Annotated in this window: 68 protein-coding genes, 4 tRNA genes and 2 pseudogenes; 25 read left to right on the plus strand and 49 right to left on the minus strand. The window is 49.4% G+C overall.

The genetic code is table 11. The features are described 5' to 3' along the window. The 8 genes and pseudogenes from GN208_RS14095 to GN208_RS14130 all read right to left on the minus strand — a co-directional run. A pseudogene (locus tag GN208_RS14095) lies at positions 1–470 on the minus strand (terminase large subunit); the annotation flags it as partial. 3 nt (positions 471–473) lie between these two features. Then, a complete protein-coding gene (locus GN208_RS14100; protein ID WP_111759631.1) occupies positions 474–944 on the minus strand; it encodes a phage terminase small subunit P27 family in 471 nt (156 codons plus the stop codon). A gap of 146 nt (positions 945–1,090) precedes the next feature. After that, positions 1,091–1,444: an HNH endonuclease signature motif containing protein gene (locus GN208_RS14105; protein ID WP_204962348.1), complete on the minus strand. Its 354-nt coding sequence runs from the start codon at positions 1,442–1,444 to the stop codon at positions 1,091–1,093. Between the two features lie 489 nt (positions 1,445–1,933). Beyond that, a complete protein-coding gene (locus GN208_RS14110; protein ID WP_214232151.1) occupies positions 1,934–2,311 on the minus strand; it encodes a hypothetical protein in 378 nt (125 codons plus the stop codon). Beyond that, a complete protein-coding gene (locus GN208_RS14115) occupies positions 2,308–2,466 on the minus strand; it encodes a hypothetical protein (protein WP_182106595.1) in 159 nt (52 codons plus the stop codon). The genes GN208_RS14110 and GN208_RS14115 overlap by 4 nt, the downstream gene beginning before the upstream one ends. Continuing rightward, positions 2,448–2,924 carry a lysozyme gene (locus GN208_RS14120; RefSeq protein ID WP_243828453.1) on the minus strand — a complete coding sequence of 159 codons (477 nt, stop codon included), beginning with the start codon at positions 2,922–2,924 and terminating at the stop codon, positions 2,448–2,450. The genes GN208_RS14115 and GN208_RS14120 overlap by 19 nt, the downstream gene beginning before the upstream one ends. After that, a complete protein-coding gene (locus GN208_RS14125) occupies positions 2,917–3,108 on the minus strand; it encodes a phage holin family protein (protein WP_024474664.1) in 192 nt (63 codons plus the stop codon). The genes GN208_RS14120 and GN208_RS14125 overlap by 8 nt, the downstream gene beginning before the upstream one ends. 239 nt (positions 3,109–3,347) lie before the next feature. Next, a complete protein-coding gene (locus tag GN208_RS14130; protein WP_243828454.1) occupies positions 3,348–3,659 on the minus strand; it encodes a hypothetical protein in 312 nt (103 codons plus the stop codon). A gap of 20 nt (positions 3,660–3,679) precedes the next feature. Here GN208_RS14130 and GN208_RS14135 point away from each other — a divergent pair, with 20 nt between their 5' ends. Beyond that, a complete protein-coding gene (locus tag GN208_RS14135) occupies positions 3,680–4,234 on the plus strand; it encodes a hypothetical protein (RefSeq protein ID WP_049246077.1) in 555 nt (184 codons plus the stop codon). Positions 4,235–4,387: 153 nt separating this feature from the next. Here GN208_RS14135 and GN208_RS14140 read toward each other — a convergent pair whose 3' ends face one another. Beyond that, positions 4,388–4,957, minus strand: a complete 570-nt coding sequence (locus GN208_RS14140; RefSeq protein ID WP_243828455.1) for a YdfR family protein — start codon at positions 4,955–4,957, stop codon at positions 4,388–4,390. A gap of 121 nt (positions 4,958–5,078) precedes the next feature. Then, a tRNA-Asn gene (locus GN208_RS14145) sits at positions 5,079–5,153 on the minus strand. Positions 5,154–5,655: 502 nt separating this feature from the next. Between GN208_RS14145 and GN208_RS14150 the strand changes: the two genes are divergently transcribed. Next, positions 5,656–5,862, plus strand: coding sequence for a thiamine biosynthesis protein ApbE (locus tag GN208_RS14150; RefSeq protein ID WP_075204884.1), 207 nt, complete (start codon positions 5,656–5,658; stop codon positions 5,860–5,862). 108 nt (positions 5,863–5,970) lie between these two features. Here the strand turns inward: GN208_RS14150 and GN208_RS14155 are convergent, their stop codons facing one another. The 12 genes from GN208_RS14155 to GN208_RS14210 form a co-directional block, all read right to left on the minus strand. Further along, positions 5,971–7,026 carry a site-specific DNA-methyltransferase gene (locus GN208_RS14155; RefSeq protein WP_243828456.1) on the minus strand — a complete coding sequence of 352 codons (1,056 nt, stop codon included), beginning with the start codon at positions 7,024–7,026 and terminating at the stop codon, positions 5,971–5,973. A 138-nt stretch (positions 7,027–7,164) separates the two neighbouring features. Continuing rightward, positions 7,165–7,359: a hypothetical protein gene (locus GN208_RS14160; RefSeq protein ID WP_112544611.1), complete on the minus strand. Its 195-nt coding sequence runs from the start codon at positions 7,357–7,359 to the stop codon at positions 7,165–7,167. A 165-nt stretch (positions 7,360–7,524) separates the two neighbouring features. Further along, the gene (locus tag GN208_RS14165) at positions 7,525–8,202 is read right to left on the minus strand and encodes a bacteriophage antitermination protein Q (RefSeq protein WP_163653202.1); all 678 of its coding nucleotides are present in this window, start codon (positions 8,200–8,202) and stop codon (positions 7,525–7,527) included. Between the two features lie 30 nt (positions 8,203–8,232). Next, positions 8,233–9,249 carry a DUF968 domain-containing protein gene (locus GN208_RS14170; protein ID WP_163653200.1) on the minus strand — a complete coding sequence of 339 codons (1,017 nt, stop codon included), beginning with the start codon at positions 9,247–9,249 and terminating at the stop codon, positions 8,233–8,235. Then, positions 9,249–10,037: a KilA-N domain-containing protein gene (locus tag GN208_RS14175; protein ID WP_112544605.1), complete on the minus strand. Its 789-nt coding sequence runs from the start codon at positions 10,035–10,037 to the stop codon at positions 9,249–9,251. The genes GN208_RS14170 and GN208_RS14175 overlap by 1 nt, the downstream gene beginning before the upstream one ends. Before the next feature lie 70 nt (positions 10,038–10,107). Next, entirely contained in the window at positions 10,108–10,548 is a 441-nt protein-coding gene (locus GN208_RS14180) for a hypothetical protein (protein ID WP_205764023.1), read from the minus strand. Further along, the gene (locus tag GN208_RS14185) at positions 10,548–11,195 is read right to left on the minus strand and encodes a phage N-6-adenine-methyltransferase (RefSeq protein WP_112544603.1); all 648 of its coding nucleotides are present in this window, start codon (positions 11,193–11,195) and stop codon (positions 10,548–10,550) included. The genes GN208_RS14180 and GN208_RS14185 overlap by 1 nt, the downstream gene beginning before the upstream one ends. 2 nt (positions 11,196–11,197) lie before the next feature. Then, positions 11,198–12,082 (minus strand): helix-turn-helix domain-containing protein, encoded by an 885-nt coding sequence (locus tag GN208_RS14190; RefSeq protein WP_243828457.1) that lies wholly within the window; start codon positions 12,080–12,082, stop codon positions 11,198–11,200. Continuing rightward, entirely contained in the window at positions 12,079–12,270 is a 192-nt protein-coding gene (locus GN208_RS14195) for a DUF4222 domain-containing protein (protein ID WP_112544666.1), read from the minus strand. Before GN208_RS14195 ends, GN208_RS14190 begins: the two co-directional genes overlap by 4 nt. Beyond that, positions 12,267–12,458: a hypothetical protein gene (locus GN208_RS14200; RefSeq protein WP_243828458.1), complete on the minus strand. Its 192-nt coding sequence runs from the start codon at positions 12,456–12,458 to the stop codon at positions 12,267–12,269. The genes GN208_RS14195 and GN208_RS14200 overlap by 4 nt, the downstream gene beginning before the upstream one ends. Before the next feature lie 64 nt (positions 12,459–12,522). After that, a complete protein-coding gene (locus GN208_RS14205) occupies positions 12,523–13,008 on the minus strand; it encodes a YmfL family putative regulatory protein (RefSeq protein WP_049246711.1) in 486 nt (161 codons plus the stop codon). A 29-nt stretch (positions 13,009–13,037) separates the two neighbouring features. Further along, positions 13,038–13,250, minus strand: a complete 213-nt coding sequence (locus GN208_RS14210) for a Cro/CI family transcriptional regulator (protein WP_024475294.1) — start codon at positions 13,248–13,250, stop codon at positions 13,038–13,040. 101 nt (positions 13,251–13,351) lie between these two features. Between GN208_RS14210 and GN208_RS14215 the strand changes: the two genes are divergently transcribed. The 12 genes and pseudogenes from GN208_RS14215 (at position 13,352) to GN208_RS14270 (ending at position 19,609) form a co-directional block, all read left to right on the plus strand. Then, the gene (locus GN208_RS14215; protein WP_024475295.1) at positions 13,352–13,984 is read left to right on the plus strand and encodes a LexA family transcriptional regulator; all 633 of its coding nucleotides are present in this window, start codon (positions 13,352–13,354) and stop codon (positions 13,982–13,984) included. Positions 13,985–14,084: 100 nt separating this feature from the next. Continuing rightward, the gene (locus GN208_RS14220) at positions 14,085–14,297 is read left to right on the plus strand and encodes a hypothetical protein (protein ID WP_024475296.1); all 213 of its coding nucleotides are present in this window, start codon (positions 14,085–14,087) and stop codon (positions 14,295–14,297) included. Positions 14,298–14,519: 222 nt separating this feature from the next. Beyond that, positions 14,520–14,882, plus strand: coding sequence for a hypothetical protein (locus GN208_RS14225; RefSeq protein ID WP_243828459.1), 363 nt, complete (start codon positions 14,520–14,522; stop codon positions 14,880–14,882). Between the two features lie 65 nt (positions 14,883–14,947). Next, positions 14,948–15,775: a DUF2303 family protein gene (locus GN208_RS14230; protein ID WP_243828460.1), complete on the plus strand. Its 828-nt coding sequence runs from the start codon at positions 14,948–14,950 to the stop codon at positions 15,773–15,775. Between the two features lie 103 nt (positions 15,776–15,878). After that, complete coding sequence (locus tag GN208_RS14235) at positions 15,879–16,106, plus strand: hypothetical protein (protein ID WP_243828461.1); 228 nt, start codon at positions 15,879–15,881, stop codon at positions 16,104–16,106. 42 nt (positions 16,107–16,148) lie between these two features. After that, the gene (locus GN208_RS14240) at positions 16,149–16,676 is read left to right on the plus strand and encodes an HD family hydrolase (RefSeq protein ID WP_243828462.1); all 528 of its coding nucleotides are present in this window, start codon (positions 16,149–16,151) and stop codon (positions 16,674–16,676) included. Positions 16,677–16,678: 2 nt separating this feature from the next. After that, complete coding sequence (locus tag GN208_RS14245; RefSeq protein ID WP_109882394.1) at positions 16,679–16,939, plus strand: antitoxin; 261 nt, start codon at positions 16,679–16,681, stop codon at positions 16,937–16,939. A 17-nt stretch (positions 16,940–16,956) separates the two neighbouring features. Then, a pseudogene (locus GN208_RS14250) lies at positions 16,957–17,430 on the plus strand (class I SAM-dependent methyltransferase). Further along, positions 17,427–17,627 (plus strand): hypothetical protein, encoded by a 201-nt coding sequence (locus tag GN208_RS14255; RefSeq protein ID WP_025152948.1) that lies wholly within the window; start codon positions 17,427–17,429, stop codon positions 17,625–17,627. The pseudogene GN208_RS14250 and the gene GN208_RS14255 overlap by 4 nt, the downstream one beginning before the upstream one ends. After that, entirely contained in the window at positions 17,620–18,189 is a 570-nt protein-coding gene (locus GN208_RS14260; protein WP_239450837.1) for a 3'-5' exonuclease, read from the plus strand. The genes GN208_RS14255 and GN208_RS14260 overlap by 8 nt, the downstream gene beginning before the upstream one ends. Before the next feature lie 36 nt (positions 18,190–18,225). Beyond that, positions 18,226–18,435 (plus strand): hypothetical protein, encoded by a 210-nt coding sequence (locus tag GN208_RS14265; protein ID WP_225310064.1) that lies wholly within the window; start codon positions 18,226–18,228, stop codon positions 18,433–18,435. 1 nt (position 18,436) lies between these two features. Next, the gene (locus GN208_RS14270; protein WP_109882395.1) at positions 18,437–19,609 is read left to right on the plus strand and encodes a phage integrase SAM-like domain-containing protein; all 1,173 of its coding nucleotides are present in this window, start codon (positions 18,437–18,439) and stop codon (positions 19,607–19,609) included. Between the two features lie 244 nt (positions 19,610–19,853). Here the strand turns inward: GN208_RS14270 and GN208_RS14275 are convergent, their stop codons facing one another. After that, complete coding sequence (locus GN208_RS14275; RefSeq protein WP_032098716.1) at positions 19,854–20,327, minus strand: cold shock domain-containing protein; 474 nt, start codon at positions 20,325–20,327, stop codon at positions 19,854–19,856. 232 nt (positions 20,328–20,559) lie between these two features. Here GN208_RS14275 and GN208_RS14280 point away from each other — a divergent pair, with 232 nt between their 5' ends. Together GN208_RS14280 and GN208_RS14285 are read left to right on the plus strand one after the other, a co-directional pair. Next, positions 20,560–21,786 (plus strand): DUF3440 domain-containing protein, encoded by a 1,227-nt coding sequence (locus GN208_RS14280; RefSeq protein WP_004238016.1) that lies wholly within the window; start codon positions 20,560–20,562, stop codon positions 21,784–21,786. An 18-nt stretch (positions 21,787–21,804) separates the two neighbouring features. Continuing rightward, positions 21,805–22,434 (plus strand): ParB/RepB/Spo0J family partition protein, encoded by a 630-nt coding sequence (locus GN208_RS14285; protein ID WP_004238015.1) that lies wholly within the window; start codon positions 21,805–21,807, stop codon positions 22,432–22,434. Positions 22,435–22,635: 201 nt separating this feature from the next. On the opposite strand, the gene GN208_RS14290 is transcribed toward GN208_RS14285, so the two are convergent. Then, complete coding sequence (locus tag GN208_RS14290; protein ID WP_243828463.1) at positions 22,636–23,115, minus strand: hypothetical protein; 480 nt, start codon at positions 23,113–23,115, stop codon at positions 22,636–22,638. Further along, complete coding sequence (locus tag GN208_RS14295) at positions 23,112–23,864, minus strand: TSUP family transporter (RefSeq protein WP_015422839.1); 753 nt, start codon at positions 23,862–23,864, stop codon at positions 23,112–23,114. The genes GN208_RS14290 and GN208_RS14295 overlap by 4 nt, the downstream gene beginning before the upstream one ends. Before the next feature lie 125 nt (positions 23,865–23,989). Here GN208_RS14295 and GN208_RS14300 point away from each other — a divergent pair, with 125 nt between their 5' ends. Together GN208_RS14300 and GN208_RS14305 are read left to right on the plus strand one after the other, a co-directional pair. Next, complete coding sequence (locus tag GN208_RS14300; protein WP_004238011.1) at positions 23,990–24,667, plus strand: DUF1345 domain-containing protein; 678 nt, start codon at positions 23,990–23,992, stop codon at positions 24,665–24,667. 12 nt (positions 24,668–24,679) lie between these two features. Beyond that, positions 24,680–25,231 carry a DedA family protein gene (locus tag GN208_RS14305; protein WP_004238010.1) on the plus strand — a complete coding sequence of 184 codons (552 nt, stop codon included), beginning with the start codon at positions 24,680–24,682 and terminating at the stop codon, positions 25,229–25,231. Between the two features lie 28 nt (positions 25,232–25,259). On the opposite strand, the gene GN208_RS14310 is transcribed toward GN208_RS14305, so the two are convergent. The 3 genes from GN208_RS14310 to GN208_RS14320 form a co-directional block, all read right to left on the minus strand. Continuing rightward, a complete protein-coding gene (locus tag GN208_RS14310; protein WP_004238009.1) occupies positions 25,260–25,994 on the minus strand; it encodes a class I SAM-dependent methyltransferase in 735 nt (244 codons plus the stop codon). Positions 25,995–26,121: 127 nt separating this feature from the next. Further along, positions 26,122–26,334, minus strand: a complete 213-nt coding sequence (locus tag GN208_RS14315; protein ID WP_004240684.1) for a cold-shock protein — start codon at positions 26,332–26,334, stop codon at positions 26,122–26,124. Between the two features lie 253 nt (positions 26,335–26,587). After that, the gene (locus GN208_RS14320) at positions 26,588–27,466 is read right to left on the minus strand and encodes a nickel/cobalt efflux transporter (RefSeq protein WP_004238007.1); all 879 of its coding nucleotides are present in this window, start codon (positions 27,464–27,466) and stop codon (positions 26,588–26,590) included. A 142-nt stretch (positions 27,467–27,608) separates the two neighbouring features. On the opposite strand from GN208_RS14320, the gene rcnR reads away from it, so the two are divergent. From rcnR to GN208_RS14350, 6 genes are all read left to right on the plus strand, one after another. After that, the gene (gene rcnR, locus GN208_RS14325) at positions 27,609–27,881 is read left to right on the plus strand and encodes a Ni(II)/Co(II)-binding transcriptional repressor RcnR (RefSeq protein WP_004238006.1); all 273 of its coding nucleotides are present in this window, start codon (positions 27,609–27,611) and stop codon (positions 27,879–27,881) included. Between the two features lie 242 nt (positions 27,882–28,123). Then, a complete protein-coding gene (locus tag GN208_RS14330; protein ID WP_004238005.1) occupies positions 28,124–28,528 on the plus strand; it encodes a RidA family protein in 405 nt (134 codons plus the stop codon). A gap of 86 nt (positions 28,529–28,614) precedes the next feature. Further along, a complete protein-coding gene (gene ydeE, locus GN208_RS14335; RefSeq protein WP_004238004.1) occupies positions 28,615–29,796 on the plus strand; it encodes an efflux MFS transporter YdeE in 1,182 nt (393 codons plus the stop codon). Positions 29,797–29,969: 173 nt separating this feature from the next. Next, positions 29,970–31,007: a methyltransferase gene (locus GN208_RS14340; RefSeq protein WP_004238003.1), complete on the plus strand. Its 1,038-nt coding sequence runs from the start codon at positions 29,970–29,972 to the stop codon at positions 31,005–31,007. Between the two features lie 82 nt (positions 31,008–31,089). After that, a complete protein-coding gene (locus tag GN208_RS14345) occupies positions 31,090–32,436 on the plus strand; it encodes a radical SAM protein (protein WP_225310060.1) in 1,347 nt (448 codons plus the stop codon). Beyond that, a complete protein-coding gene (locus GN208_RS14350) occupies positions 32,436–33,356 on the plus strand; it encodes a fatty acid desaturase (protein WP_004238000.1) in 921 nt (306 codons plus the stop codon). Before GN208_RS14345 ends, GN208_RS14350 begins: the two co-directional genes overlap by 1 nt. Before the next feature lie 168 nt (positions 33,357–33,524). Here GN208_RS14350 and GN208_RS14355 read toward each other — a convergent pair whose 3' ends face one another. The 9 genes from GN208_RS14355 to GN208_RS14395 are packed head-to-tail and all read right to left on the minus strand — an operon-like array spanning position 33,525 to position 43,425. Beyond that, on the minus strand, positions 33,525–34,142 hold the full coding sequence (locus GN208_RS14355) for a nuclear transport factor 2 family protein (RefSeq protein WP_048884186.1): 618 nt from the start codon (positions 34,140–34,142) through the stop codon (positions 33,525–33,527). A 2-nt stretch (positions 34,143–34,144) separates the two neighbouring features. Continuing rightward, the gene (locus tag GN208_RS14360; protein ID WP_004904274.1) at positions 34,145–34,753 is read right to left on the minus strand and encodes a phosphatase PAP2 family protein; all 609 of its coding nucleotides are present in this window, start codon (positions 34,751–34,753) and stop codon (positions 34,145–34,147) included. A gap of 9 nt (positions 34,754–34,762) precedes the next feature. Then, on the minus strand, positions 34,763–36,106 hold the full coding sequence (locus GN208_RS14365; protein WP_015422840.1) for a radical SAM protein: 1,344 nt from the start codon (positions 36,104–36,106) through the stop codon (positions 34,763–34,765). Beyond that, the gene (locus tag GN208_RS14370; protein WP_015422841.1) at positions 36,103–37,413 is read right to left on the minus strand and encodes a radical SAM protein; all 1,311 of its coding nucleotides are present in this window, start codon (positions 37,411–37,413) and stop codon (positions 36,103–36,105) included. The genes GN208_RS14365 and GN208_RS14370 overlap by 4 nt, the downstream gene beginning before the upstream one ends. Continuing rightward, the gene (locus GN208_RS14375) at positions 37,410–38,438 is read right to left on the minus strand and encodes a hypothetical protein (RefSeq protein ID WP_004904268.1); all 1,029 of its coding nucleotides are present in this window, start codon (positions 38,436–38,438) and stop codon (positions 37,410–37,412) included. The genes GN208_RS14370 and GN208_RS14375 overlap by 4 nt, the downstream gene beginning before the upstream one ends. Next, positions 38,435–39,781 (minus strand): radical SAM protein, encoded by a 1,347-nt coding sequence (locus tag GN208_RS14380; protein WP_004904267.1) that lies wholly within the window; start codon positions 39,779–39,781, stop codon positions 38,435–38,437. The genes GN208_RS14375 and GN208_RS14380 overlap by 4 nt, the downstream gene beginning before the upstream one ends. Continuing rightward, on the minus strand, positions 39,781–41,175 hold the full coding sequence (locus GN208_RS14385) for a radical SAM protein (RefSeq protein WP_004904265.1): 1,395 nt from the start codon (positions 41,173–41,175) through the stop codon (positions 39,781–39,783). Before GN208_RS14385 ends, GN208_RS14380 begins: the two co-directional genes overlap by 1 nt. Then, a complete protein-coding gene (locus GN208_RS14390; protein WP_225806385.1) occupies positions 41,175–42,728 on the minus strand; it encodes a GH3 auxin-responsive promoter family protein in 1,554 nt (517 codons plus the stop codon). The genes GN208_RS14385 and GN208_RS14390 overlap by 1 nt, the downstream gene beginning before the upstream one ends. Continuing rightward, complete coding sequence (locus GN208_RS14395) at positions 42,706–43,425, minus strand: hypothetical protein (protein ID WP_004904262.1); 720 nt, start codon at positions 43,423–43,425, stop codon at positions 42,706–42,708. The genes GN208_RS14390 and GN208_RS14395 overlap by 23 nt, the downstream gene beginning before the upstream one ends. A 226-nt stretch (positions 43,426–43,651) precedes the next feature. Here GN208_RS14395 and GN208_RS14400 point away from each other — a divergent pair, with 226 nt between their 5' ends. Then, positions 43,652–43,981, plus strand: coding sequence for a hypothetical protein (locus tag GN208_RS14400; protein WP_004904261.1), 330 nt, complete (start codon positions 43,652–43,654; stop codon positions 43,979–43,981). A gap of 35 nt (positions 43,982–44,016) precedes the next feature. Here GN208_RS14400 and cas6f read toward each other — a convergent pair whose 3' ends face one another. The 12 genes from cas6f to GN208_RS14460 form a co-directional block, all read right to left on the minus strand. Beyond that, entirely contained in the window at positions 44,017–44,574 is a 558-nt protein-coding gene (gene cas6f, locus GN208_RS14405; RefSeq protein WP_004904259.1) for a type I-F CRISPR-associated endoribonuclease Cas6/Csy4, read from the minus strand. Between the two features lie 4 nt (positions 44,575–44,578). Then, a complete protein-coding gene (gene csy3, locus GN208_RS14410) occupies positions 44,579–45,595 on the minus strand; it encodes a type I-F CRISPR-associated protein Csy3 (protein WP_004904258.1) in 1,017 nt (338 codons plus the stop codon). A gap of 13 nt (positions 45,596–45,608) precedes the next feature. After that, positions 45,609–46,430 (minus strand): type I-F CRISPR-associated protein Csy2, encoded by an 822-nt coding sequence (locus GN208_RS14415; RefSeq protein ID WP_061057495.1) that lies wholly within the window; start codon positions 46,428–46,430, stop codon positions 45,609–45,611. Continuing rightward, entirely contained in the window at positions 46,420–47,145 is a 726-nt protein-coding gene (locus tag GN208_RS14420; RefSeq protein ID WP_004904254.1) for a type I-F CRISPR-associated protein Csy1, read from the minus strand. Before GN208_RS14420 ends, GN208_RS14415 begins: the two co-directional genes overlap by 11 nt. Positions 47,146–47,391: 246 nt before the next feature. Next, positions 47,392–47,760: a DUF305 domain-containing protein gene (locus GN208_RS14425; protein ID WP_004904251.1), complete on the minus strand. Its 369-nt coding sequence runs from the start codon at positions 47,758–47,760 to the stop codon at positions 47,392–47,394. A gap of 147 nt (positions 47,761–47,907) precedes the next feature. Continuing rightward, positions 47,908–48,075, minus strand: coding sequence for a hypothetical protein (locus tag GN208_RS14430; RefSeq protein WP_004240708.1), 168 nt, complete (start codon positions 48,073–48,075; stop codon positions 47,908–47,910). A gap of 189 nt (positions 48,076–48,264) precedes the next feature. Further along, positions 48,265–48,648, minus strand: coding sequence for a hypothetical protein (locus GN208_RS14435; protein ID WP_225903252.1), 384 nt, complete (start codon positions 48,646–48,648; stop codon positions 48,265–48,267). An 852-nt stretch (positions 48,649–49,500) separates the two neighbouring features. Further along, a complete protein-coding gene (locus GN208_RS14440) occupies positions 49,501–49,839 on the minus strand; it encodes a hypothetical protein (RefSeq protein WP_225806386.1) in 339 nt (112 codons plus the stop codon). A 169-nt stretch (positions 49,840–50,008) separates the two neighbouring features. Then, the gene (locus GN208_RS14445) at positions 50,009–50,338 is read right to left on the minus strand and encodes a hypothetical protein (protein WP_015422846.1); all 330 of its coding nucleotides are present in this window, start codon (positions 50,336–50,338) and stop codon (positions 50,009–50,011) included. Positions 50,339–50,606: 268 nt separating this feature from the next. After that, a tRNA-Leu gene (locus tag GN208_RS14450) sits at positions 50,607–50,693 on the minus strand. Positions 50,694–50,699: 6 nt separating this feature from the next. Then, positions 50,700–50,773, minus strand: a tRNA-Cys gene (locus tag GN208_RS14455). Position 50,774: 1 nt separating this feature from the next. Then, positions 50,775–50,850 (minus strand) — tRNA-Gly (locus GN208_RS14460). Position 50,851 lies beyond the last annotated feature (1 nt).

Here is a 50,851-nt window from a genome sequence, read left to right on the forward strand (position 1 = left end):
CGGGTGGTGGCCGCCGAGTAAACCTCGGCGCCACCCTCACCGTCAGCGCCGGTCATGTACAGACCGATACCGGATGAGAGGGTGGATTTAGCGTTTTTACGTGCAACTTCGTTATAGGCCGTTCGGAACCGGCGAACCAGCACCGGGTCCCCATCATCGTCGTACTGAGCCTCGCCGGTGAGTTCATCAACCAGCGGGATCACAAAACCAAAAATATTAATCAGAATAAAGGTATGCCACGGCATCAGCTCTATCGGCTTACCTGCCAGCGCCCCTTTGACATGCGGGACGAACCGGTAAAAATCCAGAATATGCCGGGCGCGTTCCTCCATGAAATAAATACCGCGCTCAGGGCCGTATTCCAGATCATCAAGAAACCGCTGACACGCCAGGCGTATCAGTTCGCCCGTAACTATTTCTCCGGCAACCACCTGCTCGGCGTACCGGATCCCGTCTGCTACGGTTGCCATTCATCATTTTCTTTGTTTCAGAAATGCCTCGAAAGGGTCTTCTTCGGCTGGTGTGTTAATGATTACCTTCTGGCGGGCTGCCGGGGTCATACCGAACTCGGAGAGCATCGCGCGGATCCGTTTCCATGCATCAGCTTTCATTGCCGCCACCGGGTGTGCTTTTATCAGTGGGCCGCCATCACTCTGTGTTGTGTAGGTGTAACCTTCTTCGTCCAGGGTATCGCAGTGTTGCCGGTATTCGGTGTATGCCTCGATCAGCAGCTCCAGCGCTTTGGCATCCATCGAACTCATGACACCCATCGCATTGAGTTCTTCACCTATCCGCTTAAACCAGTATTTCCCCTGCCTGGTAAAATGCTTCGGAGTTGGGGGTACCCCTGAAGGCGGTTTTGGTTCTTTTTTATTGATCGGGCGTTTTGATGGGTTACCCCTGACCAAACGCAGGTGTGACGGGGTTTTCGGTGGTCCCGGCATAATCGTTTTCTCCTGTTAATACCCCTCCGGAGAACCCGGAAAAAAGTTTTCTAACCTGCGGCGATCTGAAAAAAGGCAAGGCGGCGGTCCTCTGGCCGTGGGGCGGCAGGGATTTGACCTCCCCCTCCCCCATACATAATGAGCAGTCAGCCGCGATTGCGTTCTGTTGCCGTCTTGCTGTAGTGACAGGGCCAGCACAGACTCTGCAGATTGCTTTCCGCATCGGTTCCCCCATGTGCCTTGGGTGTGATGTGGTCGACTGTCCTTGCTTCGGTTGCCCGTCCTTCACGCAGGCATTGCTGGCACAGGTGCTTATCCCTGCTCAGCACCACAGCACGCAACCGATCCCACTTGGTACCGTATCCGCGTTCGTGTCGGCTCTTACCCTGCTGGTGGTTCTCCCACCCAGTATTGCGGTGCTCTTCGCAGTATCCGCTGCGGTCTGTGGTTGTCTTTGCGCAGCCACGTTTGCGGCAGGCGCGGGGTATGCGTGGTGGCATCATATCCTCCGATTATAAAGCCGACTCATTATGAACAGGCTTTATGATTGGTTCATGCCGTCTCTCCGGCTGTCACGCCCTGCTGCTCCGGCAGCTGACGTTGCTGCCCGTATCGGTAACCACACCGTGGATTCGTTGTTTTTGATTCTCCCCGTGCGCTCACTGCATGAGATAAACAGGTCATAGTTAACACAAGGAGACTGCGACAACGCAGCGCATAAAAAAGCCCCGCTGTTTAGCGAGGCCTTGTTTATCTTTTGTTTAGCTCAAAGAGTGTAATTTAATCACATATCCAAGAGTACCTGCCTGAGCGTAGTATTTAAGCCCGTACCCCCATCGGTTTCGGGCTATTTTTTTATCCTCTCCGCTTCAATCTCCCGTATTGCCCGCTTATCGTGATTACAGCCCGCTATCGACTTCATTGCATCGGCCAACAACAGGATTGCACCGCCGTATGTCAGTTCATCCGGAATAACCGGCAGCGGACAATCAGCCGTCAGTTGTGGCGGGATCGGCACCACCGGCGCGGGCACGAATGTCTCTTTCGTATTGCTGCAACTTCCCAACAATGCCAGGGGAAACAGGAGTAACAGCGCACTCACTGTCTTTAAACTCCGTTCTGATAACGGTTTTAACTTTGACATTCTCCGTGCCCTCCGTTTCTTTGGCTTTGATGTTGTCGAGTGCGGCGCGGTGTCTGATGGCAACGGCTGAAAGCGTGATGGTATTTATCGTCCGCTGTGCTGACAGTTGTCCGGACAACGTTGTGTTATTCACCTTCAGCTGCTGGTTATCCCGGTAGGTGTCATATACCCACCAGGCGGCAACAATAAACAGCGCGGCAATTACTGCCTCTTTCCAGTTCATAGCACTTCACACTCATAATGGATCACTCCGTCCAGCGGGTTGTCAGGCAGCGGTTTACAGTGATTCGGGAGTGAATACAGATAACAAATCGACAGCAGAACGGTAGTCAGCAGGATGATAGCAATGATGATCAGTGTTAAAGGGTTCCGTGGCATACGACCTCCTCTATTTCTCGACGTGTCATCAACCCTTTCCACGGCTTACCCCCTGCGAAAACCCAGCGCTTCATTTCGCCACAGGCTCCGGCTCTGTCACCAGCATTCAGTTTTCTGAGCAGAGTTGACCGGGAAAAAGCGCCCAGACCTGTGTTATAGACAAATGAGTAGATCGCCCCTCTGGTATAGACAGGAATATCAACACGGATAAGTCGGTCTACCCCTTTCGCCACGATAGCCAGATCATTTTCCAGCAGCGCATCACATTCTGCCTGCGTATAAATCTTATCCTGCTGAATATCCGGCCCTGTATGCCCGGCACACACTGTCCATACTCCGGCGACATCCTGATAAGGCTTATACCTCATGCCTTCAAACACCGGGACCAGTACAAGTGCAACAGCTATTGCCCCGCCACACACTGCCGCCATTGCTTTTTTTACCAGGCCTTTATTCATGATGTTCACCTGCTTTCAACTGGAATTCCTTCCGTTTGTAATACCAGTTCACCAGGAACGTCCCGACAGTACAGATGATCCCGGCAACAATAGCCCACTGGTCCAGAGATAAAACGCCAAAAGCAGAGGTTATAAGTCCCCAGGCGTATGCTGTAGGGCTGGAATATTTGTCAGGCATGCGCATATCCACCCCCTGCGGAGTGTTCCGTATGTTGAGTGATAGGGTAATGCCGCAACCGGTTTATATTGTTACAGACGGTTAAAGTGAGGTGGCTGCGGCACTATTCGGAATCCCACCAGCGGCGGGAAAGCAATAAGAAGAGCACTGTGTCCGAATACGGATTAGGTAATGAGCCTGACGTATTCCAATGCTCTTGTTGTTGCGGGCAATAAAAAAGGCCGCCGGAGCGACCGAACTGTTATTTATATGTTGCTTTCGTCTATCTGGCATTCCAGATCGAACAGTTCTGCACGATATGACAAAATCACCTGCGTTATGGCCGATTTTTGCTGTTCGCTAAATGAATCCCACAGATCAAGCAGAGGATGATCGTGGTGTGACCATGTATCGCCGATTTCAGTTTTATCATTACTGTTTTTACACGCGCTCAAATCTATATCACCACCATGCCGAGCGCTGTCTGTTATATTGTCTACTGCCGGTAATCGACCAACCACGCATACTGTTTTATTGGTCTTATCCTGAATAACCAATGCATCATTTTCAATTTTCATAAAAAGTCCACGAGGAAAAAATGAATACTGATATTTTTGACCGATTGTTTGATTCTGATAAAACTATAGAGTCCATAGTGACCATATGCCGATCTGAGGCGCCTCTTATTTCGGTACTCACACTGCATCTGACCTGTGAAAGCTTCCTTGAAGCATTTATATCCGGAAGACTTGATGTGTGTGACTTATTCGCAAATAAGCCAGACAACCCTGATGACGTCAGTTTCAGAATGACATTCGAACATAAAAATAAACTATCTCAGCGCCTTGGAATGCCCAGGGCAGCATATGACGCTTTATTTGAACTGAATCAGATTCGAAATCAATTTGCACACAAATTACTTCACGCTGAGATACCAGCTGATAAAACAGCCAAGATCATTGATTTGGTCAACTCTATTAAGTCAGCGGAAATTGAAATTGAGTTAAGTGAAGAAGGAATAGTGTATCATCCTGATAATCATGACGATTCTTTCACATATAGGATGTCAGACCAAAACACTCCGGTAATGGTTAAATTATGCATAGCATATTTTTCTTTATTCCGAAGGGTTGCCTTGAAATTCGCTGAGTAATGCAAATCACCTGTTTAAACGACAGGCTCTTACCTGGAAATACTTTCTTCTATTGAAACTTTCGAAATGAAGAACGAATAACCTCACTAATTCGATCCTGAAGACTGGCTACTTCCTGTTCGGCAGCCAGTCTTTTCCCAGATACAACGGCGGTCACAAGGCCGCCTCTTTTGCGATAGCAGTAATCAAGGCCTTAGCTTGCCGGATAGCCGCCGATTCATACTGTCCCAGTGACAGTTCGTCGTTTCGTTCCATCGTTACCTGCAGGGAAAATATACTCATCAGCGGTAACATGGAATCTTTAACATCAACATATGCTGTAACTGTATCAGAGTCAGGGGTAATACTATGAGCCACGAAAGTAAAGTTAGGTGTCACGCCATTAAGCCATGCTGTATCGATGAATGTTTCACGTATGAAAATCTGGTTATCCTTAATTCTCAGCACACCGTTAAATACAGCTGAAGCGTCAGTGTCAGCCACTACATCATCAGATGGGGTCACATTCACCCCGACAGAACAGCCAGCCGGTGCGTTGCTTTCGATGCGCAGTGGCTCACCCTGGGTATAATCCACATCATACTCACGATGGAATGTACCGGAATGTTTACCTGCAATCTTGTCACTGACCAGTAGTCGTTTGCCCTGCCAGATATTAAAGCTCACATAATCACCGGCAGCCGCGCTACCCAAACTGCCTATGGATACTGTTAATTTTTTCATCTCAATACCTTTTTGCAGATATCAGAAAGCCGCACACAGCTCTTGTGTTAAGTGATAACGAGGTGATTGATACTGTGGCGGCGTATATGAAAAAAGTCCGCACAGGGCGACCTTTGGAATTTGGCGGGACAGCGTGGAATCGAACCACGATAAGAAGGTTAACAGCCTTCCGTAATAACCTTTATACGACTGACCCGTAGATATAAATCTGGCCCCCTCATCGGCGAGGGCACCAAAGAAACAAATCGAACTATCCGGAAATTCCGGAGAGTTGAATCTGTAAGTAACTCTTACAAGTTGCAGATATGAAAAAGCCCTCCGGAGAGGGCTCTGTTTTATTAAAGATAACTATGGGGTGACCCACCGAAATCCTTAATCCTAAGCAAATTATATCGACCTCTCAGCCGATATGGTTGGAGTCCCAGTCAACCGACGAAGTTACCAACTAGGCGGTATCGCATTTGGGGGCCGCCTCCGCATTCCCAAAATCATGAATTCATTTTTTCCCAGGATACTGAATCCGTGTCTTCATTTCAACAATAAAAGTTAACCCTTTGAACGCTAATGTCTTGAGTGCAGATACATAGGGACCGAAAGCCGCACATGGTGACCCTTGAAATTTATGAAATATTTTTTATTTCACCCTTTTACTCTGATAGCATCAGGCTCTGATACTTTGCAATATAGGGTTAACTAACATGTATAAGGCTGGAACATTATTAATTATCGTACCTTTTCTTTTAGCTGCAGGATGCTCACCAAAAATCAAACACCAAACCGGTCAGGATGCATGCGTAATAAAAATGGATACTCCGGAAGGGAACCAGCCAGGAAAAATAGACCAGGTAGATGGAAACAGCCCTGAATGCAGAGCTATAGAAAAATCAATAAACAAAGCCATTTAACTTATTTATCATAGACATAAAAACCACTGATTATTTAACCTGACTACGCGTCCACACCAAACCTCTACAGCATAATAATCAGTTGTTCGGAATAACCGAACATGTGAACTATCCGGAAATTCCGGAGAGTTGAGTTATTTCTGCCTTAGTCTGTTCAAACCGTTCCGCTTCCATCTCCACACCCAGAACGCGGCGATTGTGCTTCAGTGCGGCTTTCAGTGTCGCCCCGGATCCCATAAAGAAATCGGCTACCAGGTCACCTTCACGGCTGCTGGCTTTTATGATGTGCTCCATCATTGCGGCTGGTTTTTCACAGGGGTGCTTTCCGGGGTAATACTGAACCGGCGGGAATGTCCACACATCGGTATAAGGCACATCAACTGATACCGTGAAGTAACGGCGTAGCAACTGATACTGATCTGCCAGTTCGTGATATTCGCGCCTGAGTGTGTGTTGCTCACTGACCAGATCATCATGTTCACGGCATAAAGGGTTATTTCGCTGACACTCTGCAGCTGCCCGCTGAAAAAGCACCTGTAATTTCCGGTAATCCGCTTCATTCGGTAACTGCCACTGACTGTACCCGAACCAGTGTGAAGACATCTGCTTGCCGGTTGCCTGGTCAATTTCTTTTGCCGTGATACCCAATGCATCACGCGCCTGCCGGAAATACTCAATCAGCGGGGTAAACACATTTTTCTTCAGTTCATCCCGCCGCTGGTGGTACTCACTGCCTTTTCCTTTTACCGGTCCCTGATAATGCTCTGCAAACAGGATCCGCTCAGTAGACGGGAAAAAACAACGCAGGCTTTCTTTGTTTTGCCGCCGCCACGGGCCGGAAGGCTTCGCCCATATGATATGGCTGAGAACGCTGAACCTCTCCCGTAACAGTATTTCTGTATCTGAGGCCAGACGTGAACCACAAAACAGGTACAGGCTGCCGTTTGGTTTCAGTACCCGCCAGAACTCAGCCAACATTTCGTCCAGCCATGACAGGTAAGCAGAAACATCCGGCCACTGGTTATCCCAGGCACATGTTTTTACCTGAAAATACGGCGGGTCAGTGGCGATTAAATCAATACAATTGTCCGGAAGGGTTTTGATGTAGCTGAGTGAGTCGTCGTTGACCAAATTAATACTGTTTAAATTAACAGTGTTTTTCATAGATCCGGGTAACCTTTTTTGTTAAGCTCCCTTTGCTTTGTGCACACAAGCAGTGGGCCTTGGTTTATCCGTGATCACACAAACGGGTGAATGGCTGGGAAGGTGCTACCAACACCCACCAGCCGCCCATTTCACAGTTTAAAGTCGTTTGAGTCGTTCACCGTTGCCACAGTCTTTCAAAAGACCGGCAAGGCTGAACTGAGTAAGAAGAAGTTGGCAACGCGGCAGGGAAAGCCCTGACAAGGCAGCCGCATCGCTGACAGAAAAAACCCCGTCCGGTAACACCTCAAAAAAGCAAGCCGCTGCTGTTGTCATATCACTCTGTTTTAACATAGTATTTTATACCTTTGGTCAGTTATTGTTCATAAATACACATGTAACTCTGACCAAACGTAACAGCAAGTCTTATGTTTATTTCAGGCAATAAAAAACCCCGCATTCGCGAGGTTTATATACAATTATGACAACATATCAAATTAGCATTAAATATGGCTCAAATTATTGACTTTTGCAAGTTCCAACTACATTTTTGCGCCGTATTTCCAGCCGGTTGTTTCTCATTTTGCGCAATGCCCCACAGTCCAGAGTCTTACAAATCAACAGCAATTCCTGCCAATGAACCTTATAGTTTCTGCACCAGTTATCAGGAGCCACCCCCACCAATTCAGCCAGTTCAGACTGATAGTAATATCCGTCTTTGTTCAGGGTATAGTCCTGTACGGCCAACCATACCAACGCCCTGAGTCGCTCTTTCACTTTCTTCGATACCCGATTCCCTTTAATCCTATCCTGCATTTCGCCCCATACATAGGCGGTAATAGTGGTCTGGTGTGAGAACTTCAGCTCCTTACCGTAGCAATACAACAGCCAGGACTGTTCTGCTGCTTCCAGCTTCATAATTGCCCGACGCCAGGAGCAGTTCCGATAGTCCACCCGGTCAATAGGTGGCATCGGTAACACGGAACAGTGTGTTGACCAGCAGGATACAGCCTCGGTTTCACGGCTAATCTTTCTGCCATTCACGGTAATATCACGGGGCTTTCTTCGTGGGTAGCGAGTTGTGTTTCCCAATACAAATCCCTCAAATGCTTCAAGCTGACCTTTGGTTCGGCAGCTGTGATCGGTCATTGCGATAGTCGCTATATCCCGCAGGTACTGCAAATCGTGCTCAATCATCGTTTATCTCTCCGCGCTCCGTACAGCGCATTAACCAAAAACGCCGATCCCGTATGACCGGTTCATAAACTTAAATAACAACTCCAGTTGGCTGCCGTGCTTTGCTTCCCATGCTGCCGGATCCCGGTGTAACTCGTCGTGGTGAACCCGACACAGTGGGATGGTAAAAATGTCGTGTGCTTTTGTACCGGTACCACCGGTGCCGTGGCCGATAATGTGATGCGGGTCATCCGCCTGCTGCCCACACACACAACATGGCTGGCTTTTCACCCATAAGAGGTATTTCTGACACTCCCAGCGTTTTAACTTCGGGATCCGCATAAAACTGGCAGGAGGCTCCGGCTCTATCTCAGGAACAACGACCGGCTTTATCTGCTCTACGATGTCCTGAACAATCCGGTGGTGTGAGCGTGTCCGGTGAACAATGGAATGCTCCGTCATGGTGCCGGTTATTTCTTCTTCCGGTGGCTGCATCAGGATGTAAGAACTGATAAAGGCCGGAAGATAATCACTGACGCGGCGCATCACAGACCACGTGAACAAATCGGAAGGATTCAGAAGATGGCCGACCGGCAGCCGCAGATCAATAAATATGCTCTGCGCCACAAATGCCCGTTGGTTACGCAACAGTATTTCATCCGCCTGCTGCTGGTGGATATTCCCCTCCCGGAAGATGTTGTCATGATGCCAGCACGTCCTGATAAAACCGTCTTTATGGCGTGTCATGGTCAGTTCGTGGTGATGATACGGATCTGCTTCATCGCCAATCTGGCAATGACTTACCGATGAAACGTAATGACGAACCCCCTGTAAACCACCGGCAGCTTTTACCACGGCAGGATTGTCCAGGAAACGCAGTACCCGCTCATCTGTCAGCAGCGGATGTGCATCTGCCGGAACGCGGCCGGACGGAATGCCATCCATTGAACGGGGAGCCGCACTGACAACATAACGGGCACCGTTCCGGAAGTTACAAATCTCAGCACCGGGATTAAACATCAGGATCCTGGCATCTTTCTGAACAAAGCCGGTTAACAGGTAATTCATCAGGCCACCGCCGGAGTCATCATCAGTGCCAGAAGCTCAGCTGACTTGCTTTCAAAGAAGTGCGGCTGCGTTTCCCGGGGATTCGCCGGGGATGTCATATTTTTACCGTATGCCAGTCCACGCGTGGTTATCGACCAGAACAGGCGCTGTGTACCTCTGGATCCGGGCCGGGCTTTCTGCTCCACAATCCCCAGCTCAGCAAGGCGTTTGTATGCTCTGGTCGCAGACAATGCGGCATTGTGATTTTTCAACAGTGTAGTCAGGGATGTTGTCGGTCTGCTGGATCCATCCACCGCACCCACCGGTGCATCAATTGCATAGGAGGGAGCCAGATCCGGAAGACCAGCCATTTTTTGCAGTTTCTGATACCCGCCCAGTTTTGAGGAATTCGACAGGTTCAATGTTTTCGTCATAGATTCAAGCAGGATAGTGCCAGCCTGCACTTTGTCAGCCAACAGTATCGCCTGCTGTGTTCCGGCCACAGCATCGAACGTGCGGATAACCTTCAGATTGAAAGAAGGGCTGATCCACATTGCATAGGCATAAACCAGTTCTTTACACACGTAGGTGCCCTGTTCAGTACCACCACGCAACACATTTACCGGCTGTGTACCCGAGTCGCAGATTTGCAACTCGGCAATAAGTTGCTCTGTCTGTGCATTTCTCAGCCAATAAGGCGGTTTATGTCTTTCCTCTCCACCAGCGGCCCGGTGCAGGTCATTCAGGCAATAGCGACCAGCCATATCCCGGCGCACATTAATACCCTCGACAATAATCAGATTGCTCATCGTTATCTCTCCACACTTTAAGCGCAGCCGTATACTGCGCGTTTCACATAGGGGGCAAGTCTCCTCGGATTTACCCCACTTCCCCGTTAAGCTGCGCGATTTTGTTCCCGGCAAAAAACAGATCTGTTCTCGCACTACTCTGCAACTCTCTGCGCTTTGCCGCTAATACCGAAAACAACCGGTTATAGTTAGATACAAATTCCCGCTCGGCCACATCCTGCCCGCAGGGTTTATTTCTTCCGAATGGATTCTTCTTTTTTTTGAAAGTGTCCCGCTTCGCTGATACTTTGCTTTCATAGTTTCTGGCTAATACCGGCGCATCCGGCACCACTCTGAATATGGTCTGGCTGCCTTTTCTGCGGTGAATCACATCAACAGCATTAATTTTTTCTAATACACGCGTCGCCGACTGGGTTTTTGTGTAAGAGACTCCGTATTTTTCCATGATGTCCGGAATACTGAGCTCCGTACCAGCCGGTATATCCTCCGCAATTCGGGTATAAAGCATCATCACGCGGCCTCCCCTGTTTTCGCCACCAGCCAGCGTGCCTGCCGCATAAACAGTTCGCCGATGGTGATCAATTCATCGCGGCTGATATAACTGATTTTTTCTCCCCGCCAGTCCTTATCCAGAATGACAACCGCACCGGCAAAGAAAGCACCTGACGGTTTTTGTTTTTCATTCGCCGGTACAAACCAGTCCGGTAAATCAAACCCGATACGGCCACGGATGAATGCAACGTGATCTGCATATTCGGGCCACCATGTTTCACTCGTCGCCGCTTTCAGCAGGAAAACATACCGGCCACCTTTCTCACGCATAGCCTGAGCATATTCCATAATGTTACGAACACCGGTTACGGCCTGTTTATCGTGATAACTACTGCGGGAATATGGCGGGTTGCCATATGCTGCACCGCCCAGCTCTTTCAACTTTTCTGACCAGTCCTGTGTCAGTGCGTTATCTTCGGCGGTGTAATAGTTCGGGCATTTGCTGTTCTTACCGTCAGTAAACAGGTCGAGGGTAAACGGGCCGAACTTCGCATTGAGCCCCCAATACAGCGTATCAGGCGTCCGCCACTGATCGCCGACCTCTTTCAGCATGTGGGCAGGTTTATTACGCAGTTCTTCCAGTTCAATGACGTAATCTGAGCACATGTTCACGCAGCCTCCCGTTCTTTGGCGGCCTGCTCTGTGGCCTGTTTCCAGTACCCGCGAAATGCTGCTCGTCCGGCAATTTCATTCATCCGCCCAATGTAGGATTTGTGTTTTGCGACCAGCTCCTGTACGCGGTTTTCTGGCTTCCAGTCGGAGGATGAGAACATTTTTCTGAAGACTTCATCGCACTCGGTGGTGTCGATGTTCTTTGAGTCCGCAGAGCGTTTAAATCCGGCGGCCGTATTCAGCCAATATCTGAAACCGGAGTTCCAGCAGACATACTGCGTACCCTTGCTGGCGTGGTAATCGCTGAACTTCTGAAACTCATCCTGAATGTCCAGACCGGCGGCTTTGGCCTGCTCAATGTGTTCTGGTGTCGGTGCAAAGTTTTCCGGCATCACGGTTTTGCTTTTGGCTTTTCCGCGAACAGGATTAATATTTTTATTATCTGGATCTATGACTGGATCATGACTGATTCCGGGTGCAGCTCCTGCACCACTACCGGAACCATTTGCACCACCCGGTGCATCTGCTGCACCAGCCCGGGAACCATTTGCACCACTCACCCCCGCAGGATTTGCACCACAGGGTGCAGGAGATTCACCACTCACAGCGGTAACATCCAGGCACAGATGATAAATATTTGACTGGTTCAGACCGTTGGCCGATTTTCGTGACTCAACACGAACCAGCCCCATTTTCACCAGGGCATTGATGTGGTTCTGCACTGAGCGTTCAGATATTTCACACTGCTCAGCAATGTACGGCACAGACGGCCATGATTCCCCCTGGTCGTTGGCATTGTCCGCCAGTTTGACCAGTACCAGTTTTCGCAGCGGGTTGCCTGTTTTTATCTGCAAAGCCCGTGCAGTTAAAATCATGCTCATGGTTTCACCTCATCCGGACAGCGTGCATACCGTTCCTGAAAGATTTTCAGCGGTTCAAAGCACGGGTGCTCATAACCGTCACGCATGAAAATCACCCGGCTGTTCTCCCGGTCGTACCGGATAACGTGAACTTTCCGCCCGCGGCTGTCGGTGTAATACCGATCAAGATTGTCAGCTGTTTCTTTCATACCACGGCTCCTGCTGTCTTACCCATGCGGTTAAAATCACCTACCGCCCACTTCACAAACTGGTAGTTTGTTTCTGAGAAACCTTCCGGTACTCTTACCGTATAAACAAATGCGGCAGGGTCTTTACCACCCTTCACAGGAGCAACGCGGAGTTGCGCAAAGCCTGCCAAATGAGTTAATCTGCTCATGCGTTTATCTCTTCACACAAATTGATATAGCGCGACCGAAGCCGGAGGCCGTATACCTTCGGCTTCACCCTTTCTTCCGGTAAATTTCGATAAGCGAATGCCTGTATTCAGTTTCTGCGGCAATGCACCGGTTATGTTTCCTGATAATCTCAATAGCTTCTTTTTCATCGATATACCCGTCATTCGAAATTGATTCCCCGATACACATGCTCAGAGCGGCCTTTCTTTGGTCTACCCTCATACGCAGGTCATGCAGCTCAACACTGTCCAGTGCCCCGGCATCCGGCTTTTGGTATGAAACACGGCCTATACGCTCATTGAAGTAATCAGCTAAAAATTTCTCTTCTGACAGATCCTCCAGTGTTTCCAGCTGACCCAGCGTGAAATAACCGGTACCGTTTTTTTCGTTAAAGCGATTACGGAACGCGGGTAATCTGATATTCAGAATGGCCGCCAGGGCTTCATGACCGCCTGGGTAACTTTCCACAAAGTCAGAAACCCGTTGCTTAAGATCCACAATTGGAATTTCTTTCGGTAATTTGTTCTTCATTGCCTACTCGCTTTCAGGTTGGGTTGTAGTTAACCGTGCTTTTCTGTGCTGCTATGCTGATAAAGTTCAGGGTTGTACTTGAGTTTTCCGTCAGTTCGGCAGGCTGCCTCGAAGGCTCTGCTTTTTGGAATTAACCCACCCGGACGTTTCTTCCATTGGTAAAACGCTTCTGGGGTTATCCCAAAAAAATCAGCCACTTTTCCAGCACTACCAAAATGCTTTTCGATCTCGCTTGTAGTCATTGGCATCCCCTTAGGTATTAGTAAAGTTAGATGTTATGGTATTAGTTATCTTTTATCAATAAAAAATAAGATAGGTTATGTATTGTCTAAGTGAGGTTAGGATGGAGACTGTAGGAAGTAGAATAAAGAGACTAAGGAATACAACGAAAACAACACAGGTTGAGCTCGGCAAGTTCTGTGGTGTATCAGGCGTAGCGGTCGGCTTTTGGGAGAGGGATTTAAATCAACCAAGCGGTGATGCACTAATTAAGTTAGCGCAATTTTTTAACACAACAGAACCGTATATTTTGTACGGAATACCGTCAAAGCATGCTGAAAATGTCATAACAACAATGCGAAAAATCCCTGTAATATCATACGTGCAGGCTGGATTATTTACTGAAAGTATTCCTGAAGATATATATAATGACGCACTTGAATACCTTGAGACATCAATAAAAACATCACCATCAAGTTTTGCCCTTATTGTAAAAGGTGATTCTATGACAAACCCTTCCGGTTCACCATCCATACCGGAGGGAGCAAAGGTAATTGTAGACCCAGAGGCGGAAGTCGTTAACGGGAAAATTGTCGTAGCCCGCCTTGATGGAACAAGCGAAGTGACGATAAAAAAACTAGTAATAGATGGCCCGAGTAAATTTCTATCCCCCCTAAACCCCCGCTACCCAAACATTTCCATTAACGGAAACTGCCTAATCATTGGGGTTGTCCGTGGTGTACAATACGAACTCTAATTTGTCTTAATCACGCAAATCTAATTTTAATAAGATTTGCGTTGACCTACAAGCGAAGATATCTTAGACTAAAACCTAATGAAGATTAGGAGAGAATCTAATGCAAACCGAACCAATCATCACCACTAACAACATGTCAGTAGACGATGTTGCCGCGTGGATCACCGAAAAAGCCCAGGCACTTCAAAAGCTGGAATCTCTGCGTGCAGAACGTGACAGAGAGATCCGCGACCACGAACGCACTATCAGTCGACTCGATGAAGATATCATAAAGTGGGAAGAGCGCTGTACTTTAACAGTACAACCGCAGTAACGGCTGCGTATCTGAATAACTGTGTGAAGAGTAAACGACCCCACAACAATAACCATGCAGCATCATTAGCGGCCGTGCATAACACGGTGCAGTCCACCAGCCGGCCGCCATTTTTTTTACAAACATAAGTCCACCGGCGTAAATCGTCCTGCCGGATAGATACCTTGCCTGACCGCCGGTGGACTTATCTTTGTGTGAAGAGACAACGAAAGGAAAAACGCAATGAACGAGAATAACCGCATGACCAGTGTACCGGACTTTCTCTCCGAGTTAGACGCCGGTGTATTTGAAAACAAACTTTCTGCTGCACTAAACGATGTTGCTTTCGGCACCAATAAAAATGGTGGTACCGGGGAAGTTCATATCATCCTGAAATTTACTCAGGCTGATGAAGACCGCTTAAAGGTTTCTCACAAATTAAAGTTTGTGACACCCACTAAGCGCGGTAAAAAATCCGAAGAGGACACAACCGAAACACCAATGTGGGTTGGTAAAGGTGGGAAACTGACTATTCTTCCGGAAGACCAGGGGCAATTATTTGGTATTGACGGAAGTGTCGACGGGAAATTAAAAGCCGTTAAGTAATTTCCTTTTTTTAAATAAACCATTCCATTTACTTTTTATGTTTTTAATTAAACAGGAGTCTTTTTATGTCTAATTTAGACGGAACTGCTATTTCTCAGATTAAGAATATGGCTGTTGCTGCCTTAAGTCTGGATGCTGTAGAAAAATCCCTCTGCCCTGCTGTGATTTTACCGGGTGATTTCAATGTTAAAAGTCTGGAACACTTACAGGAAGGTCGCTATCGCTTCCGTGGCGCAATGGATACAACCAGTATCGCTGATTTTGTGAAATATTCCCTACAACACGGTATTGAGGATGGTGTCAGCTGTTTTATTGATGCTGATGAAATGGCGGCAAAAACTATCTTTAATATCGGTACCATCGGTGATCCGGGGCATGCAGATAATACAGCCACTGTATCACTGAAAAAGACATCACCTTTTGCATCACTGCTGAATGTTAACGACCGCCGTCAGGGTCAGAAAGAACTGGCGGAATGGCTGGAAGACTGGCGCGATAACCTGATGGCATTTGATGCAGACGGTAATGTTATTGATATTAAGCAGGCAATCAATGCTGTGCGCAAAATCACCATTGAAGCAAGCCGCTCCGCAGATCATGAGGACCGTGATTTTGGTGCCAGCCGCTCCGTAATGGAAAGCGTGGAAGCAAAAAGCCGTGACATCATGCCTGCTGTATTTCAGTTTACCTGCACACCATACGATGAACTGTCTGAACGTACGATAAAACTGCGTTACAGCGTTCTGACCGGGGGAGATGTACCTGTGTTGGTACTGCGTATTGTTCAGCTGGAAAAACTGGAAGAACAAATTGCCCAGGAATTCCGTGATCTGCTGGCTGATAAATTCGAAGAAACTGAAATCCAGACATATATCGGTACTTTCAGAGCATAATTATATTTTATGCCGCTTTAACCGGCGGCATTTTTCCGCCTGTACCAGAGAATAAATTAATTTAATAAATTATATAATCTTTATTCCAAAGAGGATATACATCATGTCTGAACAAGAAAAAACAAAAATTAAAATTAGTGTTACCGTGACATTAGGTAAGCCACCAGCCATTAATATAGATGTGCAGAGAGAATTTCATGTCAATGAAGATCAACCGCTCACAAAATATTTCTTAGAAAGAGTTAGTGAATATATTTCCGGCAAAGAAGTAACGGCGAATGCAATAACAAAAGCCGCACAAGATACTATGGCAAAAAGAAATATACACTAAAAAATAACGGCTTTTTATTATCTAAATTGTGTGGAGAGATAAATGTCATATATAGCAACCAGTACCGGGAAACATATTGATTTCACCAATATCACTCCGGATCAGATATGTATCGAAGATATCGCGCGCGGCCTGTCGAATGAATGCCGGTTTGCCGGGCAACTGGAGAGTTTCTATTCCGTGGCTCAGCACTCTGTATATGTCAGCCAGATTGTACCGCCGGAATATGCACTGGAAGCCCTGCTGCACGATGCTGCTGAGGCGTATATCAAAGATATCCCCTCACCGCTGAAAGCCATGCTACCAGACTACAAGGCCGTGGAAAAACGCATTGAAGCGGTTATCCGTGAGAAGTTCGGCCTGCCGCCGATAATGACCGTTGATGTTCACTATGCCGATCTGGTCATGCTGGCAACCGAAAAGCGGGACTTTGAAATAGACCCCGTCAACCACTGGCCGATACTGGATTCAGCTCCGCCACATGATGACATCATCATCCAGCCACTGACACCGCCGCAGGCATATCACCAGTTTATGGCGCGGTTTGAAGCTCTCACACTCGGGGCATAAAGATGAAAACTGAATACATTTATATCTGCGCTCAGGCGTACTGCAATGCCCAGGGTAGCGGCATCGAATATTACACCGACTATGAGCGCTTTGATAATCGAAATGATGCCATTAAAAATGGATGGAAACAGCGGGAATCAGATGATTTCAATATCGGCGTTTTGGTTAATGGACGACTCGTTTCGGTCGACTGGATGGCTAAACCAATTGATACCGATCCGGATACATTACGGAAAATCGAAGATCAACTGGGCCTGTGTTAAATAGTGGATTAAACGAAATGAAACCAATACTCGATATGTGCTGCGGTAGCCGGATGTTTATGCACGACAAGCAAGATCCGCGCGTGTTGTTCAGTGATATCAGAAATGAAGAACATACTCTTTGTGATGGCCGTCTGCTGCAAATTACACCGGATATCATTGCTGACTTTTAAAACCTGCCGTTCCCGGATGAAACATTTTACCAGGTGCTGTTTGATCCGCCCCACCTCGTCTGGGTCGGAAAAAATAGCTGGATGTTTAAAAAATACGGCTCACTGGATAAGCACTCATGGCGTTCTGACCTTGCTGCCGGTTTCAGAGAAGCATTCAGGGTGTTGCGGCCACACGGTAGTTTAATTTTTAAGTGGAATGAAACGCAGATCTGGGCGAGTCAGATTCTTGAGCTGACTGAGTATAAACCTACCATTGTGCAGCGTGTCGGTAAGAACGATAAAACGCACTGGATGGTATTCTATAAGGATCCGCTATGAGTGAATCTGTTCCGGATATAGCCGCCCGCCTGACTTACACGCTGCAAGTGATGGAAGAAAGGCACGGGTCTAAAATGATGAGTCTGACGAACACTGTCGAGAACAACGCTAAAGAAGCATTACGCCAGTGCATTATGGTTCTTCACTCATATGACTATGAATTAAATAAATTACAAGGGGATAAGGATAGTGAATAAATTCAAACACCTGATGATTGACCTTGAAACTATGGGTAACAAACCAGATTCCGCCATTGTGGCTATTGCTGCAGTTCCGTTCGATATGGTTTCCGGTGTAACTGATGATGCACTTTTTTATGAAATTATCGACCTGCGCAGCAGCGAAAAATACGGCGGTAGTATCGACGCAGACACCGTGCTGTGGTGGCTGGGTAAAAGCGATAATGCCCGTGGTGAAATCATTAATAGCGAAAAGGCCATTGAACTGCCTGACGCACTGCTCGGCCTCAGTTCATTCGTTTCTGAGTTCTGTGAAGAACGGGTGCAGGTATGGGGTAACGGAAGTAATTTCGATAATGTGATCCTGCGTACTGCATACGAAAACTGTGAGATAAATCCATTCTGGAGACACTGGAATGACCGAGATGTGCGCACCATTGTCGAACTTGGCCGCAATGCCGGCATCGACCCGAAAAAAGATTTCCCGTTTGTTGGTGAAGCACACAATGCACTGGATGATGCATTGCACCAGGTGAATTACGTGGTCGCAATCCACCAGCATTTATTTAAAAACCTCTAATCGTATACGGCGATGTGTGGAGAGAAGATTATGGCTATCGGAAAACTTATGAAAGCCAGCGCATGGGCAAAAAGAGAATTTGAGACAGGATCAATACCCGATAACAGAACCGTCCGGCGCTGGATAGAAATCGGATCGCTGAAAGGCCGAATTGTTGACGGAACTATTCTTGTTCATTCATCTGAACGATGGGGGGTTGAGTCTGAGGTTTCCTCATGCGTAAGCGATCTGATTAAGGCTTCATAATATGGCACGACCTCGCAAACGGGAATTCCGGCATCTGCCGGATTTCCTTTACTATGATAAGTCAGCAAAATGTTACCGCTTCATACTTGTAAACGGTGTCCGTAAAAGTGTTGGTACTGACAAAGCAAAAGCTATAGCCATTGCCCGTGAATACAACAATATTATGCGTCCGGAGCGTGCTGTCAGTGTTAAATCATTGATCACTGACTCTGGCGGTATTAACGGTGAATCACTGCCACTCACTGAGCATTTTGATCGTCTGTTTGAGCGTATTATTCGTGACGAACAACCATCAAAAAGCACCCTGTCTGACTGGATAAAAGACGCTGAACGCGTAAAAGAATTTTTCAAAGATATACCATCAGCCGAAATTACCCTGGAGCATGTAAACGGATTTATTGCTGAATACCATGCTGATGCATCAGCAAACGTTCAGAACCGGAAAGTCGGATTTTTGAAGAAGATTTTCAGTTACGCAATGGATGAATCGCTGATGCTGGATAACCCGGCAGAACGCAAAAAAATGAAGCGTGTCGACAGTAAACGCCGGCGGCGATTGTCGTATGATGATTTCCTGAAAATCAGAGCGGCTGCTGAACCATGGCTCCGTACTGCTATGGATCTGGCCCTGCAGACAACACAGGCACGGCTTGAAGTGTCGCGCATAAAATATAACATTAAAGCACCGAAGGAAAACACCTGCGGATGCGTCTGGTTCCCGGAGGAAAGAAACGGGATCTACGGGATGCTGTACATTCACCGGCAGAAAGTACAACACAAGGAAGCCGCCCATGTGGCAATACCGATCGGTAAAGTTATAAAGGAAATTATTGATAACAGCCGCGATAACGTTGCCAGTCCGTACATTGTTCACCGCGTTCCTGAGCGGTTACCAAACAAAATAAGCCAGTATGTAAGCCATCCCACACAGGTGGCACCGGATTATGTCAGCCGGGGATTCTCAAAAGTCAGAGATAAAGTTGGGGTTGGCGCACACCTTGAACCAGATGAGAGGCCAACTTTTCATGAGATCAGAGCGCTGGCCGCATTTATGTTTAAACAACGCGGATTTGATCCACAAGCCAGGATGGCACATAGTGACGCTGAATCAACAAAAATTTATACAGAAAACCATGTTGATTGGGTCGAGGTACCGCACTGTGAAATCGCATAAATACGGGTGGTAAAACGAACTGTAAGCCTATGATTCGTATAGCGCAGATATTGAGAATAAAGCACTGTTTGCAAACACAGTTAAAATGATATTATTTAATAAATATCATGCAGTTACACAATAGCGAGTCGGTGTCATGGGGTGTCGGGGGTCGCAGGTTCAAATCCTGTCATGCCGACCATTGTTTATATAAGAAAACCAACTCGTTAGGGTTGGTTTTTTTGTGCCTGTAATCCACAAGCCATCACACCTTAAGCATTTTCACCGTTTCATCGATATCGATTTCATCTTCTGAGAAAATCAGGGTAGTGCCGTGCTGTGTGGTGATCGCCAGTTTTCTGAGTGTGCGCATTTCGGCCGGACCGGCGGATTTTGGTTTGATGTTGTTCATCAGCACGCCGACAGACAGTACCGCGTTCTCTTTATCAATCCCGGTATCTGCCGCTTCTTCCTCACTGTAAACCACGAAGGACTTAATGGCCGTCAGCTTAATACGCTCACCGGCGATAAAAACATATTTGCTTTCCGGCACTACTTTTACCGCATAGGCTGACAACCCTTTATTATTGGTGCCGGGCTCAAATGTCACGGCGGCATTTTTCTTAATCAGGTCAGGATTGGCGACCTTAACCACATGAAAATAACGGTTATCCCCGTTCTCATCTTTGATAAACCCAAAACCTTTATCTTCAAACCATGTTGTGATTGTTCCGTTCATCGCCGTTACCACCTGCTTAATCATCTGTTGCTGAGTCATTACAGCGCGCAGTATAAAGGACAATGCCCGCGCAGACCACGCCTTTGGCTGAGATCCGGCGTAATCTTCAGGCATCCTCTTACCTGACAACCGAAATTCCGGCTAAATAATAGCCGGACACCATAATTTACTGTTATCATCAAAATATGATTAGATATTAATATTATTAACTAACTATATTCCGGTAATCGAGATGTCCTGCAAACGTAAAATTCCGCTCGGAGAAAACGTGCTGGATGCAGCACAAAAGCGGATTGAATGGCTGTTTGATACTTTTGAACAAATCACCCTTTCCTTTTCCGGCGGCAAAGACTCCACCGTTCTTTTTCATCTGGTTGCAGCAGAGGCCAGAAGACGGCACCGGAAATTCAATGTCATGTTTCTCGACTGGGAAGTACAGTATTCCGCTACTATCAGCCATGTTGCTGCCATGAAATCGCTCTATGCTGACTGTACTCAGCGGTTTTACTGGATAGCGCTGCCTGTCACCACCGAAAGTGGTATTTCCCAGTATGAACCGGCCTGGACGGCCTGGGAACCCGGTAAAAAATGGGTCCGGCAACCACCGGAAGATGCCATTACTGACCCTGATTTCTTTCCCTTCTATCATCCGGGGATTATTTTTGAAGATTTTACTCCCGCATTTAATCAGTGGATCACCGGAGATCATCACAGCTCTGTCATACTGCTGGGGATCCGCGCCGATGAATCATTAAACCGGTTTCTCGCCATCAGTAATAACCGGAAACTGCGTTATGCCGATGATATCCCGTGGACAACCGCATCACCGGAAGGATTCTATTATATGGGTTACCCGATTTATGACTGGCATGTGAAAGATATCTGGACTTATATTTCCCGCAGCAGACTTCCTTACAATACGATTTATGATCTGATGCATCAGGCCGGTGTCAGTCTCAGTAAAATGCGGATCTGTGAACCCTTCGGCCCGGAACAGCGCAGAGGGTTGTGGCTGTATCATGTCCTGGAGCCGGAAACATGGAGCCTTGCCTGTGCGCGGGTCAGTGGTGCGGATGCCGGTATGTTGTACACACGACCCGGAAATAAAGCCGGTTTTTTCGGTTCCCGCCAAATCAGCAAGCCTGCCGGTCATACCTGGAAATCCTACGCCCGTTTTTTACTGGCCAGCCTGCCGGAAAAAACCGCAGAACACTACCGGAACAAAATTGCGGTCTATCTGCACTGGTATGCAGAGCGGGATTATCCGGACGGGATCCCGGATGAACAATCCGGTGATACAGGCAGTAAAGATATTCCGTCCTGGCGGCGGATCTGCAAAACCCTTTTACGTAATGATTTCTGGTGCCGCTCACTGGCATTCAGCCCGACCAAATCTCATTGCTACGACAAGTATTGCAGGCGCATACAGGCAAAACGCAAAGACTGGCAACTGATATAGCAGACGGATAACATAAATATGAAAACAGTACTCTCTTTACTGGAAAACTATCTGAACGGACTGGATAATGAAGAACAAACAATTGAGGCACTCAACCGGATAAAACTTTTTTTACATCAGCGCAGTCCGTTTAAAGATGAACCGGTCGATTGTGTGCTGTGGGTAAAGCGGGCACAGGTGACCGCAAATGATTATAATCCGAACGTGATGTCACCCTCGGAGAAAAAATTGCTGGAAACGTCTCTGACCAAAGACGGTTATACCCAGCCGGTTGTTGTGCTGCCATCTCCGCACGACCGCTCAGACTTGCAGGTGGTTGATGGCTATCATCGTTATTTATTAAGCCGGAAAAATGCACTGAAAAAACGACTTAACGGATACCTGCCGGTAACGCTGCTCGATACGGAAAATCACGGAGTTGCTGAACAGATGGCCGTTACTATCCGCCATAACCGGGCCCGCGGACAGCATCAGGTTACCGCGATGTCAGATATTGTCCGGGACTTATCACGACTGGGCTGGAGCGATGAAAGAATCGGAGAGGAACTGGGAATGTCGCCGGATGAAGTATTACGGCTTAAGCAAATCAGCGGTCTGGCTGAACTATTTTCTGAGCGGGAATTTTCTGAAGCCTGGACAGTAAAATAAATCATTCCGCTGTTATCCGGTCCGGATGCGGTTTACCGGGATATCTGCGGATAAAAAAACAGATTATGGCAATATAGTTACCCCCTGCTGACGGAGATCATTTTGCTGAGATATTCCCTGCTTTTGCTTTTAATAACGATGTCTGCCGCACAGGCAAAAATTGATATTACAGCTATCGGACAGTGTAAATACAGCGGGCAGTTAACCCCTGAAGATATTGCCGGACAGCCCGGCGACGGTGAAATTCATCTTATTTACCGGACAGACACCACGGGAAGAGCCTATCCGGTAAAAATAACCAAAAATACAGAAAACACACTGACAAATTTGCGCCCCGTAATCTGATGGTTTAATATTTATCTGCATCATCCGGGTGCCGTCCGAAAAATAGTTATGCTGTAACCCCGACGGGAACGCCAGTTGCCATAACCGCATGATGGCCGAGTCCTGACAATATTTCCCTGTCAGAATGCCCTGCATTTTATTTACCGATTTTTCTTCTCTGAATAATTCCGGCGGCAGACCAGTAACCTGATAATTCAGGATAATCACGTTATCTTTCCGGGTGACTTCTGTCAGAACGGTGAAAGGATCAACCCGGTGCGGCAGCAGCTGACTCTCATTTTTAATGATCATCGCCTGAAGTGTGTCGTACTCTTCCGGTGATTTTGTCCCTGTCAAAAATACATATCAAATAACATTTTGGTGCTGATCCCGGCAGAGACCAGAATAATCATCGGTTTTATGACTTTCAGCCCGGAGCTCAGTACCACACCGGCCCCCAGCCGCGCCCCGATAGCTTGTCCGGCAAACATCAGTAATCCCAGCGACCACATCATTTTACCGCCTGCGATAAAAAAGATAACGGACGAGGTATTGGAGGCCAGGTTCAGGAAATTGGAGTGAATTTGTGCTTTATCTATCCGGTATCCTAACAGCAGCATATAACTGATGGTATAAAATGTCCCGGCACCGGCACCTAAGAATCCGTCATAAAACCCGACACCGCCGCCGCAGATAAATGAAAACAGGAAAAAAGAAACACGCTGTTTTTCTTTGGATTTAGTGATATCGGGTGCAAAAATAAAGTACAGCGTGACACTGATAATTAATCCCGGCAGTAATTTTTTCAGAAAAGTCGGATCAATAAACTGCACAAAAATCGTGCCGGATGCGGCACCGAAGAATGTCGCAATAAATACCCATTTATTATTCTTTAAATCAATCCGCCCCTGACGCAAGAAATAAATACCGGATGTTAATGAACTGCCCAGTGCCTGCATCTTATTTGTTGCCAGTGCGTTAGCAGGCGGTAACCCGGAAATCAGCAGTGCGGTAATCGACAGAAAACCACCACCGCCTGACACCACGTTGATAAATCCGGCGGCCACGGCGACAAAAAACATGACAATAAGAAATGTTATGCTCATGGAAAGACACTTTAAATGGCAGGGATATTCAGTATATAAAAAGCACGTATCCGAAAAAGTGATGCCGCCCCTGCTGCCGGATATTTGGTATAATAAAATGTCATCTTTCTGAACAGGATACTGGTATGTTGCGCTATGGTATTCGCATTACTCATATTTTCCGGCACGCCTTTCACTCGCGTCCGCGTTTTATTATCTCTCTGATGGTCGCGTTTGTGACTTTTTTTGCTCTGCTGCCCGTACAGAGTGCACTGATGTGCCTGATCCTCAGCTGGAATGCCTTCTCCTGGGTGTATTTGCTGTTTCTTTTTGAGCGGATCATTAATAAGAAAGTAAAAGATATCCGTAAACTGACTAAAATTGAGGATGAAAGCGCCCGCATGGTGATGTTTTTCCTGCTGGCCGGGTGTTGTGTCAGTTTACTGGTGCTCTTTTTTGCCCTCGGCGGGCACGGTAATCTGACAGGTAATGATAAAGCTTTCCAATATATTCTGACCGCATCCACATTAGTGTCTTCCTGGCTGTTATTACCGGCCGGATTTACCATGCACTATGCGCACCTTTATTACACCAACCCGCAACAGGAAAAACCGTGGTTATTATTTCCGGACAGACCGGCTGAACCCACTTACTCTGATTTTATGTATTTCTCATTTACGATTGCCGTCGCCTCACAGACTGCCGATGTCGAAATCGCATCCTCCCCGATGCGCCGCGCGGTATTAATGCAATCCGTCGTCTCTTTTGTTTTTAATATGGCGATACTGGGATTATGTATTAATATCTCCGCCGGTTTATTTTAAACGGAGTGGCGGATGGAAACATTACTGACACACTGGATTACAGAATACGGCTATTGGGCAACCTTTTTCGGTACCATGATCGAAGGGGAAACCGCTGCATTTTTGTCCGGCATTGCTGCACACCATCAGTTATTATCCTATCCGAAAGTGATGCTGGTGGCCGCACTGGGCGGAATTATCAGTGACAATGTTCTGTTTTTTACCGGTTATTTTGCCGGAAACCGGATCCTTCCCCGCATTCATAAACATGCGGATAAAATAGCCCGTCTGCAACGGATAATTCACCGCCGTGAAAGCCTGATTATTATCGGAATACGTTTCGCTTACGGATTAAGGACTATCGGCCCCGTTATTATCGGCGCCGCCGGTATTAATCCGCTGAAATTTTTTGTGCTGAATATTCTCGGCGGAGCACTATGGGGAAGCGTTATTGTCTCTGCGGGGTATTTTATCAGCGCGGCAATCCTTGCCCTGCCGCTGCATACTTACCTTGCCTGGTTCCTTATCCTCGCGGCGGTTGCCGGTCTGTTTGTGCTGATAAGAAAGCATAAATTCACGCTGTAAACTGCGGAACAAACCCGCCCGTCAGCCACTATTCCGGCTTGCGGGCGCTGAGCAGAAAGATCATCGGCCGTTCTTTTTCTTCATCCAGTGCCGGGTTGGCGGCAATCTGTGCCGCTGACGGTCCCCACTCATTCATGGCGGTGATTTCAAAACCGGCTGTAATCAGTGCATTTATCCAGGTGGATAATTTCCGGTGCTGCTTTTCCACACCGTCGGCAAACCAGTTGCTGATCCTGACGCCTTCCTGCTGATACTGATTGACCGGCCAGGCTTTATTACCTGCACTATCCGTACACCAGTTCTGAATGACGGGAGCTGTGTAGATCGGGTGTTCTGCGGAAAAAATCAGACTGCCGCCCGCGACCAGCGCCTGAAACAGCGTGGCAAACAGTGCCGGGATATCACGCAGATAATGCAGTGCCAGTGAGCTGTAAATCACATCACTTTGTGCCGCCGGTAATTGCAGTGTCTCGAGATCAGCACGCAGCCAAGTAATATCCGGATCCGTGGTCATCGATGCGGCTTTCGCCAGCATTTTCTCTGACAGATCAAAACCGGTCACCCGGGCAGCGCCCTGCTCTTTTGCCCAGCGGCAGAACCAGCCATACCCGCACCCCAGGTCGATCACTGACTTCCCGGCCAGTGACGGCAGCAATGTCTGCATGGCAGTCCACTCCGGCGCGCCGTCCAGTCCTTCTGCTGAGCGGGGCAGCGTGGCATAACCGGCAAAGAAATCAGGATTATCATAAATATTCTGAGACATAACTTACTCCTTAAATAACGAGCAAATTATATTCATAGTTTGCCGGTTTCCGCCACGATTCTGTTCTGCAGGCATAAAAAAACCTCACCAGAGTGAGGTTTTTAAAATCTGTTACTGACAGCGGTGATTACAGAGCAACCACGTTAGCTGCAGCCGGGCCTTTCATACCATTTTCGATGGTGAAAGAAACCTGCTGGCCTTCTGCCAGAGATTTGAAGCTGTCGCTCTGGATTGCAGAGAAGTGAACGAACACGTCTTTGCTGCCGTCAGCAGGAGTGATAAAGCCAAAACCTTTATCATCGTTAAACCATTTTACAGTACCGGTAATTGTTGCGGACATATGAATTTCCTTTAAATTGATTTTGTTGCCATAAGGCATATAAGCGGTTTGATTACGTTTTTACTTATGGGAACTATCAGAAGGAATTCGCTATGAAGTGGTATCTTGGATAACGCTTGACGGAGAACAACTTAAAATCGGACTGACATAAATAGGTCTGTACTTCCAAACCAATGCCAATATTAAGCCATATATTTTGTTATCCGGCAAGCTCTTTTTGATTCACCTCAAACTACCACACCGGCAAATGGTATCAGTTTGCCAGCCCCATATAGCCGTGGATCCCCATATAAAGCCCGACCAGCGCTATCAGCGCCGCCGAAAAGTACGGTGCTTTTTTGGCAATATCACCCAGCCCCTGCCAGCGGCGGCTGACCTGGCGCAACCCCACCGCGGTTACCACACCGACTGTGACCAGTGTCAGTGCCAACCCAATACTGAAACTGAGCACCATGGTTGCCCCCAGGGTAAAAGCTTTCAGCTGCAGACAGATAAGCAAAACAGTAATCGCAGCCGGACACGGAATTAACCCGCCGGTCAGGCCGAACAGTAACACCTGGCTGTTGGTGGCTTTGCCGCCGGTAAACCGGGTTTTGATTTCATGCGCATGTGCTCTGGCATGCGCATCCTGATATTCGTCATCATGGTGGTCATGGTGATCATGGTGATGCTCTGCATGATGGTGATGGTGATGATGATCGTGGTCATGTTCATGGCTGTGATGATGATCATGCTCATGATGATGGTCACTGTGTGTATGGCTTTCCTGCTGCATTTCTGTCAGCCAGTTTTTTTCACCGCGGTATGTCCGCATAAACATCCAGAACGCGGTTGCCAGAATAATCACCGCCGACACCATTTGTAACCACGGCTCTACGGCTTCCGGCGTGAACCGGGTACTGATATACATCCCCCCGAGGGCAATCAGCCAGACTATCAGAGTATGCGACAACGTCGCCGCCAGTCCCAGCATTACTGCCTGTCTGACCGTCCCTTTCACCGCAATAATAAAAGCCGCCATCATGGTTTTTGAGTGACCCGGCTCCAGGCCGTGCAGCGCACCCAGTGCAATCGCGCCCGGGATAAAAAACCAGGCATTTCCCTGCTGCAGTAAAGAGGCAAAATCGGTCATGACGTGTGATCCCTGTTTTCAGAATGAAGAAAGCGTGAATTGAGTATACTCCCCCCCAGTATAATTACACTACCTCTTTGTATCACGAAGATGCTACTATTTTGCCCGTCACTTTCTTTTCACCTTATTTCACGGGGTTGCCATGTCACATACCATCAGGGACAGACAGAAACTTCAGAACCGCGCCAGTAAAATTCAGGGGCAGGTCAACTCACTGAAAAAAATGCTCGATGAACCGCATGAGTGCTCCGCCGTACTGCAACAGATTGCGGCTATCCGGGGCGCGGTAAACGGATTAATGCGGGAAGTGATTAAAGGCCACCTGATTGAACACGTAGTTCATGAGGAAGATGAGGAAAAACGTCAGGGTGATCTGGATATTGTCCTGAAGGTGCTGGATTCTTATATTAAGTAAAGAAAAATTAAGCCGGTGTTGTAAAAATCTCCGACGCCGGTCCTGTAAGTGTTGAATATCCTTTTCTGATATAAAAATATTCCCCCTGTATATCTCAGAAACTCACTGAGCCCCCTTTTATTCAGCTCCTGCAACAGAGACTGAAAATAAAGAATGCTGTTAATAATCAGTTAATTTACAGCGTCTGAAATAATCTATGATAAAACGATATTTTCTTTTATTTCACTACTGAAAAGGCTGTTATGACTATAAAACGGATTAATCCGCCCTCACTGTTTAATTCCCTGCAATACGGTTTCAGTCAGGTCGTGGAAACAACCGGCACCCGGCAGTTATTTCTGTCAGGACAGGTCGGCGTTGATCATAATGAAGTGACAATCGCAGGCGGTATGCGGGAACAAGCCGCACAATCGGTGAACAATATTGCCCGTGCCCTCGCGGCAGCCGGCGGTTCTCTGTCTGATGTGGTTATGCTGCGGATTTATATCCGTGCCGGTGCGGATTCACACGATGAACAAATGGCAATTGCGGATGTGCTGAAAGAAAAATTTGCAGATAATGCCCCCGCCTCATCATGGATTATTGTCAGCGGATTATCGCTGCCCGAATGGCTGATTGAAATCGAAGCTCACGCCGTGCTGCCGTAACCGGAAGGCGCTGTACAGCGCCTGATTTGCATGATATTGATTACGTGAATATTAAAAAATAAAATAAAAATACTGAGAATGTCACCATGCAAGCCGCCACCCGTTCCACCATTGCACTGCTCGCTTCCTCATTCTTAATTACTATCGGACGGGGTGCCACTATCCCGTTTATGGCGATTTATCTCAGCCGTCAGTATGACATGGCGGTGGATCAGGTCGGGGTGGCACTGACGGTCGCACTGACAACCGGCGTGTTATTCAGCCTCGGCTTCGGCATCATTGCGGATAAATTTGATAAAAAACGCTACATGCTGATGGCAATTCTGGTTTATATCGCCGGATTTATCGCTATTCCGCTGACTCATAATATCGCGCTCGTCGTTGTCTTCTTTTCACTCATTAACTGCGCCTACTCCGTTTTTGCTACGGTGCTGAAAGCCTATTTCGCCGATACACTGCCACCGGCGCGCAAAACCAAAGTCTTTTCCCTGAACTATACCTTCGTCAATATGGGCTGGACTGTCGGGCCGCCGATTGGTACCGGCCTGCTGATGTACAGCGCGGATCTGCCGTTCTGGCTGGCGGCCTGCACCGCCTCATTCCCGATATTCTTTATTCAGCGTTTTGTCCGCAGCGTGCCGCCTTCTGCCTCCGGCAGCAACAGTACCACCTGGCAGCCTTCTGTCATGCTGCATGATAAAGCCCTGCTCTGGTTCACATTATCCGCCTTTCTGGGATCGCTGGTGTTTGGTTCGTTTTCCGCCTGTATTTCCCAGTATGTCCTGACGGTGGCAGATACCACACTGGCAGAAAAAGTGATTGGTGTGGTACTGCCGGTCAATGCTGCAGTAGTGGTTTCACTGCAATATATGGTCGGCCGCCGGATAAGCACAGACAATCTGCAAAAGCTGATGACTCTCGGTACACTCTTTTTTATGGCCGGACTGGCCGGATTTATGATGTCAGGCAGCAACCTTGTGTTCTGGGGAATTGCTGCATTTGTCTTTACCCTCGGTGAACTGATTTATGCGCCGGGTGAATATATGCTGATCGACAACATTGCGCCGGACGGCATGAAATCCAGCTACTTTTCCGCTCAATCCCTCGGCTGGCTCGGCGGTGCCTTTAACCCGCTGATGACCGGCGGTGTGCTGACCTATTTCCCGCCAAATACCCTGTGGCTGCTGCTGATTGGTGTTTCCGCCTGCGCCTGGCTGTGTATGATGCGCGGCCTGAAGATCAGCAGAAACAGGCTCATTCATCAGTGAATATTTGATTCACTTATCATTAATTAATAATACTTCATATTCCGATACGGTAATTTTCTGCTGCTGAGCTATCCTCCCTCTATTGTTTAGTTTTATTTAACATAGAGAGTGCTGTATGCCGCATCAGGCACTCTGACCAGCCCTGTTATTCATGTCAGAAAGGAGTTACCGCTATGTCTTATACTGAACCGGATTTGATGAGTCCGGCGGAAGAGCAATCTGTCATCCGTATCCTGAATGTGACTCTCGGGCTGGCGCTGCCCGGTTGTCTGCGGGTTGCGGCAGAGCTGAATATTGCCGACCATCTGGCTGACGGGCCGCTCTCTGTTACCGCACTGGCAGAACGCACCGGCTCGGATCCGGATAACCTGCGCCGCATTCTGCGGATGCTGGCACTGAACGGTATTTTCACCGGTACGGATGATGACAGTTACCGGCTCTCTCCTGATGCGGAGTTTCTCCGCCGTGATCACCCCTGCTCACAGCGGGATGCCGTTCTGACACTGACCGATAATACTTACTGGTCAACCATTGGTCAGCTTAATGAATCCGTTCGCGGTGAACTGAACTTTAAAAAGCTGTTCGGTAAAACCTTCTACGAATATCAGGCCACCAAACCCAACCGCAACGACAGCTATAATTTTCCGTCCGGGATGTCCGCCCTGTCAGAGATGGAAAACTATTTTGTCACCCGGGCTTATAACTTCCCGTCATCGTGCCATATTGCCGATATCGGCGGCGGCGAAGGCTCACTGCTGCTGCGGATTTTGCGCAGCGACCCGACACTGACCGCCACCCTGTTCGACAGCCCGCATGTGATATCAGACAAATACCTGTCTCAGCTGGGTGACGATTCCCGCTGGTCGCTGGACGGCGGTGACTTCTTTAAATCCGTGCCGCAGGCGGATATGTATCTGCTGAAAAAAGTCATTTTTAATCAGGATGATGCCAACGCCCTCGCTGTACTGAAAAACTGCTGCAAGGCCATGAAACCGGACAGCAAACTGCTGATCATCGAATCCATTGTGCATCCGGAAACCAATCCGGCGGCGCATTACGGTATGGGCATTCTCTGTATGGCGATCCTGCCCGGTGGCGGTGAGCGGACTATTCCGGAGTTTGAGGCTCTGCTGGCTGAAGCAGGACTGAAAATAAACCGCCTTATCCCGACTGAATGCTATATCTCTGTGCTTGAAGTGGTTGCGGCCTGATCTTTGATCCGGCACAGTGCGTTCCCGGACGTACTGTGCCATTGTAAAAGTCCTTATGTCAGCAGCGGAGCAGGAAGCACCGGTGAGAATATTACTGATTTTGCCGTTTGACAGGACTTACCGCTACCGGAAAAGCGCGTTTTCCGTGGCGATCAGCTATGCCCCGCTGACCCTTATCACCCTCGCCGCCCTGGTTCCCCCGCATCTGAATGCCGAACTGACCCTTTGTGATGAAGGCGTTTCCCCGCCGGTCACTGCCGGGGATTTTGATCTGGTGGTGATCACCGCCACCGCCTCCTCTTCCCCCCGCGCCTATGCGCTGTGCCGCTACTGGCGCGAACGCGGGGCAAGAACCGCAATGGGCGGCGCACACGTCACACTGCAGCCGGATGAGGCGGCACAACACGCCGATACCGTCCTCATCGGTGCCGGTGAACTCATCTGGCCGCAATTTTTACAGGATATGGCTGACGGACATCCGCAACCGCGTTATCAGCACCGCCCTGAGCGCGGCTTTCTGCCGATGCCGGTGCCGCGCCGTGATCTGCTGCCGTCCCGCGCCTACATGAATATCGCCACTATTATTGCCGACCGTGGTTGTCCGCTTGCCTGTGAATTCTGTTCGGTGCAGCATCAGTGGGGACGCAAAGGCACAGCACGGCCAGCGGCAGATGTGATTAACGAGATAAAACAGAGCGGCAGACAGCGCTGGATATTCCTCGACCCTAATCTGTACGCCGACCGGCAGTACAGTCTGGAACTGTTCCGGGCACTGATCCCGCTGAAAATCCGCTGGTCGGGACTGGCGACACTCAATGTGACGGATGACGACGAGGTTTTCCGGGCGATGTGTGACAGCGGCTGCGAAGGCCTGCTTATCGGGCTGGAAAACCTCAGTCAGCAGACCATGACGGCCACCGGCAAGAATTGTAACCAGGTCAGCGAATACCGCCGTCAGATCCGGCGGCTGCGCGATAACCGGATTGCCGCACTCGGCTGTTTTGTGCTCGGGTTTGATGAAGACACCCCGGAGAGCATCCGCGATACGATACGGCAGATCCCGTCTCTCGGGCTGGATCTGGTACGTTTTTCTGTCCTCACCCCACTGCCGGGTACACGGCTGTGGCAGCGGATGGCGGAAAACGGCCGCTTAATCACACAGGACCTGAGCCTGTATGACAACGAACATGTGGTTTTTCAGCCGCAAAATATGTCACCGGAAACCCTGCAATCCTTACTGCACGAAGCCTGGCGGGAAACATACCGTCTGACGGCCATTCTGCGCCGGGTATTGCACCGTCCGGGCAGCCGTTTTATCCGCCTGGCGGCCAATCTCGGCTTCCGGCTGTACGCCCGCCGGTTACGCCATGAAAAAACCGGGCTGTTCAACCCGGCAATAGTGACGAATAACACAAGGAAAACAGACTGATGCGTCTTTTACTCAACAGTATTCTGCTGATTTTTTCGATGACTGCGGCAGCGTCCTGTTTATGGGGAGTGAGCCATCTCGCCTGGTATTATGCACTGCCTGCCCTGATCGGTTTTATGCTGATTAACAATATGCCGTTCGCTATTCTGCATGAAGCGGTACATGGTGTGGCCGCCCGCACTGCCGCCGGTAATCGCGCCATCGGGATTATTGCCGCGTGGGCGTTTCCGACTTCTTTTACCCTGCAGCGCCGTGCGCATCTGAATCACCATAAAAATAACCGGACAGATAAAGAGCTGTATGATTATTACCTGCCAAACCAGCCGCGCTGGCTGCGCAATATCTGGATGTACGGCGGCAATCTGCTCGGCCTGTACTATTTTTGCGTACTGCTGGGCAATCTTCTCTGGTTTATTGCTCCGGGCGTGTACCGTTCACGGGTGTTTGTCACCAAAATCGCCCCGGCACTGGGGTTCGGGTCACAGGTGCCGGAACTGGCAAAACTGCCGCCGCTGACCATCTGGAGTGAACTGCTCGGTGCATTTCTCTGGCAGGCACTGCTGTTTTGGGCGCTGGACTTAAGTGCGGCCGGTTATCTGCTCTGCCTGTGGGCTTTTGCGCTGCACTGGTCGGCCCTGCAATATGCGGATCACGCCTGGAGCCGCCGCGATGTGATGAACGGTGCGTGGAACCTGAAAGTACTGCCGATCTCCCGCTGGCTGGCGCTGAATTATCACTGCCATCTCGCGCACCACCAGCACCCGCAGGCACCGTGGTATGAGCTGCCGTCGCTGGTGGATGACCAGCCGCGCCCGACCTTCTGGCGTGTCTATTTCACTATGTGGCGCTATGGTGTGCGGCCTGCCCCGCAGATGGGAGCCGCAGCGGATCTGGATTTTCTGTTTCCGCCGGAAAAATAAATAAGACGATGATTTCTGTCAGTCCGTGCAACGTCTGATAACGGGCAAAACGAAAAGTCGCGGTAAATACCTCCCTGTACGCTCAGGCGCGTCATCCATGACGCACATGCTTTTCGTTCGCCTGCCCGTTACCCGACGACTTACATAATCCACTGATTTATTAAAATATTATTTCTTTCCAGCTTCTGTCGCCGGTTTTACCGCACTTTTACGGCGGAACAGCACAATACCGGCCAGCAGACCAATTACCAGACCGCCCGCTCCGTACATCATGCCCTGTAAGGCATTACGGGTTTCATTCAGCAGCGGGTTATCCGTGAAATCGGTACCGATATGGATAGTGCGGATTTTCCAGGCGCCGTCCTCAAGCGCAACCGTCGCTGTCCAGCGGGTCGGAAAATCGTAGGTACGGCCGTCACTCAGCTGATATTTTTCCATCCCTTTACCGTAGGCGACACCCCAGGTTTTATCCGGGGATAACTCCGTCACCACATCAGCATTAAAACTGATATTCAGTTTTTTCAGGAACTTATCCGGCCCGAACCAGGATTCAAAATACGGTTTTATTGCTGCTTTGCCGGAGATAAACTCCTGGGTGATGGGCGTGGCACGCAGATTTTCACTCATCACCGGCAGCATTTTGTCATAATCACCGCTGTTGATAGCATTTTCCACGGTACCGATCACCTGCCGCAGTTCATCATGAATAGCGCCGTCCTCTTCTCCGGGCTGTGCATACACCGAAAAACTGAATATCATTAACGCACTGATAATTATCCTTTTCATCATTATTTCCTCATCATATATGAAACCGTTACCGCCAACAGCAGGCCGGTGACCACATCCGCCACATGGTGCTGATGAACCAGCAGCACAGACAGTACAATCAGCACCAGCCACAACAGAAACAACAGTGTCAGCCCGCGTCCGGTATGGCGGATAATGGCCAGCACCGCCGCGCACGACCAGGCCACATGCAGGGACGGCACCAGATTATGCGGATGATCCAGCGCAAACAGTGTCGTGTACATCGTCCGGTACAGCGGCGATTCCGGTACCTGGCGGACAAAACCGAGCTGTGCCGGAAACAGAAAAAAGATCACGCCGCCCAGTAATGTCATCACCATAAAGGTGAGTGCCAGTTGCCGGTGCTCCCGGCGCGGCAGAAACAAAACCGGCATCAGAATAATCAGGTAAAACGAGCAGTACACCCAGATAAAACCGGGTACAAACGGGATATTCAGTTCAGCCGGAAACCACAGGGCATACAGGCTGTCGCGCCCGGCCGTATATGCATTCATCAGCGGGTAAACCGTGAAAAACACCACGCTGACCGGAATACACCACAGCAGATAACTGATCACCCGGCGGGAAAAAGAATCCGGATCGGTATTCATTCATCCCCCTTATTTTAAACCAAAACGCATCCGGTGTTTTTTATGCACCTCTTTGCGGAATAACAGGGTATAACGCCAGAAAGTGGCCATACGCGATAAGGATTGCAGCGTCAGACGCAAATCAGAAAAACGGCGGATAATCGACGGCACACTGTTAAAACGGCTGCGTGCGACATGGCACAGTTCTGTCAGCGTTTCCGGGCTCATATTTGCAGGCTGAAAGGCGGCCTGATTAAAACGGTATTCCGGATGCAGCCACCATTTCCCGTCAAACAGCAGGCGGTTTTCCTGCGCCATCTGCTGATACAGCGGTGTGTTCGGGTACGGCATCAGAATGTTATAGGCGGCGAACGCAAAGCGGTTTTTCAGGGCGAATGCCACGGTATCTTCCACGGTTTCTGCCGTATCGTGGTCATACCCCAGGGTAAACGCCGCCCAGGTCTGCAATCCGAAGTCCCGTAATACCGAAATTTCCTCACGATACTGTGAAAATGTCCGCATATTCGGCGATTTTCGCGCATCACGCAGACTGTCCGGGTTGATGGATTCAAATCCCATCACATTACCCCAGCAGCCGCTCTGCTGTAACAGCGACATCAGACGGCGGTTACGGGTCATATCCAGGCTTGCCTGGCTTATCCAGCGCACATTCAGCGGGATCAGCGCACTGCACAGCTCACTCAGCTCGCGGTGATCAGACGCGATATTGTCATCAACAAAAAAGATAAATTTCGGTTTCTGTGTTTCTATCTCCCGCACCACTTCATCGATCCGGCGGATATAGTGCTGCCGCCCGAAATAACGGCTGACCGCACAGAAACGGCAGGCGAAGCGACAGCCGCGGGTAAACTGCATCAGGCTGATCGGCAGATAGCCTTTTCCCCGGAAGATATCCCGGCGCGGCAGACAGCCGCACAGATTATGATCGACCTGGCCGACTCCGGCAGGAGCATCATAGCGTGGCTTCAGGCGGCCTTTCTCCGCATCACGGATCATCTCTGTCCAGCGGGTTTCCGCGTCACCGGTAAAAATACTGTCACAATGCTGCGCCACTTCCTCCGGCAGCAGTGTGGCGTGGATCCCGCCCATCACCACCCGCACATCACGGGCCCTGTATTCCGCCGCAATCTCATAAGCGCGGCGGGCGGTAAACGTTTCGACCGTAATAGCGACCAGATCCGCCGGTTCATCATAAGGAATGGCTTCCATCCGATCATCATACAGCACCACTTCCACATCCGGTGGCGTCAGACCGGCGAGAACACCGAGCATCAGCGGCTCCATCCGCCCCTCATCCACATACAGACTGTGCTCCTGACGGCCGATATTCGGTTTAATCAGTATCAGTTTCACTCTTTTTCTCCCGGGCGTTTTCCCTGCTTGCGGGCGATATCCCGGTGCGAGGCAATATTGTAAAGCCAGGCAACCAGCAGCGTGCGCCAACCGCTCCGGCTGCCGGAACGGCACAGACGCCGGATAACGGACGCATAACGGTAAAAGCGGGTGCGGGCATAAAAACATCCGGCAGCCAGTTCTGCGGTGCTCATTCCGCCCGGCCGGAAAGCCGGTTCGCCGTAGCGGAAATCCGGGTCAAGCCACCAGGCCGGATAAATCAGCCGTCCTTCAGCCTCCAGCCGGGCATACAACGCCGTGCCGGGGGTCGGGATCAGCAGGTTAAAATTGGCAATCGCCAGTTTGTTACTCTCCGCAAACGCCAGTGTGCTGCGGATGGTCTCCGGCGTGTCTTCGTCATAGCCGAAAATAAAAGTGCCGTAGACACAGATACCACGCCGGTACAGCGCCGCCAGTACGGCAGCATAATCATCCGCCGTATGGCTGCGGGATTTTCCCATCCGCCTCAGCGTGGTTTCATTCAGGCTTTCAAAGCCGATCAGCACGAAGCAGCAGCCGGCGGCGGCCAGTTTATCCAGCATTTCCTCATTACGGGCGATATCGATACTTATCTGGCATCCCCAGCGGCGTTTCAGCGGTGTGAGCATCGCCAGCAACTCATTCAGCGCCCGCTTACCGGCAAAAAGATTGTCATCCACAAAAATCAGAAAGCGCTTTGCAGGCAGAGATAAAATTTCATCCCGCATCTCATCAACCGGCCGGGTACGCACACCTTCCGGATAAAATGCATGGATAGAGCAAAAATCACAGGCAAACCGGCAGCCGCGCGAGAACTGCACCAGCGACACCGGCACGTAGCGTTTACCCTCAAAAATGGTGCGGTCAAGACGGTAACCGGCAAGCGGGCGGTCATGCGCGCCCCGGTAACGGGGTTTCAGCGCATTCTGTTCACAATCCGCCAGCATCTGTTCCCACGCCCCTTCCGCATCACCGAGCAGCACGCTGTCCGCATGCTGCAGTGCTTCATCCGGCATAAAAGTGACGTGGCAGCCGCCCATCACCACGGTTTTTCCCTGACGGCGGAACCGGTCAGCCAGCTGATAACTGCGCTGTGCCGTGAACGTTTCCACCGAAATGGCGATCAGATCCGCATCAGGCAGTGATTCCGGGATGTTATCCAGCCGGTCATCATAAAATGTGACCCGGTGCCCAGGCGACAGGGCAGCCAGGATACCGATCGCCAATGGTGTCATAGCATCTTTCGTGCGGTAATCCCCCATGTTCGGGTAGATCAGCACGATATTCACAGCAGCGCTATCTCCGGCCAGACAATGCGGCCGTCCCACTGTGGTGCGGCAGTCAGATCGACGCCGTAAATCCGGGTGCGGTAAACGGATGCCCCGGTGCGTTTAATCACATCATTAGTGCAGATATGCCCCGGCGGCAGCCCGACGGTCATAACCGGGGTGGTGCAGTGCAACAGCGCTTCCTCAATCAGATCAGGCAGTTTGGTATCATCGGTACAGGCCAGGAATGACAGGAAACTCTGCGGAACCACTTCCCCCGCCGCCGGCATCTGCGGCCGCCGGGTCATTCCGGCAAAAGCGTTGTAAAGCGGGCGCAGCATTTTCATTCTGCCGGAGTAACCGGCCACAATAACCTGTTTGAAAGCACGCTGATCCCAGAGCATACCGCAGGCCACCAGTTGCCCGTTCTGATAACTGCCGAGCACCGTAATACCGGTTTGCTGCATCGCTTTCAGGTTCAGCGCCGGTGCCAGCTGACGGGAAGCGGATTCCTGTGCAAAGAAACGGATGACATCGGTGTAATCCTCCGGCGGCACCACTTTCCACAGTCCTCTGTCTTTGCCTCTGCTTTTGCTGATCGCCAGCGTGCTCATGCTGCTCAGAAAACGGTAGAGCGGTAGTCCTTCCACGCCCCGCTCCAGCAGGCGCCGGGCCAGTAAATTATTCTCCGCAATACTGGTATAACAGTGATCCGGTGTCGGCAGCTGGCGCAGATAAGAAAATCCGGCCTGTAACACTTTCAGGTGATTACGGTATTTCGGCACAATACGCAGACTGCCGAGATAACCCATCCGCGCTTCTTCGCCGTTAACCCAGCCGCTCTGTATGCTCAGCTGGCACATGCCGACCAGGGTATCTCCGTCTCTTGCCAGTGCCGGATAGACTTCACCGAAATCATCCCTCGGAGAAAAATAACCGGGCCGCCGGGTCATCACCAGCTCCCAGTCCCCCTGCATGGCATTATCTTCAAGGAGCCTGAGTAAATCCGCGATATGCTCCGTTGTCGCGTCAATAACCTCTATCATTTAACCTCTGCTAATTTACCCTGCCAATTCTCATCACCGAGCGGATAGCCGTTGCGGCAGCTGATTTCACGGTGATGCAGCCAGTTAATCGGGAAATAGTTACGAAACATAAAGAAATCGCCCCGGTTACGCCAGCTGCGCTGAAGAATCGAGCGTGAACTGTAAAATGCCTTCCTTGCTGAGAGGCACCCCTGCGTTACTGCCTCCGGAGACAGCTGTGCCGGACTGAACGGCAGTTCGTTGTAACGGTAATGATCATCGAGCCACCAGTGCTCAAAGCGCAGGCGGTTTTCCTGCGCCAGCCGCGCATAAAGCGGCGTTCCCGGAAACGGCGTCATATGGTTGAATGCCGCGATATACATACTCTGTTCGCGGGCGTAAGCCACCGCCTCGCCGAATGAGTCCGGGGTATCATGGTCATAGCCGAACACAAATGTGCCGTAAACGGCGATATGATGGCGGCGCAGGTTAGCCAGTGCCTGACTGTAGCCGCCTTTCATGGTGTTAAAACCTTTTTTCATCTGCCGCAGATTGGCTTCATTCAGGGATTCAAAGCCAATCAGCACGCCCCGGCAACCAGCCTGTGACAGCGCGCGGACAAATTCCTCATCATGTGCGGCATCAATACTCATCTGGGTCACCCAGCGGATCCCGGCTTTCGCCAGTGCCGGCAGAAACTCGCGGCTTTCCCGCAGGCTGCCCGCGAAATTATCATCCACAAAGAAAAACAGATTTTTTGTGCCTTTGAGACCCGCCAGTTCCCTCAGCACATGATCCGGATCGCGCCGCCGGTAACGCTGCTGATAGAACGACTGCACCGCACAGAATTCACAGTGGAAACGGCAGCCGCGCCCGGTTTCCACCAGCCCTATCGGCAGATAACGTTTTCCCGCGAACAGGCTGCGATCAACACGGATACTGCGCAGATCAGTCTGTGTTCCGTGATATTCCCGCTGCAGTGTGCCGTGGCGTAAATCATCAATCATGGTTTCCCAGACTGATTCCGCCTCTCCGGTGATAATGACATCCGCAAAGCGTTTCACTTCCTCCGGCATCAGCGTGGCGTGAAACCCGCCCATCAGCACCGGCACACCGCGCTTTCTGTACTCACTGGCTATCTGATAGGCCCGCTTCGCGGTATAGGTTTCAACTGAAATTGAGATCAGATCTGTCGGTTCATCAAACGGGATCAGCTCCAGACGATCGTCGTAAAACCGTGTTTCAATATCCACCGGTGTCAGCCCTTTCAGTGCCGCGACCGGCAGAGGCTCCATCTGCCAGGATCGCAGATAGGTTTCGCCGCGCCGGTGGCCGATCGCCGGATGAATAAATGTCAGCCGCATCAGTGGCTGCCCGACTTCGCCGGACGGTGTTCAACCGGCCAGTCACAGGTGTAATACTGATGCAGGTGATGCGCATAGAAGCGGTAACCCAGGTTTGCCGTCAGCGCCAGCGGTTTAAAGTTACGCGCCTGCCACAGCCGCTTCGCGATGCTGCGGTAACGGTACACTTTTTTCCAGGCGCGTTCGTGACCCAGTTCCAGCTCATGCGCACTCATCAGCGCCGGGCGGAATACCACATGTTGCGCGTCATACAGCGACCAGTCCGTGGTTAAAATCCGCTGTTCTTCCTCAAGGCGCTTAAACAGCGACGTGCCCGGGAACGGTGTCAGCACTGAGAAACGTGGTAAATCAATCCCGGCATCGATAGCCAGATCCACCGTACGGTCAAACACATCGGTGGTGTCGTGATCCAGACCGAATACAAAACAGCCCTGAATCGCAATTCCCAGCCGGTGCAGGTCGCCTATCAGTTCTTTATAATCCACCGAGCCGTTAAATTTCTTCCCGGCATCTTTCAGGCTGCCATCACTGACCGTTTCCAGCCCCAGCAGCAGCCCTTTGCAGCCGCTGCGGGCCATCAGCTCCATCAGTTCGTGGTTATGAGCTATCAGCACGGTGGATAAACCGAACCACTGAATATTCAGCGGGATCAGTGCGGTAAACAGCCGTTTGGCATAACCGATATCCGACACCAGGTTCAGATCAACAAATATTACTTTCCGTTTACCGGTACGCGCCACATAACGGTGGATATCTTCAACCACCCACTCCACCGGATGCTGAAACTGCTTACGCCCCCAGGCACTCGGTGCAACACAGAACTCACAGTTGTGAGCACAGGAGCGTGTCGCTTCAAAAACCCCCTGGGTGAGAAAATGCTTTGCATCAAACCGTTCGCGTTCCGGAAACGGCAAGTCCGGGATATCAAGCGTGAAATCCGCGCCCTGACGGTATTCACGCTGCATATTACCCGCCATAAAATCACGGATAAGCTGCGGCCAGCTCTGCTCGGAATAGCCGGTGCAGACCGTATCGGCGTGCTGCAGCGCCTCCTGCGGCAGCAGTGTGACATGCGGCCCGCCGAGCACGACGGGGATATTTTTCGCCCGCATCTGTGCCGCCAGTTCATAGGCGCGCGGCGCATTCCCCGTGATCACCGTCATCGCCACCAGATCTGCCGTGAAATCCTCCGGCAGTTCCTCAATACTTTCATCAATCAGGCGGATATTAACCGGCAGGGATTTCGGCACCAGTGCGGAAAGGGTGGTCAGCGTCAGCGGCTGATAACGCAGCGAGCGTTTGAAAATCCCGCCCCGCTTGCGGTACAGCGGCCCTTTCGGCGAAAGCAGCACCAGATCCAGCGGCCGCTGCGGTGTATAAACAGTCTGTGTCATCACGGAAACTCCCTGATCTCAAACATGGCACGCCAGTCAGGCGAGGTCAGCAATGCCGGGATTTTAATCTCCCCCAGCCGCTTTCCCCGTTGAAGCTGCCGGTGAAAATAGTGCTCCGCCGGCTGATGCAGGCGGAGGAATGTCAGCGGTTTAAGCTGTCCGATACGGCGGGCGTAGTGATACTGCGGATTGGTGCACAGATACTGCTCAGTTTCCTCACAATCTGCCTGTGCCTGTGTCTCAGTGCAGGTATCGCTGAGCAGCAGCACATAGCCCTGCTCATCCGCTGCCAGTACAGCAAAATTCTGCGATGGCGGTAAACCGGCACAAACGAACGGCTCGGTCAGTTTTTCCCCGACCAAATCACTGCATATACCCTCTCGCCCGCAAAAACGCAGCTGCGGCAGCCCTTCCGGCGTGTGGCCGGTACACAGAACCAGATCATCGGTCTGATAGCGGTACAGCCCGCTATTCGTGGTGACAATCACACTGTATGTTTCACCGGACAGCAATTCATCCGCCAAATATATCTGCCCGTTATCCCGGCGGAATTCATAGAAATTACTGTCTGCACTCAATTGCGGGTCACCGCAGTCAGACGGAACGGTGATCACCGCCTCGGTGGAGAGCAGCCCTTTGCCCTGAAGTGTCACGCCGGGAAAGCGCGTCATCAGCGCCTGTGCCGGTGAGGCGGACGCAGCCTGATCCCAGCAGCTGATCAATGCCAGCTGAGGCCACAGCAGTGCGGTATTCTGCTCCTGCAGATACTGCCGGTAACGCACCAGCGCCGCCGGGTCAGCACTCAGAGAATGCCCGGTAATTTCCCCGCCGTCGCTCAGCAGGGCGGAAATCTCAGCCTGCCGGGTATCAAGAGCCGTGAGCAGCGGAAATAAAAACACCGGACTCCAGACGGAGATCAGACGTAAATCCGGGCACTGCAGCAGATAGATCAGGGTCAGCAACTGCCAGTCTGCCGCATCCTCAACCTGCGCCAGTGTCAGCGGCACAGCCGATAAGTCACTGAATGCCGCCAGATTCTCCGCCCCCAGATAGAGCGCATCACCACCGCCGACCGGAATACCGCAGGGCGTTTTTGTCATCCGTGTTACTGCCGGGCTGAGTGCCCAGTAAACATGGCCGGAGGTCAGATCAAAACGGCGGGTCACATCCCGCAGCCAGCCGGTGACAGCAAGACGGAAATCGGTTAACCCGGCAGAAGTATAAGGCAGTAGTTTGCCACCGCTGTGGCTGCCGCCGGTCAGCTCAAATGCCGTGATCGGCGCACTGCACAACAGATTTTCTTCCCCGGCCGTCATGCGGGTGATAAAAGGGCTGAGCTCAGAATAGGTTGTCAGAGGGACGTTCTGCTGATAATCCGCCACAGATGTGACAGCGGAAAAATGATACCGCTGCCCGTATTCACACGCCGCATTCGCGGCCAGACAAGCGGATAACCAGCGGAACTGTCTTTCGCGCAGAGTTCCCTGCGGCGCAACAGACGGCATCCCGGCACGGAAATGCTGCCAGGCATTATCCATAGCAGAACTCAACATCGGGTTCTTCAAACAGTGACTGATAACGTTTCGCCACATTATCAGGGGAGACTTCACACAGACAGACCAGTTCATGGCCGCAGACATAGTGCGGGTTTTTGTGCAGGAAAAAGGCAACATCCGGTTTGCTGCGCTGCGCGTCAGTAACCGTTGCCATTGTGCGATTCAGATAGCCAAACGCCGACGGGCATTCCACCACACCGCGGGCCGGGTTATAGAGTGAGCCGAATTTATCTTTTGCCAGTTCCGCCGCCAGCCGTGCCAGTTCCGGCTCTTTGACATTACCGTTCCAGTGCGGATAAAAGGTCTGTGCCAGCGTGCTCATATACCGGTAAGTGCGCACGCCCTTCACCAGCAGGAACCAGAACACCCGCTCGGCGGGATATTCACTGCGCAAAAGCGCAATACGCCGCAGCCAGGCACCGTGCAGCGTCTGCTGCTTCCAGTGGGCGGGATGCACAATTGTGTCGCCGGAATAGACAATCCGGTGTCCGCGGAACGGATAAAACTGCAGGGTACTGAACCCGGCCATTTCATCCCCTGACATCAGAAACAGAACTTCCTGTTTATGATCGAGATCTGATAAAAACTGCGTACCGTCGCTGCCGGTATAATACATAAAATAGAGTGAGGCCATTTCCTGACGCTGTGCCTGTGTCAGGGTTTTTACAGGCTGAAAAAATGCGCGATACGACATTCCGCCGTCTCCTCCGGTAGATTTACCCGCACTGCCGCTTCTCCTTAAGTGGAATGCCCATCTTAGCGACCTTCATTTCAGAAACAATCAGCGATGCCTGAATCTTTGTTTAATATCATGAAAAAACATTGTATAAGCCGTTTCAGCGCCGGTGAAGAGCCCGGAGTCCGCCGGAAAAACAGCGGTTACACCAGATCCCTCACCTGACAGTAAGGCTCAGGCAACAATGACTCAGCCTTCCGGACAACCGGCAATCCGTGTCAAAATCGGCCGCGCCAGGTTATCCGAATCGTTCAGTTCACCGGTAACCGCAACGCTGGACGATGGCCGGGCGGTAACCATTCTCGGTATTTATTTCCAGCGCAATATCGGCCTGAGTTTTAACGACAGAACCGGTATTCTGCACGGCACACCGACAGAATACGGTGAGTTTCCGGTGCGGGTGGTATGGGAGCTGGCACCGAAAAAACGGTTTTCCTCCGCAACAGTAAGCTGCCCGCCCCTGCCTGTTGAAGTGCGGGGGCATTTCCGGCAGTGCATTATTTTTTTATCATAATTATTTCTGAGCTGCCGTTATGGCAGTAAATCACCTCAAAAGTGAGGTACTGTCGCCACCCTCCCGTTTTCAGCCCTCTTTTGACTCAGTCCGTAACAGGTAAACCGTCCTTCTGCGGCAGATTTTGCATCCAGTTTCCGGATAAAAAAAGGAAATGGCCGGTGATGTCTGCCTCCTGACAACGATTTCGTCCAGATAAACGGCAGCGTTTCCGGGATAAATAACCGCCCGGCACCCGCAGTCTGAGAACGGCGTAACCCTTTTACATGCTCACGGATGTAACTGACCGGTAACGTTTTTTCCGGCACAGGTAAGATCCCGCTTAACCGGATATACGGGTAAAAAGCAGCTAACCGTACAGAGAGCCCCAATTCCGCCAGAGAAGGGTAATCCCCGGCCAGCAACCGCAGACGGTTCCCCGGTGTCTGCGGCTTGCGGCAGTAATCCGGAAATGCGACAGCAACAGCACTGCTGTTTTCACCAGTTTTATTCTCTGCCAGTATCAGGTGAAGCTGCCGCCAGATTTGCTGGCGGAGAAATACTGCCGATATCAGTGCATCCGGCAAAATCGTGATTGTCTGATAAAATCGCATCCGCTTACCCTCCGCCACCGAAAACACCGCCGCGAATTAACACTGCCACGACATAATTTTCTTCATGTTCAGCGAGTTTTTTTCCGCTGACCCATTTTTCAAAGAGTGTATAAAAATCCTGCCCTGACCCCGGCGGACGGAATACTGCCCCCAGATGTGTGACCGCGCCATAGGGATCGGCCGCGATAACGCCCGCCCCTGCGGTTAAATCAGAAAAGGCCGGATACCAGGTATCCACTGAGCGCAAAGCATTGCCGATTTTTTGTGAATGCATTCCCGCAGTGCCGTCAATATGGCAGAGTATCCGGCTGCTCCCCCCCTTTCTTTTATTCATCACAAATTCACAACTGGGATAAATTTCCTGCCCTTTTCCGGTTATCACTCTGGCTGAAACAGCCAGTAATAATGCACCATCATCGCAACTCAGTGCTGCGGCAATATGTCTCCCCAGGTCGCCGGCTATATTATCCGTCTGCTCAAAATGACGAAGGCTGTATTTGCGTGCATCAAATACCCACTGCTGTTTTTTTTCCGCGCTGAGATTATCCACAACCACCTCAATATGCTCTGCGCCAACCAGGTTCCGCCACAAAAAACGTCCGCAGGCAATATTATGTGCATATCGCCGCGCAGGCTCACGGCAATGCTCTCTTTCCAGATAATCCGTTATTACCGCCTGATAGCGCTGACGGAATATTTCATTATTACAGGCAGCAGGATATTTCAGCCCACCGGTAATTTTCAGTGAGAAGCTAAATATGATTACATTTTGTTCAGCTTCCAGCATGCAGTAATCCATAGACTGAATATTGGGATCATTAATGTTCTGTCCGGATATTTTTTCATTTCCCCTCCCGTTTTTCCGGCGGAAAGCAAATGTTCCCCGGACAGTTCTCGTCTGTATTGTCAGCGGAGTAACCCGTGAATCCGGATGCTGTGATGTTCCGGAAAAAATACCGTCAGAGGGGATCAGTTTTTTTGAAAATGATAAAACAGACGGTATATTCCTGAGTCCGGTCATTTTCTCTTTTCCGTTAATCGTGTTTTCCCTGCTGACACAGATAAAGGTTCTCGTCAGGTAAATAGTGATAACGCCACAACATATCCGAAGGATCCCGCAATTTATCCACCGGCCGGAATTCCCCTAAGGTAATAACACTTTCCGCAAAACGGTGGGGTATACCTTCTGCCCTGGCATTTTTCACTATTCCCGGCGGGGAAAGCCCCTGATATCCGGTGACGACCGGGATCAGCACCGAACCGGGAGCAGTGGTATATTTCAGTAATGCCTCCATTGCATCCATTCCGCTGTTCATTGCATTGACCATGACATCCCGCCGCTCCAGTAATGCATATCCCGAAGCAATACATTGCCGCAATTCACACCATCGCGGTTTACTGTCAGGAAAAGAGCCGGTCTCTTGTTTACCGGAATCTGTAATATCCCCGCCGGCAATTTTCAGCATTTTTATTGTTTCAGATACCACAGTGAGGAATTCCTTATTTTTATCTTGTATATTCCCGCCGCAAATAAGCAGTGAAACATTGAGATGACAATATACGTCCTCAACCAGTGATGGGGTTTTGCCTTTTTTATCCGGTGATTTCCGCCTGTTTAATGCGGAATACATTACCCCTCCGGGTTCCGCATACAGTTGTAAATGACAGTAGTGACAGATAATACCAGCGTGATTAAACCTGACGGACGGAAAACCTTGTTTCCTCACTTTTCGTTCAAGAGCATGAATAAATCCCAGCCAGGCAGTAACTGCCGGGAAACCTGCTATCAGTGCACCGGATAACGCATTGGCATTCCGGATAAGAATATTTTTCAGCAGCAGATAATTAATGGACACTGTAACGACCTCCGGTAGTGACGGCTCCCGGCGGGACAGATAATAATAAACAGGCTTTCCCTTTATTCTGCATATTAAGTGCAGAAATATTTTGTGGTTTAGACCCGCCAATATGAATCACAACAAGATGACCCGGGAATATACCGGATTTACCAAGCCGGCGGTATAACTCAAATAATAACCCCGATGGTGTCAGAACTGACAGTAAATGATAACCCGCATTACATTCTTTACCCGGCACGGGGAAAAAAACCTGTTTTATCTTTGAATTTGTTGACGGTACGCCCTCTCCGGAGAATATCCGTAAAAAACTGGCCCGCAACTTCCGGTAGTTTTCACTGCCCAGAATTTTCTTTGCCGTTTCACTTTCCTCACACAAATGTGTCAGTAATGTTTTTCCATCCTGCATTTTCAGCATCAGAAACGTATATATTTCCAGTGCAGCAGCATTACCCTCAGCATCCTGTGGAACAACCACATTACCGGATCGCAGAAAGCCATCATTTTTCTTTTTAACCTCCGCCAGTATCGCTCCCGCTTTGCCATAGCGATTCCTGCGGGCACAGGGATGTGTAAAAGCAAACGGATGTGTCGTCAATGACAGTTGTTCCGCGCGTCCTGCCGCATCAGACAGCCATTGCAGACGCGAAAACTCAGGAATTTTTTTTGACTCCTGATATTTTGTAAAAAATGCAGTAATTTCCGGGTCCGGCATAGAATATCCTTTTCTTAAAATAATTTAATTTGACAATAATATTGAAAATTCAATCCGGCATTGAATGAATCTTCATCAACTGACGGGATATTTAATATGTCTTTGAAAGGGGATTGTCTACCAGCATTGTGATTTTTACGTACCGGTGTGTTTTTTTTGCGATCTGAATGGAATTTAATAAATAAAATTAACAGCAATAATACAAAAACGGCATATCCGAAAAGATATGCCGTAATTATTAAATATTTATTTCTTTGCTGGCTTATTGTTTTTAAGCCAATCCTGCATCTGCTTTATTTCCGGTCCCTGTGCATCAATAATGTCCTGAGCTAACTTACGCATTTCCGGATCTGAACCATACTTCAGTTCAATTTGAGCCATTTCAACAGCTCCTTTATGATGTGCAATCATACCTTCAGCAAATGCAATATCCGCATTTTGCTCAGATAATGTTTTTGCCATATCATCATGCATACGCATCATAGAATCACCCAGCTCTTTCTGCACCGGAGTGGTAACAGCATGCATATCACCACTTAATAATACCGGATTTGCCACGGCACCGAATGTCATAACGCCGGATAACAGAGCAGTGAGAATAAGTGTTTTTTTCATGATTAATTCCTTTTTCGTATTTGGTTGATGGAATTAATCATAAAGGTTGCCCTAAGGGAAAGGTCAATGTGATAAGAAATAACTTTACCATATTTACATTTAATAAAGCTCTCTCCACAATGTCTGAACAATTCAGATATTATTCTGTCAGTCGGGCATCAGTATTAATGCAGGTACTAAAAAAATAATGAAAATAATAAGATAACCCAATACCGCGCCAACACGGCTCTTCATCCCCACAAGAGAAGGCTTTACCAGACCTGCAGCTGCGGCAACAAGCGCCAGTCCCGCAATAACCATTAAACCATCTTCCATATATCCTCCGTTCACCTTTTCCTGCAGGTAATTCTGCGTATGACATTGAACCTTGCCGCTAAGGCAAAGTAAAGTTCTTAAAAATCACAATATTTTGATGGCAAAGCAAGAAGATGGTGATTAAAAACGCAGTCAAAGGAATACAGAAAAGAAAAAACCGGGCGTTATCCCCCGGTATTATATGTGCAGTTATTCTTCGTCCGGTTCTGCAGTAGCCGGTTCCGGCATATTTACCCATTCAGCATCCGACAGATGCTGTTCCCGGAGTGCTTCTTCATCCAGCCAGTTTATGACATATCTGGCGCTGTGCTGAGTAACAAAACCACAGTTATCACAGATAAGACGATAATAATAATGGTTTATACTGTCTGCCGGAATCCCCGGAGTGTGGTAATAAAATGTGACGAACGTACGCGGAGGTTTGTTATCCAGCCGGTCCTGCGCTGTCGTATAGTTTGTTTCATCTATAACCTGCCTGCCATTATGCCCGCACATCAGACACGTGGTTTTAACTTGCTTATCATTCAGATAATGAAAAAAACGCGACCCTGTCACCGTTTTTAAGCGTTCCACAAACTCCCGGATCTGAACATTATCCGGTGATGAATTATCCATCATACACCTCTGGCTTTGTATTGTTATTCCGTTTTTCAATATAAACACCATCAAATATTATATATTATTTATGCACTCATGACTGACTAAAGTCAGACACATGATATTTTCATTTTCACTTGTTTACTTTGCCATTTCTCCTTTTCCGGTATATCCCGCATAAAAATAATAAAACCACTTCACTTTAGGACCAGATATTTACATAAGATCACTAATTGATTAATCTTAAGAAGAGGCAATCAATAAAAGGCTATTTTTGCATAATGAAACAGTTATTTTCGGTGTTATTTCTGTGGAGCATCTCCCTTTCTGCTTCAGCTGATACCGGTCCGGCTGTACTGCGCTCTCCACCGGATGCAGCAAATGCAAAATTGGTAATTTCCAGCCTCAGACAGGCAAAGATCACGCCGGATAACCCGTTGTTTTCAGAGTTTAACGATCTGGCATTTGATGCCATGCATAATAAAAATTACACATCCGCTATCAAATTCTTTTCTGAGAATATGCTTCGTTATCCGTCACCTCAGATGATTATAAATTATACCGATGCAAATCTTATGATGCTGACGGATAATAAGAATACCCCGGGCAGCTGCGCCCCTTCCGGTGAGGATTTACAAACAGCATTGCGTTATTACCATTCCGCTCTGCTCACTGATAATACTGTTAATTTATTATCCTGTGATGAAAGAAAAAATCTGACTGAGAAAATCACCTGCCTTGAGGCATTTCAGAAAACACCGGCACCTGCAGAATTCAGGTGCCGGATATTACATCCGGGGTCATAACAGCACAGTAATTTTTGTGCTGTTATAATTTTCTGACTTCATCGATAGCATTATAGAGCTCAGGAACAATCTCTTGTCTGTACCCTTCTTCTATCATCTCAAACGCCTTTTTTCTGGCGGCTGCTTTAGTTGCGCTACCCGCTGAGATATCCTCAACCAGCATATCCACCGCTTCATTCATTTCTTTCTTACAATTCTTATACGCGTTATCGGTAATTGTTTTTTTGCTGTCAGTGGTTGTCAGTGCCTGCCCGGCAGAATAACGGATAAGGCAGTTTCCCCATTTTTCAGACATCCCGTCTGTTGCACTGTTATTTGCCGGTGCCTGACAGCCGCCAATCAGCATAATTCCCAAAATCAAAAATAAACTTTTTTCATGTTCATCCCTTAACGGTGCTTTCCGTGTCTGTCCCCGGTCATCAGTGGTTTTAGTATTATAGTGATATTAGCAAAGAGAATTGGCGATATGGAATAGGATTTGACCTGATGAGAGAACTGATACCTCTGTATTTTCTGTGCTTCATTCCGGTTCAATTCTGCAGCGACTTATGCCCTTTGAGCACACCGTTATCATCAAAGATAAATAACATTCCCTTTCCTGATGCATCCTGACAAACCATGCCGTCTGCGTTCGTGCTATCCGTAATGCCCTGACAGGCCATATTACTGACATAAGGGCGCAACTGACATTTCAGTGTCCTGCCATCCATGATTTTAAGATGCCCTGACGCTGCAATCTCATCAGTGGATGGCTCCGGGCAAGTACCACTTCCCCAATTAGTCCCGTGATTATTATCAAACGCAGAGCAGCCTGACAGTAAGGTACTAATCAAAATGGTCATAATGTATTTATTTTGCATGATTTATCTCTTGATTACTGGTCTGAAAATTCCGGGTTATCATTTAATCATCAAACTATCGCCGTGGGTAGGGGGTTGTGTTTAAGCGAAATGCCGATGATCAGAATGGGTTATAAAACTGTGAGATATGGATGCTGCCGGTACTTAAGAGAGATTTCGGTGAGTATGAGCGGGGAAAAGTGAAGTGTTATTTTAAGCACAAAAAAAGCGACCATAAAGGTCGCTCTCTTTTAACGCTAACTCACTGATAAATCAATGAATTCTTATATGGTGCCCAGAGCGGGACTTGAACCCGCACAGCCTTGCGGCCGAGGGATTTTAAATCCCTTGTGTCTACCGATTTCACCATCTGGGCTGAATATGGAGGCGCGTCCCGGAGTCGAACCGAGGTACACGGATTTGCAATCCGCTGCATGGCCACTCTGCCAACGCGCCCTGGAGCGGGAAACGAGACTCGAACTCGCGACCCCGACCTTGGCAAGGTCGTGCTCTACCAACTGAGCTATTCCCGCA

The organism is Morganella sp. HSTU-ASny43 (genome assembly GCF_022819185.1).
GTDB lineage: Bacteria > Pseudomonadota > Gammaproteobacteria > Enterobacterales > Enterobacteriaceae > Morganella > Morganella morganii.

What these genes read in the sequence shown, in the direction of transcription:
- GN208_RS14100 (WP_111759631.1), bottom strand. Translation starts at nt 944, where the DNA reads ATGCCGGGACCACCGAAAACCCCGTCACACCTGCGTTTGGTCAGGGGT.
- GN208_RS14105 (WP_204962348.1), bottom strand. Translation starts at nt 1,444, where the DNA reads ATGCCACCACGCATACCCCGCGCCTGCCGCAAACGTGGCTGCGCAAAG.
- GN208_RS14110 (WP_214232151.1), bottom strand. Translation starts at nt 2,311, where the DNA reads ATGAACTGGAAAGAGGCAGTAATTGCCGCGCTGTTTATTGTTGCCGCC.
- GN208_RS14115 (WP_182106595.1), bottom strand. Translation starts at nt 2,466, where the DNA reads ATGCCACGGAACCCTTTAACACTGATCATCATTGCTATCATCCTGCTG.
- GN208_RS14120 (WP_243828453.1), bottom strand. Translation starts at nt 2,924, where the DNA reads ATGAATAAAGGCCTGGTAAAAAAAGCAATGGCGGCAGTGTGTGGCGGG.
- GN208_RS14125 (WP_024474664.1), bottom strand. Translation starts at nt 3,108, where the DNA reads ATGCGCATGCCTGACAAATATTCCAGCCCTACAGCATACGCCTGGGGA.
- GN208_RS14130 (WP_243828454.1), bottom strand. Translation starts at nt 3,659, where the DNA reads ATGAAAATTGAAAATGATGCATTGGTTATTCAGGATAAGACCAATAAA.
- GN208_RS14135 (WP_049246077.1), top strand. Translation starts at nt 3,680, where the DNA reads ATGAATACTGATATTTTTGACCGATTGTTTGATTCTGATAAAACTATA.
- GN208_RS14140 (WP_243828455.1), bottom strand. Translation starts at nt 4,957, where the DNA reads ATGAAAAAATTAACAGTATCCATAGGCAGTTTGGGTAGCGCGGCTGCC.
- GN208_RS14150 (WP_075204884.1), top strand. Translation starts at nt 5,656, where the DNA reads ATGTATAAGGCTGGAACATTATTAATTATCGTACCTTTTCTTTTAGCT.
- GN208_RS14155 (WP_243828456.1), bottom strand. Translation starts at nt 7,026, where the DNA reads ATGAAAAACACTGTTAATTTAAACAGTATTAATTTGGTCAACGACGAC.
- GN208_RS14160 (WP_112544611.1), bottom strand. Translation starts at nt 7,359, where the DNA reads ATGTTAAAACAGAGTGATATGACAACAGCAGCGGCTTGCTTTTTTGAG.
- GN208_RS14165 (WP_163653202.1), bottom strand. Translation starts at nt 8,202, where the DNA reads ATGATTGAGCACGATTTGCAGTACCTGCGGGATATAGCGACTATCGCA.
- GN208_RS14170 (WP_163653200.1), bottom strand. Translation starts at nt 9,249, where the DNA reads ATGAATTACCTGTTAACCGGCTTTGTTCAGAAAGATGCCAGGATCCTG.
- GN208_RS14175 (WP_112544605.1), bottom strand. Translation starts at nt 10,037, where the DNA reads ATGAGCAATCTGATTATTGTCGAGGGTATTAATGTGCGCCGGGATATG.
- GN208_RS14180 (WP_205764023.1), bottom strand. Translation starts at nt 10,548, where the DNA reads ATGATGCTTTATACCCGAATTGCGGAGGATATACCGGCTGGTACGGAG.
- GN208_RS14185 (WP_112544603.1), bottom strand. Translation starts at nt 11,195, where the DNA reads ATGTGCTCAGATTACGTCATTGAACTGGAAGAACTGCGTAATAAACCT.
- GN208_RS14190 (WP_243828457.1), bottom strand. Translation starts at nt 12,082, where the DNA reads ATGAGCATGATTTTAACTGCACGGGCTTTGCAGATAAAAACAGGCAAC.
- GN208_RS14195 (WP_112544666.1), bottom strand. Translation starts at nt 12,270, where the DNA reads ATGAAAGAAACAGCTGACAATCTTGATCGGTATTACACCGACAGCCGC.
- GN208_RS14200 (WP_243828458.1), bottom strand. Translation starts at nt 12,458, where the DNA reads ATGAGCAGATTAACTCATTTGGCAGGCTTTGCGCAACTCCGCGTTGCT.
- GN208_RS14205 (WP_049246711.1), bottom strand. Translation starts at nt 13,008, where the DNA reads ATGAAGAACAAATTACCGAAAGAAATTCCAATTGTGGATCTTAAGCAA.
- GN208_RS14210 (WP_024475294.1), bottom strand. Translation starts at nt 13,250, where the DNA reads ATGACTACAAGCGAGATCGAAAAGCATTTTGGTAGTGCTGGAAAAGTG.
- GN208_RS14215 (WP_024475295.1), top strand. Translation starts at nt 13,352, where the DNA reads ATGGAGACTGTAGGAAGTAGAATAAAGAGACTAAGGAATACAACGAAA.
- GN208_RS14220 (WP_024475296.1), top strand. Translation starts at nt 14,085, where the DNA reads ATGCAAACCGAACCAATCATCACCACTAACAACATGTCAGTAGACGAT.
- GN208_RS14225 (WP_243828459.1), top strand. Translation starts at nt 14,520, where the DNA reads ATGAACGAGAATAACCGCATGACCAGTGTACCGGACTTTCTCTCCGAG.
- GN208_RS14230 (WP_243828460.1), top strand. Translation starts at nt 14,948, where the DNA reads ATGTCTAATTTAGACGGAACTGCTATTTCTCAGATTAAGAATATGGCT.
- GN208_RS14235 (WP_243828461.1), top strand. Translation starts at nt 15,879, where the DNA reads ATGTCTGAACAAGAAAAAACAAAAATTAAAATTAGTGTTACCGTGACA.
- GN208_RS14240 (WP_243828462.1), top strand. Translation starts at nt 16,149, where the DNA reads ATGTCATATATAGCAACCAGTACCGGGAAACATATTGATTTCACCAAT.
- GN208_RS14245 (WP_109882394.1), top strand. Translation starts at nt 16,679, where the DNA reads ATGAAAACTGAATACATTTATATCTGCGCTCAGGCGTACTGCAATGCC.
- GN208_RS14255 (WP_025152948.1), top strand. Translation starts at nt 17,427, where the DNA reads ATGAGTGAATCTGTTCCGGATATAGCCGCCCGCCTGACTTACACGCTG.
- GN208_RS14270 (WP_109882395.1), top strand. Translation starts at nt 18,437, where the DNA reads ATGGCACGACCTCGCAAACGGGAATTCCGGCATCTGCCGGATTTCCTT.
- GN208_RS14275 (WP_032098716.1), bottom strand. Translation starts at nt 20,327, where the DNA reads ATGAACGGAACAATCACAACATGGTTTGAAGATAAAGGTTTTGGGTTT.
- GN208_RS14280 (WP_004238016.1), top strand. Translation starts at nt 20,560, where the DNA reads ATGTCCTGCAAACGTAAAATTCCGCTCGGAGAAAACGTGCTGGATGCA.
- GN208_RS14285 (WP_004238015.1), top strand. Translation starts at nt 21,805, where the DNA reads ATGAAAACAGTACTCTCTTTACTGGAAAACTATCTGAACGGACTGGAT.
- GN208_RS14295 (WP_015422839.1), bottom strand. Translation starts at nt 23,864, where the DNA reads ATGAGCATAACATTTCTTATTGTCATGTTTTTTGTCGCCGTGGCCGCC.
- GN208_RS14300 (WP_004238011.1), top strand. Translation starts at nt 23,990, where the DNA reads ATGTTGCGCTATGGTATTCGCATTACTCATATTTTCCGGCACGCCTTT.
- GN208_RS14305 (WP_004238010.1), top strand. Translation starts at nt 24,680, where the DNA reads ATGGAAACATTACTGACACACTGGATTACAGAATACGGCTATTGGGCA.
- GN208_RS14310 (WP_004238009.1), bottom strand. Translation starts at nt 25,994, where the DNA reads ATGTCTCAGAATATTTATGATAATCCTGATTTCTTTGCCGGTTATGCC.
- GN208_RS14315 (WP_004240684.1), bottom strand. Translation starts at nt 26,334, where the DNA reads ATGTCCGCAACAATTACCGGTACTGTAAAATGGTTTAACGATGATAAA.
- GN208_RS14320 (WP_004238007.1), bottom strand. Translation starts at nt 27,466, where the DNA reads ATGACCGATTTTGCCTCTTTACTGCAGCAGGGAAATGCCTGGTTTTTT.
- rcnR (WP_004238006.1), top strand. Translation starts at nt 27,609, where the DNA reads ATGTCACATACCATCAGGGACAGACAGAAACTTCAGAACCGCGCCAGT.
- GN208_RS14330 (WP_004238005.1), top strand. Translation starts at nt 28,124, where the DNA reads ATGACTATAAAACGGATTAATCCGCCCTCACTGTTTAATTCCCTGCAA.
- ydeE (WP_004238004.1), top strand. Translation starts at nt 28,615, where the DNA reads ATGCAAGCCGCCACCCGTTCCACCATTGCACTGCTCGCTTCCTCATTC.
- GN208_RS14340 (WP_004238003.1), top strand. Translation starts at nt 29,970, where the DNA reads ATGTCTTATACTGAACCGGATTTGATGAGTCCGGCGGAAGAGCAATCT.
- GN208_RS14350 (WP_004238000.1), top strand. Translation starts at nt 32,436, where the DNA reads ATGCGTCTTTTACTCAACAGTATTCTGCTGATTTTTTCGATGACTGCG.
- GN208_RS14355 (WP_048884186.1), bottom strand. Translation starts at nt 34,142, where the DNA reads ATGAAAAGGATAATTATCAGTGCGTTAATGATATTCAGTTTTTCGGTG.
- GN208_RS14360 (WP_004904274.1), bottom strand. Translation starts at nt 34,753, where the DNA reads ATGAATACCGATCCGGATTCTTTTTCCCGCCGGGTGATCAGTTATCTG.
- GN208_RS14375 (WP_004904268.1), bottom strand. Translation starts at nt 38,438, where the DNA reads ATGATAGAGGTTATTGACGCGACAACGGAGCATATCGCGGATTTACTC.
- GN208_RS14380 (WP_004904267.1), bottom strand. Translation starts at nt 39,781, where the DNA reads ATGCGGCTGACATTTATTCATCCGGCGATCGGCCACCGGCGCGGCGAA.
- GN208_RS14385 (WP_004904265.1), bottom strand. Translation starts at nt 41,175, where the DNA reads ATGACACAGACTGTTTATACACCGCAGCGGCCGCTGGATCTGGTGCTG.
- GN208_RS14390 (WP_225806385.1), bottom strand. Translation starts at nt 42,728, where the DNA reads ATGTTGAGTTCTGCTATGGATAATGCCTGGCAGCATTTCCGTGCCGGG.
- GN208_RS14395 (WP_004904262.1), bottom strand. Translation starts at nt 43,425, where the DNA reads ATGTCGTATCGCGCATTTTTTCAGCCTGTAAAAACCCTGACACAGGCA.
- GN208_RS14400 (WP_004904261.1), top strand. Translation starts at nt 43,652, where the DNA reads ATGACTCAGCCTTCCGGACAACCGGCAATCCGTGTCAAAATCGGCCGC.
- cas6f (WP_004904259.1), bottom strand. Translation starts at nt 44,574, where the DNA reads ATGCGATTTTATCAGACAATCACGATTTTGCCGGATGCACTGATATCG.
- csy3 (WP_004904258.1), bottom strand. Translation starts at nt 45,595, where the DNA reads ATGACCGGACTCAGGAATATACCGTCTGTTTTATCATTTTCAAAAAAA.
- GN208_RS14420 (WP_004904254.1), bottom strand. Translation starts at nt 47,145, where the DNA reads ATGCCGGACCCGGAAATTACTGCATTTTTTACAAAATATCAGGAGTCA.
- GN208_RS14425 (WP_004904251.1), bottom strand. Translation starts at nt 47,760, where the DNA reads ATGAAAAAAACACTTATTCTCACTGCTCTGTTATCCGGCGTTATGACA.
- GN208_RS14430 (WP_004240708.1), bottom strand. Translation starts at nt 48,075, where the DNA reads ATGGAAGATGGTTTAATGGTTATTGCGGGACTGGCGCTTGTTGCCGCA.
- GN208_RS14445 (WP_015422846.1), bottom strand. Translation starts at nt 50,338, where the DNA reads ATGCAAAATAAATACATTATGACCATTTTGATTAGTACCTTACTGTCA.